The organism is Winogradskyella pulchriflava (assembly GCF_042434315.1).
GTDB classification, from domain to species: domain Bacteria; phylum Bacteroidota; class Bacteroidia; order Flavobacteriales; family Flavobacteriaceae; genus Winogradskyella; species Winogradskyella pulchriflava.
Genome location: NZ_JBHLTQ010000001.1, coordinates 1 through 57,671, shown reverse-complemented (window position 1 = coordinate 57,671; position 57,671 = coordinate 1). Strand labels below are relative to the sequence as shown.

The window sequence follows — 57,671 nt, the reverse complement described above, 5'->3', positions numbered from 1 at the left end:
ATTATGGTGATTAATCGCGATATGGCTAAAGAAAGTACAGGTCATGGTTCGCCATTACCTTATTTGGTTCATGGTGGTCCAGGACGTGCAGGTGGAGGCGAAGAAATGGGAGGTATGCGAGGCATAAAGCATTATTTACAACGCACAGCCATTCAAGGGTCGCCAACAACATTGACCGAAATTACAGGCATTTATCAGCAAAACGCAAATTATAAGGAAGCAGAACAACATCCGTTTAAATACCATTGGGAAGACATTCAACCAGGAATGTCCATGAAAACCCACAACCGTACCTTTACAGATACAGATATCATTAATTTTTCAAACCTTACTTGGGACCATTTCTATGCGCATACTGATATCACCTCTTTAGATGGAAGTATTTTCGAGAAAAGAACGGCTCATGGCTATTTCATTATCTCGGCAGCAGCAGGATTATTCGTGTATCCAAATAAAGGTCCTGTGTCCGCAAATTACGGATTGGAAGAATGTCGTTTCCTACGTCCATTATACCACAACGATACGATCTATGTGCGATTGACCTGTAAGCAAAAAGTAGATAGAGATGTAGCTTCAGCCGAACATCCTAGTGGTATTGTAAAATGGTACGCTGAAATTTTTGATGCCAACAATGATGAAAAAGTAGCATTTGCAACGGTGTTGACGATGGTTCAGAAAAAGCAAGAAACGTTTGTTGAAATGACTTCGGAAAAGATTGAAGAGTGTTTAAGTAAACTGAAAGAAGATACCAAGCCAAAATGGGGAATCATGACACCACAGCACATGATTGAGCATTTGGAATACACTTACAAAATTGCTTCGGGAGAAATTCAAGATTTTGAAATCGCTACGCCAGAAAAGATTTTGGAGAAGGTACACGCGAGTTTGTATAACTATGATAAATTTCCGAAGAACTCTCAATTCCCACAACTGGAAAAGGATAAGTTGGATGATTTAAGACATCCAGATTTACAAACAGCCATTGAAAAATTTAAAGCACAACGCGAAAAGTATTTAGAATATTTCAAAGAAAATCCAGATGCAAAATTAAAGAATTTGGTTTTCGGAGAATTAAACAAATATGAATCGTATTTATTAGAAAGAAAACACCTTAACCATCATTTTGAACAATTTGGATTAATATAATATATGGAACCATACGTAAAATTAAATAACAAAAACGGAGTAGGATACATCGAATTTTTCCATCCTGCACACAACTCATTGCCAGGAAATTTGCTTTCTGAATTGGCTAGAACAATTACCAATGCAGGTGAAGATGCCAGCATTAAAGTTCTTGTGCTAAAGAGTGGAGGCGATAGAACCTTTTGTGCTGGAGCAAGTTTCACCGAACTTATCGATATAAATGATGAGGAAACAGGAAAAGTTTTCTTTTCTGGTTTTGCAAACGTAATTAATGCCATGCGTAAATGCCCAAAATTTATAATTGGGCGCATTCAAGGCAAAACAGTTGGAGGAGGAGTAGGTTTGGCTTCTGCTACAGACTATTGTATGGCAACTAAGTTTGCCGCTATAAAATTAAGCGAATTGAATGTTGGTATTGGCCCTTTTGTAGTTGGTCCAGCGGTACAAAGAAAATTAGGGTTGGGTGCAATGTCTCAAATTGCCATAGATGCCAACACATTTTACTCTGCTGAATGGGCACAACAAAAAGGATTGTTTACCCAAGTGTATGAAACTGTTGAAGAATTAGATGAAGCTGTTAAAACCTTTGCTGAAAACCTTTGCAATTACAACCCAAAAGCCATGAGCGAAATGAAAACTATGTTTTGGAGAGGCACTGAAGATTGGGACCAATTGCTCATTCAACGCGCAAAAATTAGTGGAAGATTAGTTTTGTCAGAATTTACAAAAGAGAAATTAAAAACATATAAATAAAAGCCCATCCTAACCTTCCCAGAGGGAAGGAACTAATTATTCAGAGAAATGAGTAAGTATATAACAGTAAGAACACATGAGTATTTTTCCCTGCCGCCTGTATTGAGCGCAGTCGAAATAGGGAAATTAAAAGGAGCTGCTTTATGATATACAGTTTCAAAGGCTACACACCAGTCGTTCACGAATCCAGTTACGTGCATCCATTGGCTGCGGTAACAGGAAATGTCATCATTGGCAAAAACTGTTACATAGGTCCTGGAGCAGCCATTCGTGGAGATTGGGGACAAATTATTTTGGAAGATGGTGTCAATGTCCAAGAAAACTGTACGGTACACATGTTTCCAGGTAAGTCCATCACGCTCAAGGAAAGCGCGCACGTAGGTCACGGAGCAATTATCCACGGAGCCAATTTGGGTAAAAATTGCCTTATCGGAATGAATACCGTTATCATGGACGATGCAGAAATTGGTGACGAAAGTATCGTTGGTGCCATGGCATTTGTAAAAGCCGAAACCAAAATTCCGCCACGTAGTTTGGTGGTTGGTAATCCAGCAAAAGTCATCAAGCAGGTAAGCGACGAGATGATTGCTTGGAAAACTAAAGGAACCCAGTTGTATCAGCAGTTGCCACAAGATTGCCATAACAGTCTAAAAGCCGTTGAGCCATTACGCGAAGTTCCAGAAAATATGAAAATCCAAGAAGGTGCTTATGATACTTTAAGGGAACATTTCCTGCGCAGGCAGGAATCTAAAGATTAAATAACTTCAGCGTCACTTCGAGTGATTTTTGAGGAACGATAAAATTGTATCGAGAAGTTTTGAGTAATTATTATTAAAATAAGTTTACTCATTTAAAAATAAAAGTAAAAACTAACAAACGCTAGTTAATCAAATTCCTGCGAAGGCAGGAATCTAAAAGAAACGAAACCGAGTATTTTGAAAAATAAACTGAAATGAGTGATGAAAAGAGATTCCCGCTTACGCGAGAATTGTTAATGCCCAAAATGGGCGAAAGCATAACAGAAGGAACCATTATCAATTGGTTGATAAATGAAGGCGATTCATTTGATGAAGGGGAAATCATCCTAGAAGTTGCAACCGATAAAGTAGATAACGAAGTGCCTGCACCAGCTTCTGGCACATTGGTAAAAACATTGTTTCAAGCAAAGGATGTTGTACCTGTTGGAGAAGTAATTGCAGTACTGGAAGTTTCAGAAGATAAGAAAGTGAACTCGAATTCGAACATGAACTCGAAATCGAAAGAAGTTAAAGCTGTCAGTTCGAGCGCAGTCGAGAACAAAGCCAATAAAAAAACACCAAAACCAGTTGAAAAGGTTTCAAGTTCAACTTCATTTTCAGTTTCAAATTCAAATACCTTCTTTTCGCCATTAATCATAAAAATAGCCAAAGAACATCACATCAGTTTTGAAGAATTGGCAAGAATTCCAGCAACCGGAAACGAAGGTCGTTTAAGAAAAAGCGATGTGTTTCAATATATTGAAGACGGACGTCCATATAAGTTTGCACAACCAATTGCAGAAAAAGACCCAACAGCATACCGTATTCCACAATTAGAATTCGATAAAGGCAAAGGGAAAATCATAGAAATGGACAGAATGCGCCAAATGATTGCAGATCATATGGTGTATTCAAAACATACGTCACCTCACGTTACAGCTTATGTTGAAGCGGACTTAACCAATATGGTCAATTGGCGCAATGCAAACAAGGTGGCTTTTCAAGAAAAATATGGAGAGCGATTAACCTTTACACCATTATTTGTAGAAGCAGTTGCAAAAGCAGTCAAAGATTTTCCAAATATAAATGCATCAGTCGATGGTAATAACATCATCGTAAAAGACGATATTAATATTGGTATGGCTACGGCTTTACCTAGTGGGAATTTAATCGTTCCTGTGGTGAAAAACGCCGATACCAAAGACTTAAAAACCCTAGCCGAAAACGTAAATAAACTAGCTAATAAAGCTCGAGAAAACAAATTGGCTGGAGACGATATTAAAGGCAGTACGTTCACCATTTCTAACGTTGGGACTTTTGGTAGTGTCATGGGAACACCTATTATTAATCAACCAGAAGTAGCTATTCTTGCGCTAGGAATCATTAAAAAACGTGCTGAAGTCATCGAAACCGAAAAAGGAGATGAAATCGCAATTCGCAGTATGATGTACTTATCCTTGTCTTTCGACCACCGCGTTGTCGATGGCTTTTTAGGAGGAAGCTTCGTGCGTCGCGTAGCCGATTATTTTGAACAATTTGATATTAAAAGAACAATATAAACATTTTGAGATTCCTGCGTAGGCAGGGATTTCAAAAGAAATATAAATTAAAAATAGATTCTTGCCTTCGCAGGAATGACAGAGAATTATGAAACCTAACATTTCAATTAAAAGAGTAGAAAATTCAAAAGTTGAAACTATCGATTTCAACAACATACCATTAGGAACCACTTTCACAGATCACATGTTTATCTGTGATTATAAAAATGGTGAATGGCAAAATCCTAGAATTGAACCGTTGACTTTAATTCCAACGCATCCAGCAGCTATGGCTTTGCATTATGGTCAAGCTATTTTTGAGGGAATGAAAGCAACGGTAGATGCAGATGGGAATCCCATGTTATTTCGAGCAAACAAAAATGCTGAACGTTTAAACGCTAGTGCAGACCGTATGGGAATGCCTCATTTTCCAGAAGACTTATTTGTTGAAGGCTTAAAGCAACTGGTCGCTTTAGAGCATAATTGGATTCCACCAAAAGATGGAAGCGCTTTATACTTAAGACCATTTATGTATGCCGATGAGCCATTTATTGGAATGCGAGCCGCAACCAGTTATAAGTTTATCATTATGGCATCGCCTTCAGGACCGTTTTTTAGCAAACGCATTAAACTTTGGGCAGAAAAGAAATATGTAAGAGCTGTGGAAGGTGGAACAGGTGAAGCAAAAGCTGCAGGTAATTATGCAGCAGCCATTCGTCCTACCGAATTGGCTAAAGCAAAAGGTTATGATCAGGTGTTATGGTTAGATGCTGTAGAGCATAAGTACATTCAGGAAGTAGGTACCATGAACATCTTCTTTAAAATTGACGGAAAGTTTATCACGCCAAAACGCGATGGTGCTATTTTAGATGGTATTACACGAATGAGCGTTATAGATGTACTGCGTGATAAAGGATTTGAAGTAACCGAAAAACCAATCACAATAGATGAAATTAGAGAGGCTTCAAAAAACGGAACACTAGAAGAAGCCTTCGGAACCGGAACTGCAGTTGGTATTGCTTATATTCAAGAAATTGGAGTAGGAGAAGAAACCATTCATGTGTCTGATGAAAGTCCGGTGGGACTAGATGTCAATGACACATTAAATGCAATTAAAACAGGGAAAATAGAAGATAAATTCAATTGGATGATAAAAATTGAAAAGGAATTAGTTTAACATTTTGTCATTCCGCACTGTTCCACTTAGCATAGTCGAAGTGTGATGCGGAATCCATTATGATAGTATTGACAAATTTAAAATAGATTTCTGCTTATATAAGAATGAAAGGCATGGATAAAAAAATATTAGAAAAAGGATTCACCAATTTAGTAACGGCCAAAACCATGGCAGAATTATACGAAGCCAATTTTAAGTTGGTTTCAAAGTATGTGCATGCAACATCTCGTGGACATGAAGCTATACAAACGGCATTAGGCATGCAGTTATTACCTCAAGATTATGCTTTTCCATATTATCGTGATGATGCCATGCTATTGTCTTTTGGTTTGACACCTTACGACCTGATGTTACAAGTTTTGGCAAAAAAAGACGATCCATTTTCTGGCGGACGCACCTACTATTCGCATCCTAGTTTAAAAGATGCCGATAAGCCAAAAATTCCACATCAATCGTCTGCAACAGGTATGCAAGCCATTCCAGCCACAGGAGTTGCTATGGGAATGCAATATCTCGAAAAACAAGGGTTGGTAAACCCAAATGTAGTTCAGGGCAATAGCGAAGAATCTCTAAAACCCATAACTGTTTGTTCATTAGGCGACGCATCAGTTACCGAAGGCGAAATTGCTGAAGCCTTTCAAATGGCGGCTTTAAAGCAAATGCCTATTCTCTATTTGGTACAGGATAACGGTTGGGATATTAGTGCAAATGAAGCAGAAACCAGAGCTCAAAATGCCTATGAATATGCACAGGGCTTTCACGGTTTAGAAGCCATTTCAATAGACGGTGCCAACTTTATTGAAAGTTATGAAGCATTAGAAAAAGTTATAAAAACCATTCGTGAAGAACGTCGTCCGTTTTTGGTGCATGCTAAAGTCCCTTTGTTAAACCACCATACTTCTGGTGTCCGTATGGAATGGTATCGTGATGATTTGGACGAAGCGCGCTCACGAGACCCTTATCCTGTGTTAAAACAGCAATTGTTAGACAACGGTTTCACGGAAAAGGACATAAATGATATTGAATCTGAAGTAAAAACTTGGGTTGAAAATGATTTTCAAAAAGCTTTAAAAGCCGAAGATCCAAAACCAGAGGATTTATTTACACATGATTTTGCACCAACACCAATTACAGAAGAACAAGGAGAGCGTTCACCTGAAGGTGCTGAAAAAGTAGTGATGGTAGATTGTGCCTTATTCGCTGTTGAAGAGTTAATGCGCGAGCATAAAGAATGTTTGCTTTACGGACAAGATGTTGGCGGAAGACTTGGTGGTGTATTTAGAGAAGCGGCAACATTGGCTCAAAAATTTGGTGATGACCGTGTATTTAACACACCAATACAGGAAGCATTTATAGTTGGTTCTACTGTTGGTATGAGTGCAGTAGGTTTAAAGCCTATTGTTGAGGTTCAGTTTGCCGATTACATTTGGCCAGGACTCAATCAGCTATTTACTGAAGTAAGTAGAAGTTGTTATTTAAGTAACGGTAAATGGCCAGTGAGTATGATTTTGCGTGTGCCCATTGGTGCTTATGGTAGTGGTGGACCCTATCATTCATCTTCTGTGGAAAGTGTGGTAACAAATATTCGAGGTATAAAAATTGCATATCCAAGTAATGGTGCCGATTTAAAAGGCTTGATGAAAGCGGCATATCACGATCCGAATCCTGTTGTGATTTTTGAGCACAAAGGCTTGTATTGGTCAAAAGTACCAGGAACGCAAGGTGCAACATCTGTTGAGCCAGCTGAAGATTATGTGTTGCCTTTTGGTAAAGCTTGGTTGCTACAAGAAATCTGGAAGCAAGATGATGTGGAAACTTTAACGATCGTGACCTACGGCATGGGAGTACATTGGGCTTATAATGCATCTGGAGAGTTAGGAATGCGAGATCAAATAGAAATTATTGATTTACGTACGTTGTATCCATTAGATGAAGATACCATTATGAAATCAGTTAAAAAAACAGGAAAGTGTTTAGTGGTAACCGAAGAACCAAGTGATAACAGTTTTGCTAGAGCTTTGTCAGGAAAAATTCAGGAAGAATGCTTCAAATATTTAGATGCACCAGTAATGACTATTGGTAGTGAAAACATGCCTGCGATTCCTTTAAATTCAGTTTTAGAAGAGACTATGATTCCATCGGCTGAGAAAGTAAAAGCTAAAATTGAAGTATTATTGAACTATTAACGCTTGTAATACTTTCAATTTAAATAATTGACAACTGAACATAAAAAAAGCCTATCTTTTGGATAGGCTTTATTCTTAAAAAGATTTTTAAAGTATATAATTATATAACTTTTACATTTACTGCATTTAATCCCTTTTTTCCTTCGGTTAAATCGAATTCTACATTGTCACCTTCTCTTACTTCATCAACCAAACCAGAAATGTGTACAAAATGCTCTTTTCCGTTTCCTTCTTCTGTTATGAATCCAAAACCTTTAGAGTCATTAAAAAATTTTACTGTACCAGTACTCATATTAAAATATATTAAATTAAGCGACAAAGGTAGTCTAATTAGTTGAAAATCAATTATTTTAATCCAATTAATTTGAATTAATAGGGTAATGGTCTAATCCTTAGGGTATAGCAGAAAAATATTTTAATACTTACATGTTATATTCTGATAGAGGTTTTGTAAATTTCTCTGGATCAGCAGCTAAATGATAACGTGGGTCATCAATCGCTTCTATAATAACTTCTTCAAATTTAGGACTAGCCTTACGAAGTAGTATTTTGCAGTCTTCACTTAAGTGTTTCAGTTTTATAGATTTGCCTTCGGCTTCATATTTATTTACAAGATTAAAAATAGCTTCTAAAGCAGAATGGTCACTTACTCGAGATTCTACAAAATCAATTTCAACATTTTTAGGGTCATTTTTAACATCAAACTTGGCATTGAAGTTTTGAATAGAACCAAAGAATAAGGGTCCCCAAATTTCATAGGTTTTAGTTCCATTTGGCTGAATGCGTTTACGAGCTCTAATCATTGTAGCGTTTTTCCATGCGAAAACCAAAGCAGAAATAATAACACCTGCTATTACTGCAATAGCTAAATCTTTCCAAACCGTAATCGCAGAAACAGCAATTAAAACTATAGCATCTGATAAAGGAATTTTTCTGATGATTCTAAAGCTACTCCAGGCAAAGGTTCCGATAACTACCATAAACATTACGCCAACTAAGGCAGCAATTGGAATTTGTTCAATCAATGGTGCGCCAAAAAGGACAAAACATAAGAGAGCAACAGCAGCAATAGCACCAGATAATCGACCACGACCACCTGAGTCTACGTTGATGATTGATTGACCAATCATTGCACAGCCTCCCATACCTCCGAACAGTCCGTTGAGGGTATTAGCTGCTCCTTGTGCAATACATTCACGATTTCCGTTTCCTCTGGTTTCAGTCATTTCGTCAATAAGATTCAATGTCATTAACGACTCAATTAAGCCAACTGCGGCTAAAATAAACGCCGTTGAAAGAATTAAATCCCAGTGTCCAGCTAGAGTTCCAAATAAACCAAATATTTGATCTTGAAATGTGGGTAAACTACCTTCTAATCCTTTTCCTCCACCATCAGCTATAAAGGAACCAACAGTACTCATTTCTATTCCACCAAAAATTGTAATACAGGCTACAACTATTATCGCTATTAAAGCTGCGGGGATTTTTTTAGTAAGCTTAGGTAAACCATACATAATAGCCATGGTTAAACCAATAAAGCCCATCATTTTCCAAAATACAGTATTAGAAAATAATGCTGAAAACCAATCTGAAGTATTATCTAAAAAAGAAATATCTTTTGGAACTGCATTTGGAAATAGCCCTAATTGCGAAAGAAAAATGACTATTGCTAAACCATTTACAAAACCCATCATTACTGGGTGAGGTATTAGACGCACAAACTTACCGAGTTTAAAAACTCCGGCTAAAATTTGAATACCACCAACAAAAAGTAAAGTGATAAACAACCATTGTAAGCCTAAATTATCTATGGGTGTATCTAAAGTTAACCCAACTTCATTTCCTTTTTGAATGAGATGTACCATAACTACAGCCATTGCTCCGGTTGCACCTGAGATCATTCCTGGTCTTCCACCAAAAAGGGCAGTTACTATACCCATCATAAATGCTCCATATAAACCAACTAAAGGATCTACACCAGCAACAAATGCAAAGGCAACAGCTTCTGGTACTAATGCTAGCGCAACTGTTAGTCCAGATAGAATGTCGTCTTTTGGGTTTTGAGTAAAGTTTTTTCGAGTAGTTTGACCAAATATCATTGTTCTTTGCTTTAAAAGTGGGCAAAGATAGGCTATTTTAACAAATAAGAAATTAAACTTATATCAACAAAAAAAGCACCATTAACCAATAGTGCTTTAAAATTAATAAATGAATACTTTATTTTGAAGGTGGAAATTGTTCTAAAGTTTTAGCAACAAATTCCTTAATACGAGCTTCCTTCTTTTCTACATTTCTAGTAACTAAGTACCCAGTTCCAGAGCCTTGCCAAATGAGTTCCTTTTTATCAGCATTGATAAAATCTATAAATAACATACCTTCAGTTCTTGTTGATACACTATTTCTACCCCAACCAGGTCCCCAGCCCCAACCCCAACGGTTGAAACCTCCCCAGCCCCAAGCACCATAGCCCCAAGCATTATTATAAACATCAACACGTTGATTAGATTTTGTAAAAATACTCACTAACATATCTGGATTTTCTGACTTTGTCATTCCTTTTGCTAATAATTCTGCTTCAATAGCTCTAAGGATTCTTCTTTTGTCCAAATCACTGATTTCGGCTTTGTCAATACCAGGCTTAAAAAAAGCAAAGGTTTTGTATTGATTAAAATCTGCTTCTTTATCATAATCGGCAGCAACTCTAACTGAGCTACAAGATGATAAGACCACCAATAAAAGGAACATAGGAGTAAGTTTGAGTAGCTTTTTCATAATTACTTTTTTTTAAAGTTATAAATTGTTCAATAATTTGTCATCAACTAAGTTAGGTAAAGTCACTTTTAAATTAGGTTCTACATTCATAGCTCTTTTAATAGCGAAAATAGCACCTTCATTTCTGGCCCAACTTCGTCTTGAGATTCCGTTGTTGACATCCCAAAATAGCATTGACTGTAAGCGTCTTTTAGCTTCTTTAGTACCATCAAGAACCATACCAAAACCACCGTTAATAACTTCTCCCCAGCCAACTCCACCGCCATTGTGAATACTTACCCAAGTAGCACCTCTAAAACTATCTCCAATAACATTGTGTATTGCCATATCAGCTGTAAAACGAGAACCGTCATAGATATTACTGGTTTCACGGTATGGAGAATCTGTACCCGAAACATCATGGTGATCTCTTCCTAAAACTACATAACCAATTTCTCCTTTTGCAATAGCTTTATTAAAGGCTTGAGCAATTTTCATTCTGCCTTCAGCATCAGCGTATAGAATTCTGGCTTGTGAACCTACCACTAATTTATTTTCTTGAGCACCTTTTATCCATTGAATATTATCAGCCATTTGTTGCTGAATTTCCTTAGGTGAATTTTTCATGATGTCTTCTAAAACTTCACAAGCAATTGCATCAGTTTTGGCTAAATCTTCAGGTTTACCAGATGTGCAAACCCAACGAAAAGGACCAAAACCATAATCGAAACACATTGGTCCCATAATGTCCTGTACATAACTTGGATATTTAAATTCGCGACCAATTGTTGGATTTTTGGACATAACATCTGCGCCAGCACGAGAAGCTTCTAGCAAAAATGCATTTCCATAATCAAAGAAGTACGTGCCTTTTTCTGTGTGTTTATTAATGGCATCAGCATGACGACATAAACTCTCTTGCACTTTGGTTTTAAATAATTCAGGATTGTTTGACATCATTTCGTTGGCATCTTCAAAGGAAATCCCAACAGGATAATAACCACCAGCCCAAGGGTTATGCAGTGAGGTTTGGTCGCTTCCTAAATCGATATGGATATTGGCTTCATCGAATTTTTCCCAGACTTCAACAATGTTTCCTAAGTAAGCAATTGATATGGTTTCTTTGTTAGATTGCGCAGTTGTTACACGCTTTACCAATTTATCTAAATCAGTTATTTTTTCGTCTATCCATCCTTGGTCTAATCGAATCTGAGTTATTTTTGGGTTGACTTCCGCGCAAACGGTAATACAGCCAGCTATGTTTCCTGCTTTTGGTTGTGCTCCAGACATACCTCCTAAGCCAGAGGTAACAAAAATGTGTCCTTTAGGGGATTTATTAATTTTTCTAAAGCCGTTTAAAACTGTAATTGTTGTGCCATGAACAATACCTTGTGGACCAATGTACATGTAGCTTCCGGCAGTCATTTGCCCATATTGGGTAACACCTAAGGCGTTAAACTTTTCCCAGTCATCTGGTTTGGAATAGTTAGGAATCATCATACCATTGGTTACCACAACCCTTGGAGCATCTTTATGAGAAGGAAATAGTCCCATTGGATGTCCAGAATACATTACCAGAGTTTGTTCATCTGTCATAGTAGCCAAATACTGCATCGTTAACAGGTATTGTGCCCAATTAGAAAACACGGCTCCGTTACCACCATAGGTTATGAGCTCGTGTGGGTGCTGTGCAACGGCATAGTCGAGATTATTCTGAATCATAAGCATTATTGCAGCAGCTTGCTTTGATTGTGCAGGATAGTCATCTATAGGCCTTGCATACATTTTATAATCAGGTCGAAAACGATACATATAAATACGGCCGAATTTTTCAAGTTCTTCTTTAAATTCAGGTACAAGTATTGCATGATGTTGTGGTTCGAAATAGCGTAAGGCATTTTGAAGCGCTAGTTTTTTTTCTTCATCCGAAAGAATTTCCTTTCGTTTTGGGGCATGATTGATAGAACTGTCATAAGCTTTAGGCTGTGGCAGTGTTTTGGGAATTCCTTGTAGTATTTGTTCCTTAAATGATGTGTGTGTTGTTGTTGGCATTAGTTTTTTTTTAATGTCTTTTTATTAAATCCGTAAGGGCAATGTCTGCATCCACTCTCGCAACAATAGCCACGTTTTAAGTGGTATTGTTCGGTAAAACAGCGATAGCCTTCTGGTGTTAGGTAATAATCACCATCTTCTATTGGGACATATTTTTTCATATAAAACAAAGATAATGTAATTTGGATTGATTTTTGAAGTATACGGATTGTGATATTTGTTTCAAAATATATAGTTCCCAAAGGTTATGTTGGTATAACTATTTTTCCGTTTGTGTTTTTAAAGTATAAGACTTTAAAGGGAAATGAGGTGCTTTTAAATCATGAAAGAATTCATTTAAGACAGCAGTTAGAAATGCTGGTAGTGCCTTTTTATGTGTTTTATTGTTTTGAATTTTTTTTCAAACTTATTCAATACCGGAATTGGTATAAAGCCTATAGAAATATATCTTTTGAACGTGAAGCGTATAGAAATGAAAAAGACCTCAATTATTTAAAAAAGAGGCCTTTTTGGAGTTTTTTAAGTTATATCAAAAAATAATCTTAGCAACTTTTTCCTTACCGTCTATTAATCTAATTTTTAAGAATAACGTTGTGTTACTTGGACGAAGCGATCCAATGCTATAGCGATTAGAGTTAACTATTTTGTTTGTAAAAAGTGATCTTCCTAAAATGTCGTACACTTCAATAGACTGAATAGTTTCGTGGTCAGATTTTACGACAATCTTCTCGTTTTCTTCAAAAACTTGAATACCATTTAACGGGTTTAATTCCCCAATACCTAAAGTCACGTTAGTGTATCTTAAAATAAAGCGATCATTGAATGTTCCTGCATCAGAAGCAAAAGTGTATGGTGATACTCTTAGATCATGGATTGTATTAGTATAGGTGTCTTCTAAATAGATATCTTGGTTTTGGTATTCAAATAATCCATCGACACCATTAATTGCAATGATATAATTTCCTGTTTGAAGTATGTCAACTCCTAATGGGACTTGATCTTCAATTTCAAAAGGTAATTGACGACCTTGAATTACCATTCTATCATTATCAATCATTGAGTAAATACTCATTGTATTAGACTCAAAAGTGTAAGCATCATAAGATCTGTCTTTTGCTTGTGTAGCACCTTCAATATAACCCACCATAGTGCTAGAGGTTTGCTCGTTTTGATCACTTAAGTTGAGCCATATACGATGTCGTTCGAGAGTATTAGTTGTTGTTACAGGGTTAGGATTACTTCTTCTGTAAAAAGTGCTATTGTCATGAGATATATTCCTCATTGTATTACTAAATGTAACATCGTTAGTTCCGTTATCAAAATCTGCTAAGACAAAAAAGCCTTGACCCGATGCAATGTAATAATCTGAAGCCGAAGTCTCATTTGGATAGGTATTAGTACCTGAAAGATTATAGGTTAAATAATCATTAGGGTTATAATTTAATACAAAATCATCGTAAAATGGATCTGGATTAATGCCACTGGCATCAGTGCCATGTGTCCAGATATGTATAGCGCCTTCTATTAAAGTATTATCTCTAGTGCCATCATCATAATTTATAAATGCATTAGCACTAATAGCTGATGGATATGGGTTGCCAATGAGATTCCAGTTGTCGTCAAATGGTGTTACTGTTAGATTATTACCAGTAGGTGGATAGATATATGAGAAAGGACAGTTATTAGATAAATTGATACCACTTTCAATTGTTTGAGTAATTATACCATTGTTGGGTAAAGTTCCATAGATTGAAGTGGGATAATTAGTAGGAGTAGTACCTTGACTTGTAGGGCCATTAGAGATATAGCCTTTACCAATATCCATATTTCCTGAATAAGCTTCCCAATCACCATCGCAAATAGGAATGTTTATATTATTACAAGGGCCAGGAGGTGGGTTAGCAGTATTCCCAGTATCTATGGTAGGTATCCATTGATATGTTGCATTTGGTGTATCTCCACCATAAATATTAGATAAACTCATATCAGAAACAGGTGAAGACCAATAAACATAGTCTGTGTTACTGACATAAGGTGCTCTATCCATAATTAATGTGCCTGAGCCAATATTGTTGTTAGTATTGGCTGTTCCTTCATTTATTTGGATTAAGCTTGAGTTATTTAGAATATGTAGTACAGAATTGCCTTGTAAATCTATAAAATCGGTTATGGTTAAACTTCCATAATTGGTATCCGTATCATCATCATCTATTGTTAGGGTTGCATCAGCTTCAATCGTTAAATTGTAGCCTAGGCCATTTGATGTGCCGTCTATTATAGGGTCATTGCCTCCTGTATCTAAAATATATACGCAATTCGTTGCAGTTGGTACACCATTAGGAAACCAATTAGTAGCTGTATTCCAATCTGTATTGCCAGGTGTGCCATTCCAGACTTTGCGATTAAACGTTACAGTTACGTCTTCTGTACAGCCTACTGGATATTCAGCATTATATACTTGTGTACCATTAGGAGCAGCGTATACCGTTCCTGCATAATTACCTAAAACGTATGGCGTGGTTAATGCGGCATCAGTATATAGGCCATTTGCTGGTGACCAAGTCACTTGAGGTGGAGAAGGCGCTCCATCGGCTAAAATTTCAACGTTATCAATATTCCAATCCAAAAGACCAAACGATTCTCCGGCAAACCTATATCTTATATATAATGATGTATTACCGTCATGGCTAGAAATATCGTGATTCATCATTGTCGCTGAAATATTATTAGAAACATTTATTGAGGAATATCTAATTGTCCAATTTGTATTGTCTGTTGAAGTTTCAACATAAACAGAATAAGGGTAGGTCGCGCTCCAATGATCTAATTCTTGTCTATAATTTAATTGAAGATTTGTTTGACCAGTAATATCTATAAGTGGAGAAGTTAAAGACCAAGTTCCATTTTCGTATGCTGAAGACCAGTCTAGTTGAGCTTCATAAGCCGTTCCACCTGCATTTGAGCTATTCGATATAGTCCATATTGTTCCAGTTCCTCCATTTACAATGGTCCAACCAGCAGGAAAACTTGCGGCATTAAAGGTTTCGGAAAATATAGTATTGGTTGGTGGTGGAGTTGGTGCGTTGGTTGTAAGTTCAGTATAGTTGAGATTACAATCGTCTGCACCAATAGGGTAGTTAGTGTCTGTAATTATTAAGTTACATGTGCTGACACAAGTAATATCCGCAACCCATCCAGGATCTGTCACTGAACCATCACTCGTAAATACAAATGTTAAAGCACCACTTGCGTGTGAAGAAGTAACAGTACCAGGACTATTTGTGCCAGTGTAAGTTCCAATAAGAGGGAAAGTATTATTGGGACCATCATATATATATAGAAAATCAAAGGTGTCTTCAGTTTCGAAAGCTGTAAAAGTTGCAACTAAATTAGTACCAGGTACATCTGGTGTTAAGGTTGTGGTTATATTTTGGTTATTTGAATAATTACCACCAGCACCACCACTATCGGTAAATGTAGATCCACAGACTGTAGGTGGAACATAAGGTGCGCAAGTAATATCCGCCACCCATCCAGGATCTGTCACTGAACCATCACATGTAAATACAAATGTTAACGCACCACTTGCGTGTGAAGAAGTAACAGTACCAGGACTATTTGTACCAGTATAAGTTCCAATAAGAGGGAATGTATTATTGGGACCATCGTAAATATAGAGAAAATCATAAGTGTCTTCAGTATCAAAGAAAGTAAAAGTTGTTGTTACCACATCACCTGCAGTATCAGGAAAGATGGTTGTTGTGGTTGATTCGTCGTTAGAATAATTTCCAGATGGACCACCACTATCATAAAAGGTATCACCACATCCTGGCGGTGGTATTGGACAGTTTAAGGTAAAGTCAACATCACCTCCATTACTGTTTTCAGAATCGAGCATTATATAGTAAGTCGTTCCAGCCACCATATTAAAAGTGCCACTGGTTTCATTGTTGCCTGTTAAATCCTCAATACAAGTCCATCCTGTTGGAGTACAGCTCGTTTGATATAAATAATTAATATGGTCGAATGTTGAAATTTGTGTAATTGTATAATCGCCTGTTATTGTTGGTGTAAACGAAAAAATAGTTTCATCTCCAGGAACGTCAAAACAGGTTGAGTCATTAAAGGCACCAAAATTAGAAGCTATTGTGGCATTTATTGGTGTGGTGCCACATGTAGATATGTTAGTAATGTTATCGCAAGGGTTTTCAATCTCTGAAGCACAAATATTAAAAGTACCTTCATTGTTTCCTCCCCAATCCCAAACTCTTATATAAACTCTAGTATTTGGAGTAAGCGCATTAATAACACTGAAATTAGCTTCAAGACTACCAGTACCTGAATCATCACCTGAATCATCATCACATTCAACGATGGTTAAAGTTCCACCACAAGTGCCTGTATAAAGCGCGGCAACACCATCATTGAAACTAGAGGTTCCAATATGGGTTAAATCTATATTTATGCTCGTTGTAGTAGGTCCTAGATCTATATAAAACCAAACATCAGCACCATTATAGTTGGCACTTACTGGTTCACATCCGGAAGGAGGATCAATATTTGGGCTACTTGAATCTGTTGCCCCTGTATTATCTCCCATTACATATGTGCAAGAACCAACAGGGCTCAATGGTAACGGAAGTGCAGTACAAGGATCATCTTGGGAAAAAGAAAAACTAATATAAGAACAAAATAAAATTAAAAGTAATCGTTTTATCATAATCTACAATTTTGGGCAAAGTCAAAAAGATTGACATACCATGAACCATAGTTGGTGCTAAATAATAGATTATGAGGGGTAAGGAACTAAATGTATTAAAAATATAGTTATTTTAACATGTTTTTAGATGTTTTGTTTAAAAATCAGCCCATTTGTTAAAAAATATGAATTTAAAAAGTGTTCAAATTGATAGTCAGGTCTTTATAAAGCCAGAATATTTAATCCATCCTTTTATTTCAGGAAATAAATACAGAAAGCTTAAATACAATATTGAAACGTCAAAATCCCAAGGAAAATCGACACTTTTAACCTTTGGCGGAGCCTACTCTAATCATATAGCAGCAACAGCTTATGCAGGTAAGGTTTATAATTTTAAAACAATTGGCATTATTAGAGGAGAAGAACTAAGGTCTAAGATTACAACTAACCCAACTTTAAAATTTGCCCAATCTAACGGAATGCAGTTAGAATTTGTTTCTAGAGAGGCTTATAAAAATAAGTCAAAGGTTGAATTTCTAGAGGAGCTTCAATCTAAGTATGGTGATTTCTATTCAATTCCTGAAGGTGGTACTAATGCTTTAGCTGTAAAGGGCTGTGAGGAGATACTAGATAATGAAGATGCTAAATTTGACTTTATTTGTTGTAGTGTCGGTACTGGTGGCACGATTTCTGGGTTGATAAACGCATCAAAACCGCATCAAAAAATATTAGGGTTTCCTGCCTTAAAAGGTGATTTTTTAAAACAAGATATTTGTAAATTTGCAACGAAAGAAAATTGGGAGCTAATTACAGAGTATCATTTTGGTGGTTATGCCAAAATAAAGCCAGAGTTAATTACGTTTATCAATACCTTTAAGGCTAAATATAATATGCCGTTAGATCCTATTTATACTGGTAAGATGCTTTATGGAATTTTTGATTTGATAGAAAAAGGATTTTTTCCTGAAAACTCAAAAATATTAGCAATTCATACAGGTGGTTTGCAAGGAATTGAAGGAATGAATTTAAAATTAAAACAAAAAGGGTTGCCCTTAATAGAATGAACTTAAATCTTAAATATATTGTGCTAGTTTTGGTTGTAACAGCCTTTAGTTGTGGTCCAAAAAAAGGTATTGCAACTAAGAAAAAACATAGCAAGAACAAAACTGAAGAGGTGGTTGTTAATAAAACAGAAGAAGTTGATTCGGACAAAGTTGACAAAACAGTTACAAAACTACCAACTTCGACCGAAAACTATATTGCTCAATATGTTGAAATAGCAAAAGTTGAAATGCGAAAATCTAAGATTCCTGCTAGTATTACATTGGCACAGGGAATTTTAGAGTCAGCTTCTGGTCGTGGGCGCTTGGCTGTTGAGGCAAATAATCATTTTGGGATTAAATGTCATGGCTGGCAAGGTGCTAAAATCTATCATGACGATGATGCTTCACAAGAATGTTTCAGAAAATATATAAAAGCAGAGTCGTCTTATGAGGATCATTCAGATTTTTTAACAGGACGCAAGCGTTATGCAAATCTTTTCAAACTAAAACCAGATGATTACAAAGGCTGGGCAAAGGGATTGAGAGCGGCTGGTTATGCTACAGATAGACAGTATCCACAAAAATTAATCAGTTTAATAGAACGCTATCAGTTGTATAAATACGACCAAGAAGTTTTGGGTAATAAGGATACTGAAGTTGAAATTGTAAGAGTAAACAGTGGAACAACAATACATATCGTTAGTAAAGGAGATACGCTTTACTCACTATCTAAACGCTATAGTACTACCGTTGATGCAATAAAGAGTTTAAATAGGCTCAACTCTAACGATCTTTCCATTGGTCAAGAATTAAAGATTCCAAATTAAATTATGTTATATCAAAGAAGTAGTGCCCTATTCAAAGAAGCACAACAAGTTATACCTGGTGGAGTAAATTCACCAGTAAGAGCATTTAATGCTGTAGGAGGCACTCCAATTTTTGCTAAATCTGCAAAAGGAGCTTATGTTTATGATGAAGATGGAAACCGGTTTATTGATTATATCAATTCTTGGGGACCAATGCTTTTGGGTCATGCTTTTCCTCCAGTAGTTGAAGCAGTGATTGAGAAAACCCAATCAGGAACCTCTTTTGGAATGCCAACAGCTATTGAAACAGAAATTGCAGAATTAGCCGTTTCTATGGTGCCAAATATTGATAAAATTCGTTTTGTTAATTCTGGTACAGAAGCTTGTATGAGCGCTATAAGATTGGCAAGAGGATTTACTAAAAAAGATAAAATTATCAAGTTTGCTGGTTGTTATCATGGTCATAGTGATTCGTTTTTAATAGCAGCAGGAAGTGGCGCTGTAACATTTGGTACTCCAAATAGTCCAGGTGTGACTCAAGGTACTGCAAAAGACACATTATTGGCAAGGTATAATGATATCGAAAATGTTAAACAACTAGTTGATGCAAATAAAGGTGAAATAGCTGCAATTATTATTGAGCCTGTAGCTGGTAATATGGGTTGTATTCCACCAAAGGAAGGATTTCTAGAAGGGTTAAGGTCAGTTTGTGATGCACATAATGTATTACTGATTTTTGATGAGGTAATGACCGGTTTTAGATTGGCCAAAGGTGGAGTGCAAGAGCTTAAAAGTATCGATGCAGATATAGTTTGTTTTGGTAAAGTTGTAGGTGGAGGACTGCCAGTTGGTGCATTTGCTGCGCGAAACGAAATAATGAATCATTTAGCACCTCTTGGTCCAGTTTATCAGGCAGGAACTTTAAGTGGGAATCCATTGGCAATGGCTGCTGGTTTAGCAATGCTAAAGGCTGTAAATAATGACAAGGGTTTAATGAATAGGCTAGAAGAGAAGACCAAGTATTTACATACAGGTATTGCTGATGCATTAAATAAAAATAATATTGTACACCAAATTAATAGAATAGGTTCAATGATTTCAGTGCATTTTTGTGATGATGCTGTTGTGGACTTTGAAAGTGCAGCCAAAGGGAATAATGAAACTTTTAAAAAGTTCTTTCACGGAATGCTAAACAAAGGCATCTATATAGCACCAAGTGCCTTTGAAACTTGGTTTATAACCGATGCGCTAACTTATCAAGATTTAAATGAAACTATTGCAGCAGTAGAGGAAGTTGCAAAAACCTTATAATAAAAAAAAGCTTCGCAATTGCGAAGCTTTTTTTATATGTAATGATAAAACCTATTGTTCAGTGAAGGTTTTGTAACGTTCGTATTGTTCTTCAGAAAGTATTGCTTGCATTTTAGTTTCTAGGTTGCTTTCAACTTTTTCTAAGGCAACTTGATCCATTTTAGTTGCTTTTTTTAAGTTTATTTTAGCTCTAGTGTACTCTTGAAGTGCTAAATATACCTGATCTCTCTGGTCATTATCAAACTTTATGAATTTTCTTAAAGCTTCAGTTTTTTCTGATGCTTGAGCGTTAACTTCAATTAAGTCTGCGTTTTGAGCAATTGCAGATTGAGTTCCTAAGAACATAGCAAAAGCAAAGGCACATAGTGTAAATATCTTTTTCATTATGGGTTATTTAGTTATTTCGGTTACTAAAATAATAATTTTATTTAAAACTGTTTATCAATTTATAAGTTACAAGAAAATTAATTTTTTCTTACTTCGACTTTTTGCTTAGCCTTTTGTTCTTTAGAGTTTATTTTATTATAAATCTCGTACTGTTCAGTTGTGAGGATTTCTTTAAGCTGACTGACTAGTTTTTCAGAGTGTTCTTGCCTATGCTTTTTTACTTTTGTTTTAATTTCCGCTTTGTTATCATCATTTTTAGAAGCGATTATTTTCTTTAGTTCTTGTTTTCTTTTTATTTCTTCGGTGAAATGTTCAAGCATTACAGTATAGACCTTTTCCTGCTGATCGGAAGTGAGGTTTAATTGTTTAATCAATTTTTGAGTTTCAATTTTTGCATGGACTTGAGCTGATTCCTGATGCTTTTCAATTTTTTGACCATTTTTATGGGTTGAAACTTTTACTTTTTGCTCTTGCGCTACAGCGTTCAATGTAAAAAAAGCAACAGCAATTAATACTAATTTTTTCATTTTTGTATATTTTATAATTTATATTGAAATAATCTTTTGCGAAGTTTAAAAATACTAAATTTTAAGCTGTATAGTAGGGTTTGTTAGTATTTTATGAGTTTTAGGGTTGTTTGGTATAGCTTGTCTTGTTCAACTTTATTTTTTAACCAAGCATAAAAACTAATAACAAAGATGTCTTCGAGTTCTACGTTAGTCCATTCAAAGGTTGTTTTGAGCTGTTCTGAGAATTTTTGGTCTTTTATTATTTCTGAATTTCTGTAAAATTGTTCAGCGTAATTTAAAAAAGTCAGTATTCGAGATTGATTAATTTCTTTTAGATATTTTGTGTAGCGACGCTTAAAGCTTTTTAATCTCGAGTAAAGCAAATCGTCTTCTTGCAATTCCATATATAGCAATAGTTCTGCAATGTTTTTCTTTATAACCCAATCGATTCCTGCCTTCTCTATATACCAATTATCTGTATGGTAGAATTTCGATAAAATTAATTTCGCTTTAAGGAAATCTTCTTTTTGAAAGTAAAACATTAAGAGCGAAAGATGTAGGTCTAGTAGTGATTCAATATCGTTGTGCTTTTTTTTAATAACAATTTCCACCTGTTGTATGGCTTTATCTTGGTTATTGAGATAGTTATTGTTTAGGGCTTCGACAAGGGTTTTCTTTAAAATAAATTCTTTCTGATAGATGCCTTTTTTTAACTTCATTAATTCATTCATCTCATCAATATACTTTAGTGAGGCTTCAAATTTTTTGTTTCTAAACAATGTATTGGCAATAATGTATACAATGTGAATTTGATAATAAAGCTGTTTGTTTGTTTCTTTTTTATCTTTTAGTATGCTGTAGCTTTTTAGTACAAAATCTTCAATTTCAAAATACTTGTTTGTTACTAATGCCGAAATATTAGCTATAGTCAAAATTTGGTATAAGGACTTAAACGAAAGGCTTTCGTTAAGCTCTATGTTAGAGGATTTTAATATGTCCTGCAGTTTGCTTTCAAAGTTAATGACCTTGCCTTCATAACTTATAGAATTTAAAACGGATTTTAGTTTGGCGTAAACAATATTCAGTTGGTCTTCTAGCTGATGTTTGTCCTGATTTTCTTTTTGTTTAATAATGAGGTTTTCAAGATTTGCTTTTGGAAAATTAGGTGCATATTGAATCTTGGTGTGATAAATTTCGTTTAGAATTGGGTACAGCAAATGTTCATCAGCCAGACGTTCGGCTTTATCCAGAATCTTATAAGCGATATCGTAGTTTTTTTGAAGCAAATAAGTGCGAGAAGCAAGAATGTATTTAATAATCTGAATATCAATTGAGTTCTCGTCGTCTAAGTTTTTATTCGCTGTAAAATCAATTAATGATTGAAAAAGTCGCTTTCTAAGCGCATGGTAGGCATTGCTTTTTTCTGTCTTATAAAGTTGTTTGCAAATGTCTTTGGAGCTTAATTCTGACTTAACCAATAACTTAAATAATTGAATGTTTTTAGTGTCTCTTCGTTTATTCTTTTGCTGAAGGTAAGCAATGAATTTTTGTTGATCTTCTGGGTTAAAAGTTTCAATTATAGATTTTAAAGCAATCATTTAATCGTCAGTAATATTATATAATAGATAATAAATATAGGTAATAAGTAATAACATAAATATAAAATGTCGTCAGTTTTTTAATAATATTAGTTTTCCTGTTATTGGCTTTTGTCGCAGATTTGCCTTGTAATCATTAAAACAAATTATTATGAATTATCAAACAACAGTATCCTTAAAGGATGAAGAAAAAGTAAAAGCAAAAAAGAAAGAAGACAAAGTTTATAATCAAAAACCAACTCCAGCTTTTATTGGTGCTTCGTGGACAGCATTACTAATAGGTATGGTCTCATATTGTGTTGGGTTATGGAATGCCACTATGGAGCTTAACGAAAAGGGCTATTATTTTACAATTCTGCTTTTTGGTTTGTTTTCGGTTATCTCTGTACAAAAGGCTGTGCGAGATAAATTAGAAGATATACAGGTTACGGAAATGTACTATGGCATCAGTTGGTTTACCTCAATTGCGGCAATAGTATTGTTGATTGTTGGACTATGGAATGCAGATTTGGAATTGAGTGAAAAAGGGTTTTATGGTATGTCGTTTACGCTGAGTCTTTTTGCTGCAATTGCAGTACAAAAAAACACAAGGGATGTGGCCTATATTGATAAAGAAATTGAAGCTAAAGAGGACTAAAATTAGTTTTAATGATGGTTAGTTAGTAACCCAAAACCTCGTAGATGATAAAGGCTGCGAGGTTTTAAACTTTTTTATCATGAAAAATAGATTGACAAGATACCTTTCGGAATTTTATAGTATAAAATTAACACGACCAATATCAGATAAAGTCAGAATACTGGAAATACTAGGAGTTGTCCTCACAGGTGTTGGAAAATTCATTTTTATGGATTATCTAAATTGGAGGTTGCCATTTGTAGTTGTTGCTATTTTAGCTTGGTCTTTTTATGTATTGTATCGCTACAAAAAGGATAAGAATGTACTAAAGGATTGGGGATTTAGATTTGATAACTTTAAGCATGTTTTAAAACTCATGTTACCGTTTGCAGTGATTTCGGTAGTTTCATTTTTTATTATTGGTTATTTTCAAGGTACAATTAACGTAACTTGGCATATTATACCCTTACTCATTACGTATCCTATTTGGGGAAGCATTCAACAATTTTTGACGATTGGTTTATTAGCAGGAAACTTAAAGGATTTTAAACACTTTAAACTGAGGAAGGCTACTATTATTCTTATAACGGCTTTGTTCTTTTCACTTGTGCATTATCCCTCAGTTTGGTTAATGATAGGTACATTTATCTTAGCCCTATTTTATGGTTATATTTACTTAAAAGCCAAGAATGTTTATGTACTTGGTTTGTTTCATGGCTGGCTTGGTGCTTTATTTTATTATACAGTTGTTAATCAAGACCCATTTGCGGATGTGTTTATGAAATATTTCTAGTACGCATTTTTTAGTATCTTGTTGAAAGTAATTTTACGATGTTATGTCTTATTGGGTCTCAACCTTATTATTAATCTTAGGAATATATATTGCCATAAGTATTGCACTATACTATTTGCAAGATTATATGCTCTTTAAACCAGAGAAATTGCCCAAGGATTTCCAGTTTGATTATGAAAACCAAATGACGAAAGAGTATAATCTCGAAACCAGAGATGGAGCTGTTATTAATGGTTTACGATTTTTTCCAAAAGGAGAAAGTAAAGGTGTGGTATTGTACCTAAAAGGAAACTCAAAAAGTATAAAAGGTTGGGGGAAGTTTGCCGTGGATTTTACAAGGCATGGCTATAATGTATTTATGGTAGATTATCGTGGTTTTGGGAAAAGCACAGGGAAACGTTCGCAGAAAGTCATAAAGCGGGATTTGCAATTGGTTTACAATAAAATTAAGGAACAAACTACAGAAGATAACATTATCCTTTATGGTCGTTCATTAGGTTCTGGATTTGCTGCAAAGCTTGCTTCGTTAAACAATCCTAAAATGCTTATCCTAGATGCTCCATATTACAGCTTAACCAAAGTCACAGCACGATATGCGCCATTTATGCCATTGTCTCTTTTAATGAAATATCCATTGCCTACTTACAAGTGGTTAAAGTATGTGCAATGTCCAATTCATATTATTCACGGTACGCACGATAAGTTAATTCCGTACAAGTCTAGTGTAAAACTGGCTCAGATTAACCCAAACCTTACTAAATTGCATACGGTTATAGGTGGAGGCCACAAGAATTTAAATAACTTTGAATCCTATCATAAAATGTTAGACGATATTCTTAATAGCCAAACTAAAACCATTGACTTAGAAACTACAAGTATTAATGTCATTCACACATCAAAAAGGACGAAAAAAAAAGCTTAAAGGACTTATAATTGTTCTTTTTAGTTTATATGTTATGATAGGATCTGTACTTTACTTTTTTCAAGAAAAAATATTGTTTTTACCAACAGTATTAGAACAAGATTTTCAGTACAATTTCAATACTTCATTTGAGGAATTATTTTTAAAAACTGAAGATAATGCCACCATAAATGCACTTCACTTTAAAGCTGAAAATGCTAAAGGTGTAGTCCTTTATTTTCATGGCAATGCTGGAGATTTAAGTCGTTGGGGAACAATTACCGAATATTTTGTCGAGAAAGACTATGATGTTTTGGTTATGGATTATAGAACCTATGGAAAAAGTGTTGGTAAATTAAGCGAAGATGCTTTATATAAAGACGCTCAGTATTGTTACGATTACCTATTGAAGCATTATACCGAAGACCAAATTACGTTGTATGGGAGGTCTTTAGGTACAGGAATAGCATCGTATCTAGCCTCAAAAAAACAACCAAAACAACTCATTTTAGAAACGCCTTACTTCAGTATTTTAGATGTTGCTAAACATCGTTTTCCTGTGTTACCTGTAAAGCAGTTATTAAAATATCAGTTCCCTACATATCAATATCTGCCTAAAGCTAATTGTCCTATTTTAATAATTCATGGCACTGAAGATACTGTTGTGCCTTACACCTCTGGTAAGAAACTTACAGAGTTAAATATTGAGGAGTTGGATTTTATTACGGTTGAAGGTGGAGGACATAATAATCTTATTGAGTTTGAAGCGTATCACAAAGCAATTGATAACGCCTTAAAATAAAAAAAGGCTTCAAGTTAACTTGAAGCCTTTTAATAAAATTATATCTCGTATTAGTCCTTTTTTATAATAACCTTAGGATCTAAAATATCATTGATACGCTCAATAGCATCTGCTATGTGAATTCTACTCATAGTATCTCCACCACGCGCAGAACGTAACTGACTACGTAAGGTTTTTAATTCTGCTCTTACAACTGCTCTAATATCAGATTGACTGGTATTAACAGGAGTCACTTTTACATAAGGGCTAAAACGTCTTCCGCTTTGGTTTTCAGCAGTCATTAAATATGCTAACCTATCTATGTGAGCACGTTGTAAATTACGTCTGTAAGTATCAATTTTATTACCTGTACGTAATTCACTCCAAACACCAGTACGAAGATCTTTCATCATATCTGGTAAGGAGTAAGCATTACTATCGTAAGTGTGCGCTTCGGTTAAACGTTGCATTTTACCTAGACTTAAGATGTTATTTATTGTTCTAGCTTGTAATGCTCTAACGCGTTCCACAGAACCTGTAAATTCAATTCTATCAAAAATTTCTTTATTTATTAACCATTCTGGTGTATTAAACAAGTTATCTTGAATAAATTGCATAGCTTTCTTCTGGTGCTCTTTTGGTACAGCAGTATAAACAGCACCTTCTTGTCCAGCAGCTTTGTAATGTTCGTAAACACCACCAATATTATTAGAAACATGTCCCATATAACGGTTAAACTGTGATATAACATGACCATACATTTCTTGTAAATCGTCATAATCTTCGCCAGTTTTTGTAGTCCACTCAATTAAGTTTGGTACAATACGCTTTAAATTCTTGATACCATATTCGCTGGCTAACATTGCATCATCTCCTAGGTCTTCAGTTTGAGAGCTAGGATCTACAACATCACCTGCTTGTTGATGACCAAAACGGTACATAGGGTCACCAGCATGCTCAGTTATCCAATCGTTTAAAATAGGCTTTTCTTCTTCAGCTGTTTTGTCTAAAATAGGTCTGTAACCCCAAGCAATAGCGTATTTATCATAAACACCAATGTTAGGCATTAAAGCCACACCTTCATCACCAGGTTGTGCAACGTAGTTAAAACGCGCATAATCCATAATAGAAGGAGCAGTACCAAACTTTTGGGTGAATTCAGCATCTCTTAGTTTCTCAACAGGATACGCAACACTACTACCCATATTGTGTGGTAAACCTAACGTATGTCCAACTTCGTGAGCAGATACAAAACGAATTAAACGTCCCATAACTTCATCTTTAAATTGTGGACTCTGTGCATCTGGGTTAATTGCTGCAGTTTGAACAAAGAACCAACCGCGTAGTAATGACATTACATTGTGGTACCAATTGATGTCACTTTCTAAAATTTCACCAGTTCTTGGGTCACTAACATGTGGTCCATTAGCATTAGGAATAGGAGAGGCTAAGTAACGCACAACAGAATAACGTGCATCTTCAGGACTCCATTCAGGATCTTCTTCAACAGAAGGAGGGTCTTTAGCAATAATTGCATCTTTAAAACCAGCTGCTTCAAAAGCTACTTGCCAATCTTCAATGCCTTGCTTAATGTATTTTCTCCATTTTACTGGAGTTGCTCTATCGATATAATAAACGATTTGTTTTTTAGGTACTACTAATTCACCTCGTTTAAATTTCTCAATATCTTCATCTTTTACTTCTAATCTCCAACGGTCTAAATACGTTAAAGATTTACTTTTTTGGTCCTCTTGTCCATAATCTGTAGTGCTACTAGTAAACCAGCCTACACGCTCATCAAAATAACGACGTTTCATTGGGTTGTCTGGTAGTAAAATCATTGAGTTATTGATCTCAATAGAAATAGTTCCTGTACTAGAGTTAGAAGGTGGACGACCAGCTGCGTAGGTTTTTACGTGGCGCGCTTCGATATTTCTAGGGTAACTTTTAATGCTTTCAATAAAAGACTTGTCTGCTTCTAAACGTGTTACTCTGTAAGGTGTTCTTCTAAATTGTGGAAGTCCAAGAGATTTTACATCTTTTTCAAACAAAGGAGAAGCATCAATAACTGTGCTTGTCGAGTCTTTGCTATAAGCTTTTATTGGGAATGTGTAAAGTACAGGCTCGAAATTAGAATTTTTAACAGCTTCGTTTACTGGTAATGAATCTGCTGCAGTAACATTGTATGATACAACACGTAAAACTACTTTTTTACCTTTTTTCTCCCAGCGTAACACTTGTTCGTTCTGCTTTCCGCCACCAAAACCTAAACCACTTGCAGTTTTAGAAATACGTGTTACCATGAGCATTTCTCTGTCAAAAAGAGAATCCGGAATCTCGTAATAAAATTTATCGTCTAAACTATGAACTGTAAATAGGCCTTTGTCACTTTTTGCGTCTTTAGTGATGACTTTGTTGTAAGGTTGTGGGTCGTTTTTTCCAGGTTTTTTAGCTGGTGGTTTTGCCATTGCAGTGGCATCTTTTTTTGATTTGCTGGCCTTTTTAGCTGTAGAACATGAAAATGCCAAAAAAGCAGAAACTACAAAAAGTAGTTTAATTGATAGTTGTTTCACTTTTGTCGGTTTTTAAAAAATTTCGATGAAAATACGGATTCCGTTAAGAATCTCTCTGTTGAAAAACCGATTTTAGTATTTATTTAACGTGCTTAATCTAGGGTATTTAAGTAGTCTTGTATAAGCTGAACGCCTTCTGTATGTAAAATTGTAGTTCCAATAAATGGCATACCTATACCATCAATATCAGTCGAAATTCTATAATCAATACTAAAGCTTCGTTCCACAATATTGCTGTCTTCTAAAGAGGTTTCAAAAGCGAGATCTAATGTTGATTCATTTTCGCAATGACCACCAGGAATATGACAGTGAGCACAGTTGATATCCATATAAGCTCTAGCTCTGTCTTCTAATGAAAGAGAGGTGTCTTCCCAATTAGGAAATCCTCTAACCGAAGAACTATTGTCTACACCAGTCAAGTATCCATTACTAATGAATTGATTTAATTGATTAACACCGTTTATATCAAAATTCATTGACCTTAATTTAGGTCCAATAGGAACTACATTGCCAAAAGAACTATGACAAGTAAAACAATCTGTATTTGATGGTATTTCGTAATTTATGGAATTGGTCGTTCCGCTTTCGTCAATCCATGTTACCGGAACCGTACTTCCCGTTAAATCTAACACAGCTTCTGTTTGTTCTGCATTCCATTTGTAGTCACCTGTTTCCCAAGTACCATTAATTTTTATAAGAATACGTGTTTCTAGGATAGTACGTCCTAAAGCTAAATCACGCTCATCAGCATTGTAATAAAATGTTTTAGCTATTACAGTATTGTCTGGAAAAATAGGTAAACCATCTCCATCAAATACTAAACTGGTATTTTCAGGTAATGCTATGATGCGTTGCTTATGTGCGTAATCGGTAAAAAGTTGCGTGCTTAGTTGATATTCAAAAGCTTTTGAACTTATGTTTAAATCACTTAGGTCACCAGAAAATAGGTTTAATTCAGATAGGTTTGGTCTAAACTCTGGAATTACTGGTAATGTTGCTGTTGTAAAACTAAGAACTTCAGAATATAAACTTGAGTTGTTTGAAGAACAATCTACTTGCACATATACATCGTAAGTTGTCTCTGGTGCCAGATTCAGTAATTCAGTAGAAGTTAGTGAAGCATTAACCGTAGTGCCTGAACCTACAGTAAAACCAGACAGACCGTATTCTATAGTATAAGAACCTGCCTCATTAGCATCATCCCAACTTATAGTTGCTGAAGTTGTTGTAATGTTATTTGCTCTTATGTTTGTTGCTTCAACACAAGCTTCAACTGTGTCGTCGTCGTCATTACTACAAGAAAACAATATAAAAACGAAGGCAAGCGCGAGATATTTTTTCATTGGGCTACTGATTTTTCTTTTTAAATGCAGTGTGAAAATACTAAAAATGAAGGAAATAGCAAGAATATGTTTTTTTGAACCACTTTTTTTTAAAAACAAAAGGAACTACCTCACGATAATTCCTTCTTAAAAATTAATATTTTGTAGTTGTTAAACGACCTCCACAAACAATCCTTCATCGGTTTTTTCAACCTTTGTTAAACCGTGTTTACCTAGACCTTTAAGACCTTTGTCCCAGCCTTTATTGCTTAAGCCAGATTGAGTTTTCAGTTCGTTTAAATCCATACGTTTTTGAGTTTTTAAAATCTCAAAAATAGCTTTTTCGTTATCGCTTAAATCTACTTTTTTCTTCTCTGGCCGCATCTGAGGGAAGAATAAAACTTCCTGAATACTCTGATTGTTGGTTAAAAACATAATTAACCTGTCCATACCAATTCCCATACCAGATGTTGGTGGCATACCATATTCTAACGCACGTAAAAAATCGTGATCTATAAACTCAGTAGCTTCATCATCACCTTTTTGAGCGAGTTTTAATTGGTGCTCAAAGCGTTCGCGTTGATCTATTGGGTCGTTAAGTTCTGAGTAGGCATTTGCAATTTCTTTACCACAAACCATTAGCTCAAAACGCTCTGTTAATTCTGGGTTTTCTCTATGCTCTTTGCATAGCGGACTCATTTCTTTTGGGTAGTCTGTAATGAATGTTGGTTGTATATAGTTGCCTTCACATTTCTCTCCGAAAATTTCATCTATCAACTTGCCTTTACCCATGGTTTCATCGACTTCGATATGCATGCCTTTTGCAGCAGCTCTAATTTCATCTTCAGATTTGTTATAAATATCAAAACCTGTAAATTCTAAAATAGAATCGCGCATGGTAATACGCTTATAAGGAGCTTTGAAATTAATTTTATGCTCACCAAAAGTAGCTTCGGAAGTACCGTTTACAGCAATAGCACAATGTTCTAATAATTGCTCACAGAAATCCATCATCCAGTTATAGTCTTTGTATGACACATAGATTTCCATAGCTGTAAATTCTGGATTATGCGTTCTGTCCATACCTTCGTTACGGAAGTTTTTAGAAAACTCATACACGCCATCAAAACCACCTACAATAAGACGTTTTAGGTACAATTCGTTTGCAATTCTCATATACAAAGGAATATCTAAACTATTGTGATGTGTAATAAATGGACGAGCAGCAGCTCCACCTGGAATTGGTTGTAATACTGGAGTTTCTACTTCAAAATAACCTGCATCATTAAAAAACTGACGCATCGCATTAAAAAGTTTTGTTCGTTTGATGAACACCTCTTTAACGTGTGGGTTTACCGCTAAATCTGCATAACGTTGTCTGTAACGTTGCTCTGGATCGGTAAATGCATCATAGGTTTTACCATCTTTAACCTTTGGTATTGGTAACGGTTTTAAGGCTTTGGATAATAACTTAAAGTTTTTAACCATAACGGTTTTTTCACCAACTTTAGTAGTGAAAAGTTCTCCTTCAATTCCAACAAAATCACCTAAATCTAGTAATTTTTTGAAGACATCATTGTAAAGTGTTTTGTCTTCACCTGGACAGATTTCATCTCTGTTAAAATAGACTTGTATGCGACCTTCGCTATCTTGCAATTGTGCAAAAGATGCTTTTCCTTGCACGTTTATAGCCATTAGACGACCAGCAATAACAACCTGTTTACCTTCCTTGTAATCCGATTTTATCTGTTTAGAAGTGTGGTTTACTGGGTATAAATTTGCTGGATAAGGATTAATCCCTAAAGCACGTAATTTTTTTAACTTTTCGCGTCGTACTAATTCTTGTTCTGAAAGTTGCATTCTTGTGATTTTAGAACTGCAAAATTACACTATTTCAAAAAATTAGAGAATTACTTTTTAATTAGTTTTTATCACCTCTAAATTTTCTTTTAAATCTTCATTTTCAGGATGAATTTTTAAAGCATCTTCAAGTATTTTAATGGCTTTCTCTTTTTGGTTGCTAACTCCCAATGTATTGGCTAAACTCATAAAAGTTCGCGGCTCGTCAGGGAATAATTTTGTATTGAACGTAAACACTTCTATAGCTTCTTCGATTCTATTGGTTCCATATAAGATTCTACCATAAGTGTTTAACTCAAACATACTTGTTACCTTGCCTTCAAACGTTTTTAAGAGTTTTTTGCTTTTTTTCTTTAAGCCTTTAACGCCTTTTTGTTTTAATACATTGTCAATAGCTGTTACAATTTGGTAATTGGATTTGTAGTCGTTAATGGTAATAATATTCTGAATATCTTCCTCAAACGTTTTTACAGGATGTTCCACTATTCGGTTAATTTCTTCACCATTTTTGTAGAAAATTATAGTAGGTACTCTGTGTATATTTAAGCCAGTTTCTTCGTGCTGAGGGCTTTGTTTGTACATGTTGGGTTCTCTACTCACAGCAATGACAGTAAGCTGATCCATTGGGAAATTACAAGCTTCTAAAACTTTATATAATTTTGGAACTTCCTGTTTGCTGTCACCACACCAAGTGCCCATAAAAAGTTTTATTTGGTAGGTTTTTAATTCTGATGCAATGGCTTTTGTTATAGCAGTGTTCGGTTGGTAATCTTCATGGTTTTTAGTAAACCAAATTGCATAATTTTCACCTTCTAAACCACTTTTGTCAATTTGTCCAAGTAGGTAAGGTGTTTTGCCTTCTTCAGCTATTTCTTTGTTTAAGCTTTGTGCGTTAAGTTGAATTGAAACTGTAAGTATGATTAATACTGTTAGAATGTTCGTTTTCATGATGATGATTTTTTGAGATTGAAATTTGAGATAGGTTGTCACCTTGCATGCAGTCGAATAGCTATTAGTTTTAAAGCACTTCGACTGCACTCAGTGTGACATTTGTGGGTTTAGCTTACTTAGCTGCCACAATATTTCCTTTTATTTTTAGGATTTTGTTTCCACCTTCTGCATTAGATGTAACAGTTACTGTCTTAGTAAAAGCACCAAGTTTTTTGGTATTGTACTTAATCTCTAATTCACCTGAATCTCCTGGTTGTATAGGCGCTTTAGAATAGCTTGGTACTGTGCAACCGCAGCTTGTTTTTACATTAGTAATTAGTAAAGGAGCATTGCCAGTATTGGTAAAAGTGAAGGTTCTTGTACCATCTGAATTTTGTTCTACCGTACCGTAATCGATAACTTCGGTTTTAAATTTTATGACAGCTATTTTGCTATCATATTTATCTAATTCTGCTGGTGCAGCATTAAATAAACCTAAAGTCAATGCTAATAGAATGACGATGTTTAATGTTCGTTTCATAATAAATTTGTTTTATAATTAATAATGAAACAAACATCAAGCTTATCGATGTAAAATTTGAAAAATTAAGGTTGGAAATCGGTACTAGTACCTAGGTTGAATTTTTTAACTATTTGATAAACAGTGATTTTGCGTCGTCTCTGGATTGCACGTTCAATTTCTTGTAGATGTTATTGGTGTGCGATTTTACAGTGCTAACACTCAAAAAAAGTGCTTCTGCAATATCTTTATTGGTTTTGTCTTTGAGTAAATGCTCTAAAACCACCTGTTCTTGTTTGGATAATTTGGCTTTTAAATCCTCAGTTTTCGATTGTTTTACTTTCCAGTTGCGATACAGTAAAAAGGCATTTAACAGAAATGAAAGTATTAAAATTAAGTAAAGATAAATGTTAGTATTTGAGCCTGAATTATTTCCACCAGAAGAAGCCAACATATAACGATCTGCAGCTAACTCGTTGATGTATTGCTTGGTGTAAGGAGCGTTTGGATAGGTGTCTTGAAGACGTTGCTTTAAATCATCATAGTAACTGTTATTCTTCAAGTCTTCAACATAATAGTTGTGCAAATCACTACTTCTATCCGATAAGTATGCAAAAATGGATAACTCTGCAATAGGTTCGTTTAGGGCTTCACCATAAGTTTGTAAGGCTTTAAACCATTTTTTGTTGTTCAGTTTTCGGTTGGCTTCACTTCTAAATTCACCATAAGCAAAACGCATATCATTTTTTAGTGAATCTATCCTTACAAATGCATTCGCCTTAGGGTTGTTAGATTCTATTGTGCAGAAGACTTGGTTTCCAAAGGAAAAGGGCAGTTTTAACGTGTCTGTGTTTTTGGCAATAAATAACAGTTCTTCACTATCGTTACAATGCCCATTAAAGTGGTTTGGTCCTTGTTGAGTTTCTGTACATTTATCTACATGAATACGATAAATCCTATTTTCGGCATCCAATATATTGCCTGTAAATTCGAAAAAACCAGTAGAATCTGCTGTAGTTTTGGCAATAATTTGTTCGGAATAAACGCCAGACATTTTTCGGTAATCTTCAACAATAGAAAGGTACACGTTATTATTCCATTCGTCTGGATTTACATAGCCAGAGAACGAATATTGTGCCTCACAAAAGAGTGAAATTGATAAAAACAGTATAAAAAATGGCAATCGCATAAAACGAAACTACAAAATTTTAAAAACAAAAGCCCCTTTTTATTTCCTCAGAGGGGAAAAACCCATTGCGCTCATACTCATGTTCTAAATTTGGGCTAAATAAGTGTAACAAATTTAGTAAAACGACGTCTTATTTGTACATCAATCAATCTTACTGAACTTGTTTTAGTATAAAAACGAAATTATGAGTATCTGGCGTGTTATACTGTCCATTATTTGCCCACCTTTAGCGGTTTTAGACAAAGGTTGTGGCTCAATCCTGATCACTTTTTTACTATGGCTTTGCGGTTGGGTTCCAGGCGTTATTGCTGCATTAGTGATCTTAAATAATCCTGAGCGATAAATAGCCCCTTTTAATTTAACTCAATATCCTATTTAAAATGATTGTATCGTTGAATCTTCGATTTCCCCAAAGGGGAAAAACGGCTATAAAATAATTTACAGAAGTTTGCCTATAGGTTTTTGCAACCTACTAAAAGCCTATTTTTTTGGTTATCTTTGTGGTTTATGAATCAATAATAAAATTCCTTCCCGTTGGGAAGGTTAGGATGGGAATGAAAAGATTATTACTATTGTTTGTTTTTGCTTGTTTTTTAACGAGTTGTAATGTTACTGAATCCATTGTTTTTAACAAAGATATGGGTGGTGAATATACATCGTCATTTGATTTGTCTCCGATGATGAACTATGCCAATTCTAACCGACCATCTTCTGTGGAACGACCAGCAAAAGAAAAAATAGATACCACCATTGTTTTCAATGATTTATTTGAAACACACAAGGATAGTATTGCTGCACTTTCAGCTGACCAACGCGAACGTATGGAAAAACTAAGAGGGATGGTTATGGATATGCATATGAATGAAGAAGAAGGTGTTTTTGAATTTCATATGACGAAGCCTTTTGTTGCTTTTGAGGAATTAAAAAGCATAACAGAACAGGTAGATGATGCCTTAGATGTTGCTAAAGGTGTAGGGAACTCTGATGGACAAGCTCCAGAAGGACAATTGGATGAATTAACCAAAACAGATAAGATTACATATTCTTTTGATAATAATACATTTAGCAGATATCATCCAGAATTGCCAGAAACAAGTGATTTGGAAGATGATATGGATGAGGAAGAAGATGGTTATGAAGAAGAGGAGAGTGATATGGCAAAGCAATTTGAAATGCAATTTGAAGAGATTTTTTCAACGGCATATTATACTTTGGTTTATAAATTTCCAAGAAAGGTAAAATCTGTCTCGCAAATAGGTGCGGTTATATCTGAAGATGGTAAAACAGTAACTTACAGAGTAGCTATGAGTGATATGCACAAGAATAATACACTCATGAATATAGATGTTGTTTTAGAAGATTAAGATTTGAATAAAACCGTAAAGCTCCAAGACTTAGGCTTAAAGGATTTTAAAGAGACTTGGGACTACCAAGAAACCCTTTTTAAAGCCATTTTAGATACCAAAATAAAGAATAGAAGAGAAGATGCAGGTTTAGAAACCGACAATCATTTCCTCTTTGTAGAGCATCCTCATGTTTATACTTTGGGCAAAAGTGGTGACATGTCTAATCTGTTGCTTTCTGAAGCCCAACTTACCGAAAAAGGAGCTACATTTTACAAAATAAATAGAGGGGGAGATATTACCTACCATGGTCCTGGGCAGATTGTAGGTTATCCAATTTTGGACTTAGATAACTTCTTTACAGACATACACAAGTACTTACGCTTTTTAGAAGAAATGATTATTCTCACTTTGGCAGAATACGGTTTAAAAGCCGAACGCAGTCCTGGTGAAACAGGTGTGTGGTTAGATGTTGGCACTCCGTTTGCGCGCAAAATCTGTGCTATGGGAGTGCGTGCCAGTCGTTGGGTAACCATGCATGGTTTTGCACTTAACATAAATGCTGATTTGGGTTATTTTGATAATATTATTCCTTGTGGAATTAGAGGGAAAGCGGTAACATCTTTAAATAACGAATTGGGTATGGATAGAGTAGATGAGGAAGCGGTTAAAGCTAAGCTTTTGAAGCATTTTGAGGAGCTTTTTGAGGCTGAACTCGTTTAACTTTTGATATATGTAGTTGCTAGGTTTAGCACTTAACTTCGCAAATATGTACTAAGTTGGAGATTCTGTTTTGGATTTCCAATTAGGTGAGAATAAACAATTACTTAAAGCTTTGGTTGATAGCTTGTTATTTTTTCCAAACAGGACTCTCATTTCTGCCATTTGTATTGGTTAATTGAATTCGTTCTTTTGTGCTAATGTTTATTTTCCAAATATTGTAATTTCCTTTACTTCCTGCTGTATAAACAAGCCATTGTCCATCTGTGGACCAATCTGGTGAATAACATTCAATACTGTCATTGGTAAGATTGTACAAATTTGTTCCATCAGAGTTCATTACAAATAAGTCCCAATTAGTACCATTGATTCCATAAAAAGCTATTTGTTTTCCGTTGGGAGAAAATTTAGCTCCAGAATCGTAACCAATTTTGTTAGTTAGTCGCCTGACATTTTTACTATTGGCATCCATTATATGTATTTCACCATTTGCAGCGTGTGAAGTGTCCGATGAATCACGTAATTGTCTGGTAAATATAATTTTTTGACCATCATTAGACCAACTAGGACTTTCTTCATAGAATCTATTTTGTGTTAATTGCCTAATATTTGAACCGTCTTTGTTCATGAGATATATGTTTCTAGAAAGAGAATCTCTTTCACTCATAAAGACAATTGTCTCTCCATCTGGTGATAATTCAGGAAGTACGTCAGATGTTGGATGATTTGTTAGTCGCTTTATATCAGACCCGTCAGATTTTAGAGAATATATTTCTGGGTTACCATCTCTTTTAGAATAGAAATAAAGCCTTTTCCCATCACCAGACCAAGAAGGACTAAAGTCGAGAGAATCATGATTTGTAATATTTCGCAGATTCTCCCCATTAATATCCATTACATATATTTCAGAGTTACCGTCTCTATCAGTCACAAAAGCAATTTCTTGGTTTAATGATAGTGTCTCATGGTTTAGTATTTCCTTTTTAACCTCTTTGCACGAGGTGAAAATTAAAAGAAACATCAAAAATTTAAATGTATCCATTAGTTTGTTTTGTTTACTGTAATATTAATAGTATGAGATAATTTCAATATATCAAATCAGACGTTACTGAAACAAGTTTAGCACAAGTAAACGAAGTTAGGCTTTAAAATTTATAAAGTCAAGCTAAGCCGTTGTATTAAAAAAGCATTTAGCTTTCCGTTAATTGAAGGATTTATTTTGCTTTAAAAGGTGTTATAGTATAACCAAGTTTTTGCAACTGGTTAATAAGTCCGCATTCAAACATTAAATGGCTTAGTCCAACAGCAATGAAGCAATTATTTAATTCAAGTTGTTGGCTTATAACTTTCATCCATTTGTTATTTCTGTCGGTTAATATCAGTGCGTTTTGGCAACGTTCATTGAGTTGGTATTCAATGTCCATTTGCTCGTACCAATCCGTTTCTTCGCAGTCAGTAGGTTGCCCAGCTTTAATACGTTTTATGAGGTTTGCAAATCTTTTTTTATGCACCTTTCTGGGCATTCCTTCTATGTCTTTATTGAGGAGTGCTATCTGTTCTTCTGTGGTTTCAAGACCTACTAGTTTTATGTTTAGCTGCTCCGCTTTTAGGCCTATATAGTCATCTAAGGAATTGGACGTATCGGTAGAATCCTTTGCTAAGCAAAATTGTGCTTTATAATACCGATTTAGAAAGGCATACATTTCTGGCGGAGTCATTTTTTTAAAATCGGTAGGACTGCTTGCAAATAAGTTTTCAATATAGGCTAGATTGTCTTTGCTTAGATACTTGTTCCATTTGGTTTGTTTGGTTCTTCTGTTTATAATGTCTTCTGCCATCTGCCCAGGAATATTTAGGTTTTCCTTTATTAAAACGTTGCAATTTCTGAGGCTTTTATTAGCATTGGTTAAGGAATCGAAAAACGTTTTTCCAAACGCATGATGCGTGCCAAATAAATATGAAGTGTAGTCTGAATTTGGCTTTTCTATTTTAAATAAAATGGTGTTAGTTGTACTAGATTCTTGAGCAGCTGAAAATTGAATCACCAAAAAGGTTAATAGCACCAATATTTTTGATATTCCATTCATGGTTTGCTCCAGATTTGATTTATACTATTCTCTTCATTAACCATTAATAGATTAGGTTGTGGTGTGCTTCCGTCAAATATTAAAAATGAAGAAAATAAGAGCAATTCATCTTTAAAAAACGCAACCCAATGTGGTACTGATGGAGCTGTTTGCTGAAGAATAGTTTTGTGGTCTCCGTTTTCATCAACACTATCAAACGACCTGTTGCCCCAATATGCTATAAGTAATTTTCCGTTACGATAGTCTGCATCAAAAAGTTGATTTCGGTTTAATGGCGCATTGTCAACCGTATTATCAATCAAATTATGCCATGATTTTAATACTTTACCGTTTTGCTCAACCAAATAACAAGTGTTATCATTTAGTAAGAGGATAAGGTTGTTATCTACGGCTCTAATTCTGTTTATATTCTGATCAAATTCAAAATATGTTTCAGGTTTTTTACCTTTTTCTAAACTATAAACTAGAGGGTAACTACCAAAAACAATGTGGTTGTCAGAAAGCATAAAAAAGCCACCTTCACCGATGCGCCAGTCGTCCTTAAACCAATCCCATATAACTGTTGGTGTACTGTCTATGGTGGTTTTTAAAATTCTTATTTTGAACTCTTGACGTTCATCGATATACCTTCTCTCTATGATGTAAATTTCTTTTTTATTACTGTATAATATATAGTCGCTTGCGGCATAATCGGATTGTATAAAGACTTTTGGATTAGTACCTTTTTTCCATAGCATTACACATGCTTTGTGGTTAGGGTCATCTATTGGATTTATGTAGGACCAAAGCACATTATCACCAACCGTTATCATATTACCTGTTGGATGAGCGTGTACTACTAATGTTACGACAAACATTAGTGCACAAATGAAGATGGTATATAAAGATTTATAATTCATTCTACCCAACTTAACAGGTAAACGAATTTAATTGAAAATTACTAAAAAATCAAACTAAGCCTCAGCATTAAAAAACACCTTATAAAAGTGCATTTTTTCATCGTCGTTATCACGTTCTAAGTATTCTGCAAAGGTTAATATTTAGATTGAAAAGTATTAATCGCCTTTTAACTTAACAATTAATCGCATGCTTTTTGCGTTTTTAACCTCTTCATTTAACAACTTCAATTCATTATAGTTTTCTTTCGGAATTATGCTTTTTATAATTATATAATTTGATTGTATTATTAGTTGGTTTTCCTTTCTCTTTTTTAGTTCGAAGAAGTATTCTCCAAAATCATTTTTAAAATCTATATTTCCATTTTCAAGCCCTAAAACCTCTATATTACTAGGGAAGTTTAAGTAGCATGTAAAACGATCAGAGTAACTGTAATCTAGATAATAATTAAGTTCTGAAGTGTTAGAGCTCGTTTCTATTTGATTATGCTGAATCAATTTGTCAATAGATAAACTTATTAAACTATCATTAATAAAGGTGACGACATTATTTAATACACCTTCTCCGCTCATATTATAAGCAAAAGGCTTATTACTATTTAGGTCTACACTTGTTACGGTGTCAATTTGCATTGTGTTATCGTTGCCTTCAAATTCTACTAAAGCATCATAAAAATTACTAGCTTCTTCATTTTTATTCAACATTTCAAAGAAGGCTCTTAATTCTGTAGATAATCCTCCAGATACTTTAAACCTATATTTAAAAGAGGTTTTCTTTTCTTCTACATCTACATCGCTAGATATTATTTGATTGATAAAATTATAATTAGAATCCATTCCTGGTAAACTAATTGCTGCTATAGAAACAGAATCGACAGTGGCAAGTTCTAGATCTCTATCTATAAACTTATCTTTTCTTCTCTTTTTTTCTTTTATAAAAGGTTTAACTAAAACAGCTTCTGTACTGTATAAGGATGTTGGAATTTCATCAATTTGATACTTATACATTTCATTATGAGGGTATAAAAAAGTAATTGATCCATTTTCATTTTCGTATGCAAAAAAGATATGGTCATACTCACCTTTTCTAATATAATTTGTGTCAATATTTCCTGAACGTTTGTTTCTGCCAAATACTGCCCAATATTCAATTTCTAAATCCTCTAAAATTTGCCTATAAAACCTTCTAATGCTAATTTCATCAAACCTTTTTTGTTTTAGAAAGTAACCATTGGATTTTATAAATTCATTTTCTTGAATAGGCTCTATCTTAAAATTATTTAATACCTCTGAATACAACAAGTTTAGTTTATAATACTTTGAGCTATCTTTTGCAACATCAATTACTCTACGCTTCCATCTTTTGTAATAGGACGAATTATCGTAGTCTAATGCCAATGGTTGTGTGAGGAAATTAAACTCTTCATTATAAACATCCTTCCAAGTTCTTACTTCGCTGTCCTTTTTTTCTAAAGAGTAGTACAAATACGGTTTTTCACAAGGAAGACAATTGTGCTCATTCACTTCTATTCCCTTTAAATTGTCCATGGAAAACTGTAAATAGATTTGTGAATCATTAGAGTTAACTCCTGGCTCAGGAAAGCCATTATAAGGTTTATACCTGACAGCTAAATCTGAACCAATTTTTATAGAGTATTGAGAATTTTTACTAGGTAAACTTGAGTGTAAGTTTACATAATCCATTAATTCAGATTCTTTTAAATTCTCATAATATACATAGTTTGTTTCAATCGTGTCACCTGGTTCTACAGCAGGAATAGGGTAACTAATAGGTCCAAATTTTTTATTTTTTGCAGTTCGCTCAAATACTAAACTAGAATCTAGCTCAACTATAGAGCCGTCTGCTTTTAGGGTTCTTATTTTAATCTTAATTAAATGGTTACTCTGATACTCACTTAAGTTTAAAAAGGCATAGTCTTCTACACCTTTATTAGAATTTACTACTAATTTATTATTAATTGAAACATACTTCTTGTAGCGTAACCAATTTTTAGAATATGAAACATCTATATAGGAATGAGTGTAATAGGCATCCGAATTTTTGCAAATCGCTAAAAAGGGATCGGTTATTTTGTCGTTAACAGTAGAGCTGAAGCTATAAAAAAGTATGCCTGCACAAATAGAAGCTAGGCTAATTTTTTTGTTTTTGGAGAACAACGGGTTCATTAATTATTTTTTTAAATGATTTTAAGATTTCATTTGTTTTACCAATGTTTTTCTGGTCTATAAATATATGCTCAAATATAAAATCATAACTGCATTCAATTTCTAAATTTGAGATTGCTTTTATTTTTATGTTAAGTGATATACCGTCTCCTTCGTAAACATGCTCAATAGTATTAAAAACTTCTATAGGCTCGTCCATTCTTATTTTTGCTCTTATTTTTTTGTAAAAAGGATTTCTTAAATAGGTGCCTTCAATTAATGTTTCTCTACTTTCCGTTTCTATAAGCCTAGGTAAAAAATCAATAAACAAATACTTATTAGAGCCGTCATTAAAAGTTTTGCCAGTAATTGAAATATCTCCTTCTAAATGTAGTTTTTTCAATTCATCCTTCAAAATCAAACCAGAGACAGATTGATTTCCGAAAATTTCTTCGTAGTGCGATTTTGCAAAATTTTTAAACTCTTTTTTACCTTCGCTATTAATAATGCGCTTTAAATAATTACTAGATATACCATTGTAATCAATATTAAATATACCATTTATGAGCATGTTATTAGAGTCTAATTTTAAATCCATTTGATAATAAATTTCATTTTGTTGAGGGCTAAATCGCTCTACTTCAAAAAATGAGCCTCCTTTAGAATTTACAATCAAAATAGTACGATCTTGTAAGCTTTGCACAGGTGTTCCTTCTATATGAATTGCATCTGTAGGGTCTAGTAATATCGTCTTGCCATTTATATATGCAATTCCAATAACATGATTAGCCGAACTTAAAGAGGGGAAATCACAATCACTAATGTGGTCAAAAGTAGCGGCTAAAGCAATATCACTCTCAATACCTTTGTATTTTAATGCTTCAGATAAAAAATTTGAAAGGTCTTTGCAATCACCTTGTTTGTTTAAAAAGACCTCATTAGCATGAGAAGGGATAAAAGCACCCATTCCAATTTCTATAGCTACATATTTAAAATTACTTTTTACGTAACTATAAATAATATTTACAATCTCTAATGGGTCTGAAACATTAGCTGTTAGTTCGTCAATTTTCTGTTTTACTGAAGCGTTTAATCCTTTTTTTGGAATTACATTTTTAAAATACCAATCATTCATATATTTGATTGGTTGGTCTTTCAGCGAATTTGGCATTATAAGAGTTCGCATTAACGGAACTTTCATATTCTTGTATATTCCAAAAAACTGAAGTGGATCTGGTTCTACTTTGTTTGGTGATACTTTAATATTCCATTGGTAGCCTGTGCTAGTTTTGGTAGAGTCTATAGCATAAAAGGATAATGAATCCTTATATATGGTATTATAGGCTAAGTCAAATTTTTTCGGAACTTTTATTTGGTATTTTAACGTGTCTATCTCGTCATAAGAAAAGAATTCTAATCTTGAAAAATACATTAACTCTTTGCACGATACCAAATATGTTAACTTTATTTCCTTATCTGCAGGAATTACTACAGATTTAATCTTCTTGCTTGTTATATAATCTAGCTTAACATCTTCTTCATAAATTTTTCTTATGGCTATTTTTTTAAAACGCTTTCCCTTTTTTTCAAAAAGCTGAATGTCAGCTATTTGTTCTAGTTCTGTATCATAGAAAATAGGGTATATACGCTGTGATTCGCTCTTTTTAAATATGATTGAGATTTCATTTACAAAAGAAGAGTCCTCTTTAACTTCAATTTTTTCCGATTTCGATAATAAATGGATGTTTTGGGCAGTTCCTTTTATATTGAAAAAGGCAAAAAATAAAAAAAATAATACTTTAATGAGGTTCTTCATAAGGAGGTGTTAAACGAAGTTACTTAAAATTCTGAAAAAATCAAACTAAGCCTCAGCATTAAAAAACACCTTATAAAAGTGCATTTTTTTCTCATCGTCGTAACCGCGTTCTAGATATTCTGCAGAAGCATCAGGTGCATCTACATCTAGTTTAATCTGTATGTTGGTGTCTAGTTTTATTTCTGTTTTAATCTTTTGTTTTTGCTTTTTTAAGGCAATTTCAGAGACGTCAAACTGATTGCGAATGAGCACTTTGTTTTCAGACTCGTAACTTTTTTTGTAGTCTTCAAAGAGTTGTATTTGGTCCTCTTCATCAAAAACTTCTTCTTTAAAGGTTTCAACATTCACAATTTCATTTTCTTTAAAAAAGTCAACTGTTTTAGCTAAGAAATTGCTTTGCTCTTGGCCACCAAAATTAGGTTGTAAAACTTCTTTAGAAAATTCCCTGCAAAGTTCAATGTAGTTCTTGGTATGTTGGTTGCTATCGTCCGGATATTTAATGTTAAGGAAGCTTTTAATCCAATATTGTGTGTCGTAAGTGTTGTTGTCTACGCTGAATACAATTTTGCCTTCTGTATCGGAAGTATTCAGGATTAAACAGCCTTTATCTACTTTCTTGGCTTGAATGCCCTTTTGCACTAATATATCGTAGTTGTTGCCTTCTAAATAAGTCTGAAAAAATTCTGTTTTATTTTCAATTTTAAAGATACCAATAGCATCTGTAAAATAGTCCTCGTATTGTACGTTTTCAAAATGGCAAATCAATACATCTCCTGTTTTTATTTGTGCAGAATTACTTTGCTCAAAAAGATGTGTAACAATATGTTGTGAGGTTTCTACAAAGTCTGCTTCTTCCTTAAAAAGTTGTTCTGAGTATGTGTTAATTTCGTTGAGACCAACATCGCTATGATGATGAAAACGATAGCTTTCTGCGACACTAACAAAAGGCTTTAAAAGGTAAGGCAGCATTAAGTTGTATGTGGCTTCATCAAAATCTACAGTTGCGTTAGAAAAGGCATTTTTTGTGCCGTTAAATTTGTTGCCGACTTTGTGGATAATACACTGTTTTAAAGCAGCTTTTTGACGTTTTATCATGTTGAATTCTTATCTATTTTTTCGTTTACAATACTACAAAATGAAACCCTTAAAACTAAAGAAACGCCAAAAATAAATTTGGCGTTTCAGACTCAGGGACTTCGAGATTTGGTTATCGTTATATTTTATACAAAGGCTTTTTGGTGCCTCTTGAAACAAATTATGAGTTAAGAGAAAGTGTTAGAAATTCAAGACTTATAAGTTGTTGATTAATAGCTGTCTAAAATTAAGAATAACTATTGATACAAAAAAATGAAATGTACTTTTAATGTAGTTTGTACACCACAATTGTTTTGCTATCGGTTTGCGTAATAAGCTCAAGCCCATTGTCTTTATCCAACTCTTGCAATTCTGCTGCCGAAGTTCCAAAAACAGGAAAGTTAGGAATGGCTTTTGCTTGGCTATCAAATAAGTACACTTTTTTAGATTGTAAATCTGTAGTCGTCACATAAATTTTATCATTGAGATAGTAGATTTTAGGATCTGTGTAGTCACCATAATCTAGATTAATGCTTCTGGATTTTATGTTCAGCTTGTTTTCGGTCATTGATACCAGAGTTTTGCTCGTAGTTTCAATTTTATGTTTGTTGGTGAGGTTTAAATTTTTTGTACTCAACTTTCCTTTAGTGTCAACCTGTACTAATTGCCCTAAATTATTTGTTGTTGTAAACTTGTTTTGATAGAGATATAGCTCATTTTCTGAAAAGGAAATTTTATCCTTAACATTTACTCTTATGCTGCCTTGGCGATTAAGGATTTTTAGATTTTCACCTGCTCCAAAAGCAATGTAATCCTTGCTTCCAATTCTAAAATGCTTAGGTTGGGTTGTAATATTAGAGCCGTTGTTTTGATATTTAAATCCATTTATAGATTTACCCTTGGCATCATACATCAATAACTCTTTCCCTTGCGTAACTAGTAGTCTGTAGTTTTTATTTTTATCATAATCAAAAACCGATAAAGGTTGTGTAATCTTATCATTGAACTTTAATGGAAATTGACCAACATCATTACCATTTCTATCCAGAACATAAAGTCTGTTACTAGTTGCAAATACCAGTTGTAGCCTACCGTTTTTATAGGTGTCTATTTGTTCTATCTTACCTAAAATCATGCCATGTAATTGTTTTTTCCAAAGCACACTGCCTGAGCTAGAGATAAGGTACAGTACATTGTTTACATCTTGCGCAGCAATATCGTAGGCTTTTGTAATATGATTTTTTACGGTTTGTGGTGCGGAAACGAGTTCTGCATCAAAACTTGTGGTAAATGCTTCGGTAATAGAGTTAGAAGGCCCTCTTTTTTTGAATTTTTGAATAACTCCATGAACATGAGCATAATTATCTTCGTATATATACTGAACAGCATTGGCATTATAACCTTTGACGTTTTTTTCTAAGGTGTTGGATAAACCTTCGGAGTTTTTGAATAAGAATAATGATGCTTCATCACTTAAGTTCTCACTAATATGTTTAAACGCATCCGTATTTGCTATGGTATTGTTGTTGAGCGCGTCGGTAAGTATTGACTTTAGTGTGTCTAAGGAGTTTGAAAAAATAATGAAGTTTTCAAAAATTGAAAAGTACTGAGCATTTTCCAGTTCCATAAAAGGCTTTAATCTAGATATAAAAAAATCTGGATTACCATACTCATAAATGTCTATGTCTCTAAAGGTCTCGAGATTTAATTTATTCTCAATAGTCTCTAAAACCATATCTGAATCCAAGGAATGAAGTATAATAGCATCCTTAATTAAAGCTATTTCATTAGTGAATTTTAAAAAGGTTTGGGTGCTATCAATTTCTAACCTATTTAATTGAGCAAGATTTCTGTTGAACACTGAAAAGTCATCAAACGCAATACTTAATAATTCATCTGTAGAGGAAGGGCTAATTTTTACAGTGTTTGTTTTTTGAGGAACGGTATTCTTAAAACAATCAATTTTAATTTCGGTAGAATCACTAGAAGTAATAATGCCATTATAACTTAGGTTGTTGTCAGAGTAATTTAAGTCTAGCACAGAATAGTTACGACTTGAACTTTCATCACGTTTGTAAAATAATAATTTTGAAAAGCTAGGCGAGTTGGATTTAAAGACAACAGATGCTACGGATTTGGGTTCTGTAGTTTCAAGTAAATTAGTGAAACCAGTATTCTTATGTTTGGTGTTTAAAGATTTTATAAGATCTATATTGTTAGATGCAGCAAATACATTACCCAAAATTTTGTGGTAGAAAACGGATGAGTCTATTTGAGTTTTTTGAATTTTAAATTCAGTTATGGTTTCGGAGATGTGGTTTTGAATAGAGTCTATTATAAACAAAGTAGAATCATTCTCTGTTAAAATGAGATAATCTGATTTACTTTCGTCAAAAAGCCCAATAAAAAGTTGCTTTGTTGTATTGAGATTTTCTAAAACAGCAGAGGTTGTTTTTAACTCCTTATTATAGACACCAGATAAAATGTCATGGTTTTCAATACTCTTTATAAAATCATTGAGCTCATTTACTACAATTATTGTATTCGTTTCTGATGGTAAGAATTTATAAGATAATTCAGTCTTGTTGTAGTCTTTTTGGCAAGACATAATGATAGAGAACAAAACCAATAAAAAAACAAGTCGCTTCATTGTAATAGTTAAATCACTGCAAATATAAAAAGTTATAAGTCCAAACGGTATTGCTCGGGCAATAATCTAAATGATTTTCTATGGTATTTAGTTACACCATATTTTTCAATTGCCGCTCTGTGTTCTTTTGTTGGGTATCCTTTGTTTTTTTTCCAGTTGTACATTGGGAATTCTTCATGTATTTTTTCCATGTAAGCATCTCTATATGTTTTTGCTAAGATGGAAGCAGCGGCAATGTTTAGGTACTTGCTGTCTCCTTTAACTATGGTTTTGTATGGAACAGATTTGTAAGGTTTAAATCTGTTGCCATCTACAATTATATAATTAGGAATAACATTTAGTTGAGAAATTGACCCATGCATTGCTTTTATCGATGCATTTAAGATATTAATACTGTCTATTTCGTTTTCAAAAACATGATGTACAGCAAAAGAAATAGCTTCAGATTCAATTAAAGGTTTTAATAAAACCCTTTTTTTTTCTGAAAGTTGTTTGGAGTCATTTAATATGGAGTTTTGAAATGTTGATGGCAGAATAACTGCCGATGCAGTCACAGGACCTGCTAGACAACCTCTGCCAGCCTCGTCTGTGCCACACTCCAAGTCAAAAGAAGATAACTGAATTTTTAAAGCCAAAATGTTAAAGTTTCAACAAAGTTAAAATTTTAACGCAACCCTTTTACAGTTTTTGTATCTAGTTAATGAGTTATATGTTTAAAACATTAAAAAAATGATTTAAGTGATATGTTGACAGATTAGCAAAAGCATTAACATTTTTTTGGCAAAAACACTTGCTTATTTAATATTTAATTAAGATGTTTGCAACTAGACTAACTCAAATAATTGTTTTATGAAATTAAAGTTAACATGGTTATTAACGCTTTTTATGGCGTTCGTGATGCAATTTTCTTTTGCACAAGAGAAAACTGTCACAGGTACAGTTACAACAGCAGACGATGGTTTACCCCTTCCAGGTGCTAGTGTAATTGTAAAAGGGACCTCTAGAGGTCAACAAACAGATTTTGATGGAAAATATTCTATCCAAGTCAGTCAAGGAGAGATTTTAGTAATCTCTTATGTAGGTATGAAGAATTCAGAGGTGCTAATTGGCTCTGGTAATACTTATGATGTAGCGTTAGAATTTGATAATGCTTTAGACGAAGTAATAGTTGTTGGTTATGGTACTACAACTAAAGAAGCTTATACTGGTACAGCTACAAAAATTGACACAGAGAATGTTGAGGCTAAAGCGGTTTCCAATGTATCTCAAGCTCTTAGAGGTGAGGTAGCTGGTGTAAATGTTATCACAACTTCTGGTGCTCCAGGTTCTGATGCAGCTGTGCGTATTCGTGGATTTGGTTCTGTTAATGGTAACCAAAGTCCTTTGTATATTGTAGATGGTGCTCCTTATGCGAGTGATCTTTCTTCTATTAACCCTGCTGATATTGAGAATATGACTGTTCTTAAGGATGCGGCTGCAACTTCTATCTACGGATCTAGAGGTGCAAATGGTGTAATTGTTATTACAACAAAGCAAGGGAAAATAGGTAAAACTGTTGTTTCTGTTGATTTTAAAACAAGTGTAAATACTTTGTTTTTACCACAATACGATATTATCGATACTCCAGAGGATTATATTGAATTGGCATGGCGTTCACTAAAGAATAAAGGATTATTGTTAGGTGAAGCTGATCCTGCAGCTTGGGCAAGTGCTAATTTGTATGGAACAGTAGAAGGTATTAATAATGCTTATAATATCTGGGATGCTGCTGGTTCAGATTTAATTAACCCTACTACAGGTGAGTTTAATTCAGGTATTAGTAGAAAATTCACGCCAACAAGGTGGTCTGATGCTGCTTTTAATACAGGTCTTAGAACTGAAGGTAATGTTCAGGTAAGAGGTGGTAACGAAAAAACACGTTTTTCAGCATCATTTGGGTACTTAGATGAAGAAGGTTATACTATAAAATCAAATTATACACGTTATACTACAAGATTAAATGTAGAGCATAAACCAGTTGATTGGTTGACTATAGGAAGTAATATTGCCTTTACTGGTGGTAGATATACTAACTCTTCAGGGAATGAAGGTGCGGCAGGTAGTTCAGGAAACATTTTTGCTTTAACTAATACTACACCTGCAATTTATGATATTTACCTTAGGGATCCTAATGGGGTTTTAATTGAAGATCCAATTTATGGTGGTTTTCAATATGATTATGGTAATGAGTATGGGCGTAGAGCTTGGAATGCTACAAATGGTATTGCTGATGCTATATATGATCTTGACAGAACTGATGTAACAACAGTGTTAGGAAACTTTAATGTAGGTATTGATATTACAGATTGGTTAAAGTTTGAGACGCGTTATAGCGGTCAGCTTAATACGTATAATGCTAGTTCTGTATCTAATCCATATTATGGAAGTGGATCTTCGAGCCAAGGGTTCTTATTCAAACAAGAGCAAACTAATATAAATCAAAACTTTTTACAGATGTTGCGTTTTTCTAAGCAATATGGTAATCATAGTGTTGATGCTTTTGTAGCACATGAATCTACGGTGAATAGATATGAGACGTTAAGTGCTTCTGCACAAACTGCAATTATTCCTCTTTCATTAAGTTTAGATCAATATACTACACCTTTTGGTCGTGCAAGTAATTCTACTACAAGAAGAAGTTTAGATAGTTACTTTGCGCAATTAAACTATAATTTCAATCAAAAGTATTTTGTAACAGGGTCGGTTAGACGTGATGGTTCTTCTCGATTCATTAAAGATAAATGGGGTACTTTTGGCTCTGTAGGTCTTGGATGGGTTGTGTCTAACGAAGACTTCTTTAATGTAGATTTCCTTGATTATTTAAAGCTTAAAGGAAGTTATGGAGTTATTGGTGATCAAGGTGTTAATACACTTTATGGATACCAGTTCTTTTCTATAAACAATACAGTTGATGGGTCAATATCTTATTCTCCAACTGGTGAAGCACCAAATGACGAGTTAACATGGGAGACATCAAAAATTATGCAAGTAGGTTTTGAAAGTACTTGGTTTAATGAATACTTAAGTTTAGATGTTGATTACTATGTGAAGAATACAACAAACCTTTTCTTTACACAAACTTTATCTCCATCACCTGGTGATACTTTCATCAGATATAACGATGGTAAATTAAGAAACAGTGGTTTGGAATTCAATGCTACAGTACAAGTGTTTAAACCACAAAATGATTTTAGATTATCATTTAATGTTAATGGTGAAATCTTTGACAATGAAATTGTGGAGATGCCAAGAGATTATTTTACAGGAGAGCCTAAGCCTCTTGATATAGCAAACGGACTTTATTCTTACTCTAAAGGACATTCTATATATGATTTTTATATGAGAGAATGGGCTGGAGTAGATCCTGCGACAGGAGCTGGTTTATGGTATTCTTACTTTAACGATGTTGATAATGATGGTATTTTTAATGAAGCAAATGGAGATGTGCGTATTTTAAATATGGTGAATTATCTTGATCAAAATGATGATGTAAATGTAGAGAGAACTACAACTAATGTGTATGCTGATGCAACTCAAAAGTATGTAGGTAAATCTGCTATACCTAAAATTAGAGGTAGTTTCCGTTTAAATACAGGATATAAGAATTTTGATTTATCAGCTCAATTTGGATATAGCGTAGGTGGTTATGTTTATGATAATGGTTATTCAAGATTAATGGAGAATAGAGATTTAATTGGTACTAGTAACTATCACTCAGATATGCAAGATGCTTGGACGCAGCCTGGTGATATAACTAATATCCCAAGACAGTCTGCAGGTTTTAATACTGATACTCAGTTCGCTTCTACTTCTTCACGTTTTTTAACTAAAGCGGATTACTTGTCATTGAATAACGTTAGGTTAGGTTATTCATTGCCAGCTGATGCTGTTGAAGCGTTAGGCTTATCTAGGTTTAATATTTTTGTTACAGGTGATAACTTAATGATGTTAAGCGCAAGAGATGGACTAAATCCAACTACTTTAATTGGGTCGTCAAACTCAGGTATCTATATGCCAACGACAACCTTTAGTGTTGGAGCAAAAATAGAATTTTAAAAAAAAAATGATGATTATGAAAAAAAAGTTAATTTACTCGATTATGTTCTGCTCAGTATTATTTCTGGGCTGTAACGAAGAATTTTTAGAAGGAGAACAGACTAATGTTCTAACTGCATCAGGTATTGCAGAACACTCAGATAACTATCCTCAACTTTTAGACGGTTCGTTGAATGGTATTACCAGTCTTATAATTGAACCATTTGGAATAACAGGTTCACGTCATTTTGATTTTGGACAAAAAATGGTTGATATCTGGACAGATATGATTTGTGGAGATATGGCGCTTTCTGGTAGTGCTTATGGATGGTATAACGATTCAGCAAACCTTATTAGTACAGTAGATTTTACTCAAGAAGAGAATGATATTACTTGGAAGTACTATTATAGAATTGTTAGTGTAGCTAATAATGTTATTAATAGTATTGGTGGTAACAATGCAGAACCTGAAACAGATGAAGGTAAGCGTATTTTAGGACAAGCAAAAATTTATCGTGCATATGCGTATTTTTATCTATTACAATTATATCAAGGAACTTATGATCCTAATCAAGAAGTATTGCCTTTCTATAATATAGATATTTATAGTTTAGCTAAGGTACCAGCTGGTGATATTTATGATCAAGTTGTTAGTGATTTAACACATGCTATTCAATTACTAGATGGTTATACTCGTGAGGCTAAAAATTTAGTAGATAAAACGGTAGCACAAGGATTTTTAGCTTATACTTACGGTGCAATGGGTGATTTTGCAAATGCAAAAATTCAAGCTGATGCTGTTATTGCTAGTGGTTATCCATTAACTACAGCAGGTCAATTAGCTTTCCCTGGTGCTGGATCTGGTTTCAATGATGTAAATACAGCTTCATGGATTTGGGGTTACGATCTTGTAGAAGATTTAGGTCACCAATTAATTGATTGGTGGGGACAAGTAGATTGCTTTACTTATAGTTATGCATGGGCTGGAGACCATAAATCTATAGATGATTTGTTATATTCTCAAATTCCAGCTAACGATGTTAGAAAGAATCAATTTGGTACAGGTACAGCACCTTTACAACCAATTAATAAATTCTTCGATCCGGGAAGAACTATCGGTGGTCAGTATATCATTACTACTGATTTAGTTCATATGAGAGTTGAAGAGTTTTATTTATTAAGTGCTGAATCTGCTGCTAGAACAGGAAATGAGCCTGCAGCAAAAGCTAGAATGATTGAACTTTTAAGCAGTCGTTTAGGTGCCGCTGAAGCAGCAGCTTATATCAACCCACTTTCTGGACAAGCTCTTCTTGATGCAATTTATTTGCAAACTAGAATTGAACTTTGGGGAGAAGGAAAGAGTTATTTTGCTATGAAGCGTAATCAAGCTACGGTAACTAGAGGTACTAACCACGTGTATCGTGCAGGAGAGTCGTTTAGTTATAATTCTGATGAAATGACTTTCCAAATTCCTGATACAGAAATAGAGAACAACCCTAGTATTACAGGGCAAAACAACTAAAATTATTATTTTATGAAAAAATATTATAGAGTTTTTGCAATATTAATTGCGTTAGTCTTATTTAACTGTGAGCATGATGATAGCTCGGATTTAAAAAACTATGTTGGTTTTGAACAAGGTCCAATAGCATTTACAGTAGATCAAGGTGCTACTCAAACATTTGATGTTAAAGTAGCGGCAAGTGAAACATCGAGCTCAGATCGTTCATTTACTGTAGTAGTTGATGATGCGTCTACTTTAGCATCACCATACACTGTACCAAGTACAGTTACTATACCTGGAGGTTCTAATGTTGGAACTCTTACTGTAACAGTAACAGACAACGATGATTTAGGGTTTGTTAACCAAACGTTGGTTTTAGATTTTCTTGATGAAGCTGGTATGGATTTTGGTAATGCTGTTACTTTAAACTTTACAGAAACTTGTTTAGATACTTTAGTAACGTTATTACTTACAACTGATGATTGGCCAGATGAAACAACATGGGAAATCTATGATTTATCAGGTACACCTACTGTAATCTATTCAGGCGGTCCATATAATAACCCAGCTGATGACTTTACAGATTTCACTTATGATTTTTGTTTACCAGCTGGTAACTACGGTGTAGTTGTCTATGACTCTTATGGAGATGGTGGAAGTACTTATTCTGTTACTTCAGGAGGTGCAACTTTAGTTGCTGAAACTACTTTAGCAGGTTTCAATTCATCAGCACAATTTACTGTAAATTAATATATAGTATTTATACTAATAGTAAAAGCCACCTTATTTAATAAGGTGGCTTTTTTTTAACATATAATTATTTAATAAATCATTATATTGCGTCAAAATTTTATTATGAGAAAAAGTTTACAATACTGTATTTTATTAATTGCTTTTTTTGTTTCTTCTAATATTGTTTCTTCACAAGAATTAAGTAGCAATGCTTCAGAAGCTAACAAAGAATTGTTTAATGAACTTAAACAACAAGAAAATGAGAGGTTAGAAAGAGTCAATACCTTTTTATTGAATAACCCAAATATAAAAAAGTCATTATCTGACGGCAATCATATAGAATATATTTATGATGTAATTGATGGTAAGCCCATCTATAGATCAACATATAATCTAAGCGCAGGTAGAGCAACAAAAATAAATCATTTGCAAGTTGGTGGAAGTCTTGGTTTAAATTTAGATGGGTCAGGTGTTACTGTTGGTGTTTGGGATGGCGGACCAGCTCAAGCTTCTCATCCAGAATTTGCAAATAGTACAGATACGGGTTCTCGAGTAACTATAATAGATAATGCAATTGTAGATGGTGATTCAGGTTCATTTAGTTTTCATGCTACTCATGTATCTGGTACTATTGGTGCCAAAGGGGTTAGTGCATCTGCTTTAGGTATGGCTCCAAATGTTAATATTAAAAGTTACAATTGGTCAAATGACGAAACAGAAATGATTTCAGCTGTTAATGCTGCAACTGATCCTATAATTATTTCTAATCATTCATATGGTGTACCAATAGTTAATAATAATGGTGATTACTTAGATGCATGGTGGATGGGAGCATATACTCAAGATGCAAGAGATATTGATAACATAGCTAGAAATAACCCAAAGTATTTAATAGTAGCTTCCGCAGGTAATTCGGGAACAACTTCTTATTCTGGAGGCTTATATGCTGGATATGATAAATTAACTACTGATAAAAACGCGAAAAATAGTTTAGTCATAGCAAATGCAAATCCAACTGTATCAGAACAACCCATTTTTAGCGGAAACTATGAAATTACTAATTTAGTAATTAACTCTGGGAGTAGTCAAGGACCTACGGATGATTTAAGAATAAAACCAGATTTGGCAGCAGATGGAACAAATTTAACGTCTTCCATTCCAACAGATGCTTATGCTACATATTCTGGCACATCAATGTCTGCACCAAATACATCAGGTTCCCTAGTACTTTTGCAGCAATATTATCATCAGCTTCATGGTGTATATATGAATTCATCTACGTTAAAAGGTTTAGTATGCCATACTGCTATTGATGATATTAATGTAGTAGGCCCAGATCCAAAATTTGGTTGGGGCTTTTTAAATGCCAAAGCCTCTGCTGAGACTATTCTTGAAGATCAAAACAGTCAGTCTGTAATTGATGAATTAACTTTAGACGAAGGCGGAACATATACATTTACTTTTTCAGCTCAAGCAGGTGAAAAATTAAAAGCAACCATATGTTGGACAGATATGCCTGGTAATATTGCAACTAATGGTGTAGCTAATGATCAAACACCTAGACTTGTAAATGATTTAGATTTAAGACTTGAAAAGGACGGAACAACATTTTTTCCTTGGAAGCTTGACTATTCTGCTTCAACTGGTTTTTCAAATTCTAAAGCAGATAATTCAGTGGATAACATTGAGGTAATTGAAATTGATGCACCAACAGCTGGTTCATATACATTAACTGTTACCCATAAAGGAACTTTACAAGGAAATGTAGGTGGTCCTTTTGACCCTCAAAGTCAAGATTTTTCATTAATTATTACAGGTAGTAACCTTACATTGGGAGTGGATGATAATAACTTGTTAGAAAACTTATCTGTTTATCCTAACCCTTCAAATGGTGAATTTACTATTAGTTTCCAATCTAACTTAAATAGTGTTGATAATAATGTTAAAGTTGAAGTTTATGACCTAAGAGGCAGAAAGGTTTATAATAATAGCTTTATAAACTCATCTTCAGTTTTTAAGGAGACAATATCTCTTAACGGTATTAAATCTGGTGTTTATTTGGTTAATATTTCAGAAGGAAATAAATCAACATCACATAAGCTTATTATTGAATAAGATTAAGATAATAACAAAAAAAAGACCAACAATACTATTTGTTGGTCTTTTTTATGTTAAGTAATTTGTAAATGTTATCAAAAAAAACAATAATTTATAGTTTACTTTGTTTGAAGTTTATATCTAATCAAATGCACATTAAATATTTTATAACCTTATGTTTCTTTTTAATTATATCAGAGATTTCTTCTCAGGTAAAGCTTAATAATGCAAATGTCCGAAATACAGGCAAAACTTTTGATGGAGATTCTTCTTTTACCAAACGTTCTAATGGTTATGATAAATTAGCTTCAATAGATATGTATTTGCAGTTTAATAATGAAAAAGATACAATATCTGTAGATACCACACTATCTATAAAAAAAGAATATAAGTTTAATTATCTTCAAAAAGATAATTTTGGTTTAATGCCATTTGCTAACATAGGGCAGACATACAATTCACTTAGTTTTGATGTTATAAAAAATGAAACAAACCCACTTTTTGGTGCAAGAGCTAGACATTTTAATTATATAGAGAGTGATGATATAAAATATTATGAAGTACCTACTCCATGGACACGGTTAACCTATAAAACAGCATTTGAACAAGGTCAAATGCTCGATGCATTTTTTGCAATAAACTTATCCAAACAAATTAATTTCTCAATAGCATATAAGGGGTTAAGATCTCTCGGAAACTATCAAAACGCTTTAACAAGCTCAGGTAATTTTCGCTTTACATCCAATTATAAGACTAAAAACGAGAGGTACAAAGCAAAAGGGCATATTGTAATGCAGGATTTGTTAAATCAAGAAAATGGAGGGATTTTGGATGAGGATATTGAGAATTTTGTATCTGGAGAGGAAGATTTTATTGATAGATCAGTTTTTGATATGAGTTTTGAAAATGGTGAAAGTATACTTATTGGTAAGCGTTTCTTTTTTAATCATTCTTATGATTTAATTAAGAAAAAGGATTCACTAAACAAGAACAGGCTTGCTATAATTAATGAAATTTCTTTTGAAGACAAGTATTATCAATATTGGCAAAGTTCACCCTCTAATAGTTATTTTGGGGATTCTTTTACAAATGATATAAATGATAAGGTTACACTAGAAGATTTTAAATCTAGTCTAGGGATAGAGTATTATAATAATATTTTAGGTAATTTAAAGTTTGAGTTAAGCTATACAGATATCAATTATGGTTATAACAGTTTGGTAATATTTCCTGATGAAACAGTACCAAACCGAATTAAGTCTAATTTCATAAGTGCTGACGCAGCATATTCTAAAACAATAAATTCTATTACCTTAAATTCTAAAGCTGGATTAAATTTATCTGATGAGTTTGTCGGTAGCTTTATTGATACTGATTTAAGCTTAAGACTAAACAAAGACATTCAATTAAGTGGTGGTCTCATAATTAACTCCAGACTCCCAAATTATAACTTCCTATTATACCAAAGTGACTATATTAATTATAACTGGTATAATTTTGAGGATTTTAGAAATATTAATATTCAGCAATTAAAATTTAAAATAAATTCAGATAAATATATTAATGCAACTATAGATATATCAAACATAGAAAACTATACGTACTTTAATTTAGATGAAAGAAATGCTGAAAACATCAAAATAATTAAACCAGAGCAGTATAATAATTCATTACAATATTTAAGACTCAAAGTACAAAAGGAGTTTCGTTTAGGACATTTTGCGCTAGACAATACGATTATGTATCAAAATGTTGTGAGTGACATAGATGTCCTTAATGTGCCAGCTATCATAACAAGAAATACACTTTACTATTCTAATCAAGTTTTTAAAAAGGCAATGAAATTGCAAACAGGCGTAACACTCAATTATTTTACTAAATATAATATGAATGGTTATGATCCTTTACTAGCTGAATTCTATACTCAAAATGAAACTGAATTAGGGGGATTCCCTAGATTAGATTTTTTTATTAATGCAAAGATCAGACAGACTCGTATATTCTTTAAAGCAGAGCACTTCAATTCTTCTTTTACTGGTTATGATTATTTTTCTGCACCTAATCACCCATACAGAGATTTTACCATCCGTTTTGGTTTGGTTTGGGATTTCTTCTTATAAGTAGATGCCTAAATCATTTGTAGTCATAATATATTTTAAATAATTACTCTTTACAATTCTCTGTAAATAAGCTTAGTAGAAAAAAGTAAAAAATAAATATAAAAAAGGTGTTGTGGGATTAAAAAAGGGTTTTATATTTGCACCCCGAAACAAAAACGAAAGTTTGGTTTTCGGTCGTTCATTTTCAAGGAATTTAGAGTTTCAAAAAAAGTAG

The 57,671-nt window shown here is 34.0% G+C and carries 44 protein-coding genes (1 of these 44 running past the window's edge); 21 read left to right on the top strand and 23 right to left on the bottom strand.

Features of this window, described 5'->3' with window-relative positions; genetic code table 11:
- The 6 genes from paaZ to ACFFGA_RS00195 all read left to right on the top strand — a co-directional run.
- On the top strand, window positions 1-1,146 hold the 3' end of the coding sequence (gene paaZ / locus ACFFGA_RS00220) for a phenylacetic acid degradation bifunctional protein PaaZ (protein ID WP_386057941.1). It extends 1,356 nt beyond the left edge of the window; only the last 1,146 of its 2,502 coding nucleotides appear in the window; the start codon falls outside the window, past its left edge; the stop codon is at window positions 1,144-1,146.
- Between the two features lie 3 nt (window positions 1,147-1,149).
- Window positions 1,150-1,899, top strand: a complete 750-nt coding sequence (locus ACFFGA_RS00215; protein ID WP_386057939.1) for an enoyl-CoA hydratase/isomerase family protein — start codon at window positions 1,150-1,152, stop codon at window positions 1,897-1,899.
- Between the two features lie 143 nt (window positions 1,900-2,042).
- The gene (locus tag ACFFGA_RS00210; protein WP_386057936.1) at window positions 2,043-2,657 is read left to right on the top strand and encodes an acyltransferase; all 615 of its coding nucleotides are present in this window, start codon (window positions 2,043-2,045) and stop codon (window positions 2,655-2,657) included.
- 194 nt (window positions 2,658-2,851) lie between these two features.
- Window positions 2,852-4,195, top strand: a complete 1,344-nt coding sequence (locus ACFFGA_RS00205; protein ID WP_386057933.1) for a dihydrolipoamide acetyltransferase family protein — start codon at window positions 2,852-2,854, stop codon at window positions 4,193-4,195.
- 88 nt (window positions 4,196-4,283) lie between these two features.
- Window positions 4,284-5,351: a branched-chain amino acid aminotransferase gene (locus ACFFGA_RS00200; RefSeq protein WP_386057930.1), complete on the top strand. Its 1,068-nt coding sequence runs from the start codon at window positions 4,284-4,286 to the stop codon at window positions 5,349-5,351.
- Window positions 5,352-5,464: 113 nt separating this feature from the next.
- Window positions 5,465-7,537 carry an alpha-ketoacid dehydrogenase subunit alpha/beta gene (locus ACFFGA_RS00195; RefSeq protein WP_386057927.1) on the top strand — a complete coding sequence of 691 codons (2,073 nt, stop codon included), beginning with the start codon at window positions 5,465-5,467 and terminating at the stop codon, window positions 7,535-7,537.
- 100 nt (window positions 7,538-7,637) lie between these two features.
- On the opposite strand, the gene ACFFGA_RS00190 is transcribed toward ACFFGA_RS00195, so the two are convergent.
- The 6 genes from ACFFGA_RS00190 to ACFFGA_RS00165 form a co-directional block, all read right to left on the bottom strand.
- The gene (locus ACFFGA_RS00190; protein WP_173280095.1) at window positions 7,638-7,829 is read right to left on the bottom strand and encodes a cold-shock protein; all 192 of its coding nucleotides are present in this window, start codon (window positions 7,827-7,829) and stop codon (window positions 7,638-7,640) included.
- A 130-nt stretch (window positions 7,830-7,959) separates the two neighbouring features.
- On the bottom strand, window positions 7,960-9,636 hold the full coding sequence (locus ACFFGA_RS00185; protein WP_386057923.1) for a SulP family inorganic anion transporter: 1,677 nt from the start codon (window positions 9,634-9,636) through the stop codon (window positions 7,960-7,962).
- A 118-nt stretch (window positions 9,637-9,754) separates the two neighbouring features.
- Window positions 9,755-10,309, bottom strand: a complete 555-nt coding sequence (locus ACFFGA_RS00180; protein ID WP_386057921.1) for a DUF4136 domain-containing protein — start codon at window positions 10,307-10,309, stop codon at window positions 9,755-9,757.
- Between the two features lie 18 nt (window positions 10,310-10,327).
- The gene (gene hutU / locus ACFFGA_RS00175) at window positions 10,328-12,340 is read right to left on the bottom strand and encodes a urocanate hydratase (RefSeq protein ID WP_386057918.1); all 2,013 of its coding nucleotides are present in this window, start codon (window positions 12,338-12,340) and stop codon (window positions 10,328-10,330) included.
- Entirely contained in the window at window positions 12,340-12,501 is a 162-nt protein-coding gene (locus tag ACFFGA_RS00170) for a C1orf53 family protein (protein WP_386057915.1), read from the bottom strand. Before ACFFGA_RS00170 ends, hutU begins: the two co-directional genes overlap by 1 nt.
- Window positions 12,502-12,869: 368 nt before the next feature.
- The gene (locus ACFFGA_RS00165; protein WP_386057912.1) at window positions 12,870-17,060 is read right to left on the bottom strand and encodes a RemA C-terminal-like gliding motility protein; all 4,191 of its coding nucleotides are present in this window, start codon (window positions 17,058-17,060) and stop codon (window positions 12,870-12,872) included.
- A gap of 164 nt (window positions 17,061-17,224) precedes the next feature.
- Here ACFFGA_RS00165 and ACFFGA_RS00160 point away from each other — a divergent pair, with 164 nt between their 5' ends.
- The 3 genes from ACFFGA_RS00160 to hemL are packed head-to-tail and all read left to right on the top strand — an operon-like array spanning window position 17,225 to window position 20,199.
- Complete coding sequence (locus tag ACFFGA_RS00160) at window positions 17,225-18,103, top strand: 1-aminocyclopropane-1-carboxylate deaminase/D-cysteine desulfhydrase (protein WP_386057909.1); 879 nt, start codon at window positions 17,225-17,227, stop codon at window positions 18,101-18,103.
- Window positions 18,100-18,909 carry a glucosaminidase domain-containing protein gene (locus ACFFGA_RS00155; protein WP_386057906.1) on the top strand — a complete coding sequence of 270 codons (810 nt, stop codon included), beginning with the start codon at window positions 18,100-18,102 and terminating at the stop codon, window positions 18,907-18,909. Before ACFFGA_RS00160 ends, ACFFGA_RS00155 begins: the two co-directional genes overlap by 4 nt.
- Before the next feature lie 3 nt (window positions 18,910-18,912).
- Entirely contained in the window at window positions 18,913-20,199 is a 1,287-nt protein-coding gene (gene hemL / locus ACFFGA_RS00150) for a glutamate-1-semialdehyde 2,1-aminomutase (protein ID WP_386057903.1), read from the top strand.
- A gap of 51 nt (window positions 20,200-20,250) precedes the next feature.
- On the opposite strand, the gene ACFFGA_RS00145 is transcribed toward hemL, so the two are convergent.
- The 3 genes from ACFFGA_RS00145 to ACFFGA_RS00135 form a co-directional block, all read right to left on the bottom strand.
- A complete protein-coding gene (locus ACFFGA_RS00145; RefSeq protein WP_386057901.1) occupies window positions 20,251-20,583 on the bottom strand; it encodes a hypothetical protein in 333 nt (110 codons plus the stop codon).
- A gap of 80 nt (window positions 20,584-20,663) precedes the next feature.
- A complete protein-coding gene (locus tag ACFFGA_RS00140; protein WP_386057898.1) occupies window positions 20,664-21,113 on the bottom strand; it encodes a DUF4890 domain-containing protein in 450 nt (149 codons plus the stop codon).
- An 83-nt stretch (window positions 21,114-21,196) separates the two neighbouring features.
- A complete protein-coding gene (locus ACFFGA_RS00135) occupies window positions 21,197-22,693 on the bottom strand; it encodes a hypothetical protein (protein ID WP_386057895.1) in 1,497 nt (498 codons plus the stop codon).
- A 151-nt stretch (window positions 22,694-22,844) separates the two neighbouring features.
- On the opposite strand from ACFFGA_RS00135, the gene yiaA reads away from it, so the two are divergent.
- From yiaA to ACFFGA_RS00115, 4 genes are all read left to right on the top strand, one after another.
- Window positions 22,845-23,330, top strand: a complete 486-nt coding sequence (yiaA, locus tag ACFFGA_RS00130; RefSeq protein WP_386057892.1) for an inner membrane protein YiaA — start codon at window positions 22,845-22,847, stop codon at window positions 23,328-23,330.
- 79 nt (window positions 23,331-23,409) lie between these two features.
- Window positions 23,410-24,102 carry a CPBP family glutamic-type intramembrane protease gene (locus ACFFGA_RS00125; protein WP_386057889.1) on the top strand — a complete coding sequence of 231 codons (693 nt, stop codon included), beginning with the start codon at window positions 23,410-23,412 and terminating at the stop codon, window positions 24,100-24,102.
- A 43-nt stretch (window positions 24,103-24,145) separates the two neighbouring features.
- On the top strand, window positions 24,146-25,024 hold the full coding sequence (locus ACFFGA_RS00120) for an alpha/beta hydrolase (RefSeq protein WP_386057886.1): 879 nt from the start codon (window positions 24,146-24,148) through the stop codon (window positions 25,022-25,024).
- Between the two features lie 34 nt (window positions 25,025-25,058).
- Entirely contained in the window at window positions 25,059-25,805 is a 747-nt protein-coding gene (locus ACFFGA_RS00115) for an alpha/beta hydrolase (RefSeq protein ID WP_386057883.1), read from the top strand.
- A 50-nt stretch (window positions 25,806-25,855) separates the two neighbouring features.
- Here the strand turns inward: ACFFGA_RS00115 and ACFFGA_RS00110 are convergent, their stop codons facing one another.
- From ACFFGA_RS00110 to ACFFGA_RS00085, 6 genes are all read right to left on the bottom strand, one after another.
- Window positions 25,856-28,357: a zinc-dependent metalloprotease gene (locus ACFFGA_RS00110; RefSeq protein WP_386057880.1), complete on the bottom strand. Its 2,502-nt coding sequence runs from the start codon at window positions 28,355-28,357 to the stop codon at window positions 25,856-25,858.
- A gap of 92 nt (window positions 28,358-28,449) precedes the next feature.
- Window positions 28,450-29,700: a fibronectin type III domain-containing protein gene (locus ACFFGA_RS00105; protein WP_386057878.1), complete on the bottom strand. Its 1,251-nt coding sequence runs from the start codon at window positions 29,698-29,700 to the stop codon at window positions 28,450-28,452.
- A gap of 150 nt (window positions 29,701-29,850) precedes the next feature.
- Window positions 29,851-31,539: a lysine--tRNA ligase gene (lysS, locus tag ACFFGA_RS00100; protein WP_386057875.1), complete on the bottom strand. Its 1,689-nt coding sequence runs from the start codon at window positions 31,537-31,539 to the stop codon at window positions 29,851-29,853.
- Window positions 31,540-31,596: 57 nt separating this feature from the next.
- The gene (locus tag ACFFGA_RS00095) at window positions 31,597-32,487 is read right to left on the bottom strand and encodes a hypothetical protein (RefSeq protein ID WP_386057872.1); all 891 of its coding nucleotides are present in this window, start codon (window positions 32,485-32,487) and stop codon (window positions 31,597-31,599) included.
- 115 nt (window positions 32,488-32,602) lie between these two features.
- Complete coding sequence (locus ACFFGA_RS00090; protein WP_386057869.1) at window positions 32,603-33,010, bottom strand: DUF1573 domain-containing protein; 408 nt, start codon at window positions 33,008-33,010, stop codon at window positions 32,603-32,605.
- Between the two features lie 109 nt (window positions 33,011-33,119).
- Window positions 33,120-34,178, bottom strand: a complete 1,059-nt coding sequence (locus tag ACFFGA_RS00085; protein WP_386057866.1) for a response regulator transcription factor — start codon at window positions 34,176-34,178, stop codon at window positions 33,120-33,122.
- A 184-nt stretch (window positions 34,179-34,362) separates the two neighbouring features.
- Between ACFFGA_RS00085 and ACFFGA_RS00080 the strand changes: the two genes are divergently transcribed.
- The 3 genes from ACFFGA_RS00080 to lipB all read left to right on the top strand — a co-directional run bounded on the left by ACFFGA_RS00080 (window position 34,363) and on the right by lipB (window position 36,244).
- Entirely contained in the window at window positions 34,363-34,521 is a 159-nt protein-coding gene (locus ACFFGA_RS00080) for a YqaE/Pmp3 family membrane protein (protein ID WP_092446701.1), read from the top strand.
- Between the two features lie 211 nt (window positions 34,522-34,732).
- On the top strand, window positions 34,733-35,542 hold the full coding sequence (locus ACFFGA_RS00075) for a hypothetical protein (protein ID WP_386057862.1): 810 nt from the start codon (window positions 34,733-34,735) through the stop codon (window positions 35,540-35,542).
- A 3-nt stretch (window positions 35,543-35,545) separates the two neighbouring features.
- The gene (gene lipB / locus ACFFGA_RS00070) at window positions 35,546-36,244 is read left to right on the top strand and encodes a lipoyl(octanoyl) transferase LipB (protein WP_386057860.1); all 699 of its coding nucleotides are present in this window, start codon (window positions 35,546-35,548) and stop codon (window positions 36,242-36,244) included.
- A 127-nt stretch (window positions 36,245-36,371) separates the two neighbouring features.
- On the opposite strand, the gene ACFFGA_RS00065 is transcribed toward lipB, so the two are convergent.
- From ACFFGA_RS00065 to rnhB, 8 genes are all read right to left on the bottom strand, one after another.
- Window positions 36,372-37,283 carry a TolB family protein gene (locus ACFFGA_RS00065; RefSeq protein ID WP_386057858.1) on the bottom strand — a complete coding sequence of 304 codons (912 nt, stop codon included), beginning with the start codon at window positions 37,281-37,283 and terminating at the stop codon, window positions 36,372-36,374.
- A gap of 172 nt (window positions 37,284-37,455) precedes the next feature.
- Window positions 37,456-38,328: a TraB/GumN family protein gene (locus tag ACFFGA_RS00060; protein WP_386057855.1), complete on the bottom strand. Its 873-nt coding sequence runs from the start codon at window positions 38,326-38,328 to the stop codon at window positions 37,456-37,458.
- Window positions 38,325-39,227 (bottom strand): hypothetical protein, encoded by a 903-nt coding sequence (locus tag ACFFGA_RS00055; RefSeq protein ID WP_386057852.1) that lies wholly within the window; start codon window positions 39,225-39,227, stop codon window positions 38,325-38,327. Before ACFFGA_RS00055 ends, ACFFGA_RS00060 begins: the two co-directional genes overlap by 4 nt.
- 156 nt (window positions 39,228-39,383) lie before the next feature.
- The gene (locus tag ACFFGA_RS00050) at window positions 39,384-41,411 is read right to left on the bottom strand and encodes a DUF3858 domain-containing protein (RefSeq protein WP_386057849.1); all 2,028 of its coding nucleotides are present in this window, start codon (window positions 41,409-41,411) and stop codon (window positions 39,384-39,386) included.
- On the bottom strand, window positions 41,377-43,206 hold the full coding sequence (locus ACFFGA_RS00045; protein ID WP_386057846.1) for a transglutaminase-like domain-containing protein: 1,830 nt from the start codon (window positions 43,204-43,206) through the stop codon (window positions 41,377-41,379). The genes ACFFGA_RS00050 and ACFFGA_RS00045 overlap by 35 nt, the downstream gene beginning before the upstream one ends.
- A 45-nt stretch (window positions 43,207-43,251) precedes the next feature.
- Window positions 43,252-44,301 carry a nucleoid-associated protein gene (locus ACFFGA_RS00040; protein WP_386057843.1) on the bottom strand — a complete coding sequence of 350 codons (1,050 nt, stop codon included), beginning with the start codon at window positions 44,299-44,301 and terminating at the stop codon, window positions 43,252-43,254.
- Window positions 44,302-44,566: 265 nt separating this feature from the next.
- Window positions 44,567-46,930: a ribonuclease HII gene (locus tag ACFFGA_RS00035; RefSeq protein WP_386057840.1), complete on the bottom strand. Its 2,364-nt coding sequence runs from the start codon at window positions 46,928-46,930 to the stop codon at window positions 44,567-44,569.
- A gap of 32 nt (window positions 46,931-46,962) precedes the next feature.
- On the bottom strand, window positions 46,963-47,565 hold the full coding sequence (rnhB, locus tag ACFFGA_RS00030) for a ribonuclease HII (RefSeq protein ID WP_386057837.1): 603 nt from the start codon (window positions 47,563-47,565) through the stop codon (window positions 46,963-46,965).
- Window positions 47,566-47,779: 214 nt separating this feature from the next.
- Here rnhB and ACFFGA_RS00025 point away from each other — a divergent pair, with 214 nt between their 5' ends.
- From ACFFGA_RS00025 to ACFFGA_RS00005, 5 genes are all read left to right on the top strand, one after another.
- On the top strand, window positions 47,780-51,025 hold the full coding sequence (locus ACFFGA_RS00025; protein WP_386057834.1) for a SusC/RagA family TonB-linked outer membrane protein: 3,246 nt from the start codon (window positions 47,780-47,782) through the stop codon (window positions 51,023-51,025).
- A 16-nt stretch (window positions 51,026-51,041) separates the two neighbouring features.
- Entirely contained in the window at window positions 51,042-52,526 is a 1,485-nt protein-coding gene (locus ACFFGA_RS00020) for a RagB/SusD family nutrient uptake outer membrane protein (RefSeq protein ID WP_386057831.1), read from the top strand.
- A gap of 12 nt (window positions 52,527-52,538) precedes the next feature.
- Window positions 52,539-53,258, top strand: coding sequence for a hypothetical protein (locus ACFFGA_RS00015; RefSeq protein WP_386057829.1), 720 nt, complete (start codon window positions 52,539-52,541; stop codon window positions 53,256-53,258).
- A 105-nt stretch (window positions 53,259-53,363) separates the two neighbouring features.
- On the top strand, window positions 53,364-55,355 hold the full coding sequence (locus tag ACFFGA_RS00010) for a S8 family serine peptidase (protein ID WP_386057826.1): 1,992 nt from the start codon (window positions 53,364-53,366) through the stop codon (window positions 55,353-55,355).
- 131 nt (window positions 55,356-55,486) lie between these two features.
- Complete coding sequence (locus ACFFGA_RS00005; protein WP_386057823.1) at window positions 55,487-57,457, top strand: putative porin; 1,971 nt, start codon at window positions 55,487-55,489, stop codon at window positions 57,455-57,457.
- Window positions 57,458-57,671 lie beyond the last annotated feature (214 nt).

Bases quoted from the DNA above. Each gene is read 5' to 3' on its own strand.
- ACFFGA_RS00215 (WP_386057939.1), top strand. From the start codon at position 1,150: ATGGAACCATACGTAAAATTAAATAACAAAAACGGAGTAGGATACATC.
- ACFFGA_RS00210 (WP_386057936.1), top strand. From the start codon at position 2,043: ATGATATACAGTTTCAAAGGCTACACACCAGTCGTTCACGAATCCAGT.
- ACFFGA_RS00205 (WP_386057933.1), top strand. From the start codon at position 2,852: ATGAGTGATGAAAAGAGATTCCCGCTTACGCGAGAATTGTTAATGCCC.
- ACFFGA_RS00200 (WP_386057930.1), top strand. From the start codon at position 4,284: ATGAAACCTAACATTTCAATTAAAAGAGTAGAAAATTCAAAAGTTGAA.
- ACFFGA_RS00195 (WP_386057927.1), top strand. From the start codon at position 5,465: ATGGATAAAAAAATATTAGAAAAAGGATTCACCAATTTAGTAACGGCC.
- ACFFGA_RS00190 (WP_173280095.1), bottom strand. From the start codon at position 7,829: ATGAGTACTGGTACAGTAAAATTTTTTAATGACTCTAAAGGTTTTGGA.
- ACFFGA_RS00185 (WP_386057923.1), bottom strand. From the start codon at position 9,636: ATGATATTTGGTCAAACTACTCGAAAAAACTTTACTCAAAACCCAAAA.
- ACFFGA_RS00180 (WP_386057921.1), bottom strand. From the start codon at position 10,309: ATGAAAAAGCTACTCAAACTTACTCCTATGTTCCTTTTATTGGTGGTC.
- hutU (WP_386057918.1), bottom strand. From the start codon at position 12,340: ATGCCAACAACAACACACACATCATTTAAGGAACAAATACTACAAGGA.
- ACFFGA_RS00170 (WP_386057915.1), bottom strand. From the start codon at position 12,501: ATGAAAAAATATGTCCCAATAGAAGATGGTGATTATTACCTAACACCA.
- ACFFGA_RS00165 (WP_386057912.1), bottom strand. From the start codon at position 17,060: ATGATAAAACGATTACTTTTAATTTTATTTTGTTCTTATATTAGTTTT.
- ACFFGA_RS00160 (WP_386057909.1), top strand. From the start codon at position 17,225: ATGAATTTAAAAAGTGTTCAAATTGATAGTCAGGTCTTTATAAAGCCA.
- ACFFGA_RS00155 (WP_386057906.1), top strand. From the start codon at position 18,100: ATGAACTTAAATCTTAAATATATTGTGCTAGTTTTGGTTGTAACAGCC.
- hemL (WP_386057903.1), top strand. From the start codon at position 18,913: ATGTTATATCAAAGAAGTAGTGCCCTATTCAAAGAAGCACAACAAGTT.
- ACFFGA_RS00145 (WP_386057901.1), bottom strand. From the start codon at position 20,583: ATGAAAAAGATATTTACACTATGTGCCTTTGCTTTTGCTATGTTCTTA.
- ACFFGA_RS00140 (WP_386057898.1), bottom strand. From the start codon at position 21,113: ATGAAAAAATTAGTATTAATTGCTGTTGCTTTTTTTACATTGAACGCT.
- ACFFGA_RS00135 (WP_386057895.1), bottom strand. From the start codon at position 22,693: ATGATTGCTTTAAAATCTATAATTGAAACTTTTAACCCAGAAGATCAA.
- yiaA (WP_386057892.1), top strand. From the start codon at position 22,845: ATGAATTATCAAACAACAGTATCCTTAAAGGATGAAGAAAAAGTAAAA.
- ACFFGA_RS00125 (WP_386057889.1), top strand. From the start codon at position 23,410: ATGAAAAATAGATTGACAAGATACCTTTCGGAATTTTATAGTATAAAA.
- ACFFGA_RS00120 (WP_386057886.1), top strand. From the start codon at position 24,146: ATGTCTTATTGGGTCTCAACCTTATTATTAATCTTAGGAATATATATT.
- ACFFGA_RS00115 (WP_386057883.1), top strand. From the start codon at position 25,059: ATGATAGGATCTGTACTTTACTTTTTTCAAGAAAAAATATTGTTTTTA.
- ACFFGA_RS00105 (WP_386057878.1), bottom strand. From the start codon at position 29,700: ATGAAAAAATATCTCGCGCTTGCCTTCGTTTTTATATTGTTTTCTTGT.
- lysS (WP_386057875.1), bottom strand. From the start codon at position 31,539: ATGCAACTTTCAGAACAAGAATTAGTACGACGCGAAAAGTTAAAAAAA.
- ACFFGA_RS00095 (WP_386057872.1), bottom strand. From the start codon at position 32,487: ATGAAAACGAACATTCTAACAGTATTAATCATACTTACAGTTTCAATT.
- ACFFGA_RS00090 (WP_386057869.1), bottom strand. From the start codon at position 33,010: ATGAAACGAACATTAAACATCGTCATTCTATTAGCATTGACTTTAGGT.
- ACFFGA_RS00085 (WP_386057866.1), bottom strand. From the start codon at position 34,178: ATGCGATTGCCATTTTTTATACTGTTTTTATCAATTTCACTCTTTTGT.
- ACFFGA_RS00080 (WP_092446701.1), top strand. From the start codon at position 34,363: ATGAGTATCTGGCGTGTTATACTGTCCATTATTTGCCCACCTTTAGCG.
- ACFFGA_RS00075 (WP_386057862.1), top strand. From the start codon at position 34,733: ATGAAAAGATTATTACTATTGTTTGTTTTTGCTTGTTTTTTAACGAGT.
- ACFFGA_RS00065 (WP_386057858.1), bottom strand. From the start codon at position 37,283: ATGGATACATTTAAATTTTTGATGTTTCTTTTAATTTTCACCTCGTGC.
- ACFFGA_RS00060 (WP_386057855.1), bottom strand. From the start codon at position 38,328: ATGAATGGAATATCAAAAATATTGGTGCTATTAACCTTTTTGGTGATT.
- ACFFGA_RS00055 (WP_386057852.1), bottom strand. From the start codon at position 39,227: ATGAATTATAAATCTTTATATACCATCTTCATTTGTGCACTAATGTTT.
- ACFFGA_RS00050 (WP_386057849.1), bottom strand. From the start codon at position 41,411: ATGAACCCGTTGTTCTCCAAAAACAAAAAAATTAGCCTAGCTTCTATT.
- ACFFGA_RS00045 (WP_386057846.1), bottom strand. From the start codon at position 43,206: ATGAAGAACCTCATTAAAGTATTATTTTTTTTATTTTTTGCCTTTTTC.
- ACFFGA_RS00040 (WP_386057843.1), bottom strand. From the start codon at position 44,301: ATGATAAAACGTCAAAAAGCTGCTTTAAAACAGTGTATTATCCACAAA.
- ACFFGA_RS00035 (WP_386057840.1), bottom strand. From the start codon at position 46,930: ATGAAGCGACTTGTTTTTTTATTGGTTTTGTTCTCTATCATTATGTCT.
- ACFFGA_RS00025 (WP_386057834.1), top strand. From the start codon at position 47,780: ATGAAATTAAAGTTAACATGGTTATTAACGCTTTTTATGGCGTTCGTG.
- ACFFGA_RS00020 (WP_386057831.1), top strand. From the start codon at position 51,042: ATGAAAAAAAAGTTAATTTACTCGATTATGTTCTGCTCAGTATTATTT.
- ACFFGA_RS00015 (WP_386057829.1), top strand. From the start codon at position 52,539: ATGAAAAAATATTATAGAGTTTTTGCAATATTAATTGCGTTAGTCTTA.
- ACFFGA_RS00010 (WP_386057826.1), top strand. From the start codon at position 53,364: ATGAGAAAAAGTTTACAATACTGTATTTTATTAATTGCTTTTTTTGTT.
- ACFFGA_RS00005 (WP_386057823.1), top strand. From the start codon at position 55,487: ATGCACATTAAATATTTTATAACCTTATGTTTCTTTTTAATTATATCA.